This window comes from Arthrobacter sp. StoSoilB20 (assembly GCF_019977295.1).
Taxonomy (GTDB): Bacteria; Actinomycetota; Actinomycetes; order Actinomycetales; family Micrococcaceae; genus Arthrobacter; species Arthrobacter nicotinovorans_A.
This window is the reverse complement of sequence record NZ_AP024651.1, coordinates 625,728-681,511: the sequence shown is the minus strand read 5'-3', so window position 1 is coordinate 681,511 and position 55,784 is coordinate 625,728. Positions and strand designations below refer to the sequence as shown.

Here is a 55,784-nt window from a genome sequence, read left to right as displayed (position 1 = left end):
GAGCAGCGGCCACTGCGTCCCGGCGAGATGCGTGAGTGCCGTGCCAACTGTGCCGTAGCCGCCCACGATCAGCACTGGACCGAGGGGATCAAGTTCTAGGAGATCATTCATGATGTTGATTCTAGGTCATATGACCTAGAAATATGCATTCAGCCAGACCTACAGCTGACGAGCCGCCCGGAGTAGGCTGCCGGTATCTGCCCGAAGCAAGACACCTGAGTGCGCCAAGGAGAGATCATGACCCTTCCGCCAACACATGAGCCCGAGCCGTTTCCCCCGGATCCAGGGCCGGTGCCACCGCCGCCTGACCCCACCACACCGTTCCCGCCCAGCCCCATTCCGGATCCAAACCCCACTCCCGGGCCGTCCCCCGCTCCGGACCCCGGGCCGATGCCGCCGCACCCGGACCCAACGCACTAGGCGGGGCGTCTAGGCGCAACGCACAAGGCGCGACGCGCTGGAGGCCCGCTACCCCACGGCCCTCTTGATCAGCTCCACGATCTTCGCTTCAACCTCCGGGGTGATCTCCTTGACGGCAAACGAGGTGGGCCACATGTCGCCGTCGTCGAGTGTGGCGTTCTCTTCGAAGCCGAGCGTGGCGTAACGGCTCTTGAATTTGTCGGCGCTCTTGAAGAAGACGATGTTCTTCCCGTCCTTGGCATAGGCAGGCATCCCGTACCAGGTCTTGGGCGTGAGTTCCGGTGCGTGCTCCCTGACAATCGCGTGGAGTCGCTCCGCCATGACCTTGTCCGCCTCCGGCATCTCCGCGATCTTGGCCAGGACGTCAGCTTCTCCGTCCGCCGCGGATGCCTTCTTGCGCGGGGCTTTCTTCAGTTCCTGCGCACGCTCCTTCATTGCGGCGCGCTCTTCCTCCGAAAAACCGTCGTAGGACTTGGTCTTGTTGGTGGTTCCTGTTTCAGCCATGGCGGGCTCCTCTTCGCGTACTGCTCGATAGTGATTGGATACTCCAAAACTACGGCGCCCCGGAGCTGCGGGCTTCTCCAAAACTGCTCATTTGGGGCGGTGCGGGAGTCTTGAGTTTTTCCTGAGGAAGTGTTGCGGGTTTGCAGGATTTGTTCTTGATCCTGCCCCGGCACAGTAGTTCTTGTCAGCCAGTCAGGCAGACACCAAAGAACAGGCCGGCCGGTCCCACGGTGGCCCACCGAAAGGACACTGATTCCCATGGCCATCAGCCTCAAGACCACCTCCGGCAAGATCCTCGCTTCCGTCGCACTGGTCGGCACCGCAGCCGCCGTCGCCGGAATGGGCACCTACGGTGCCTTCACCTCCTCGACCTCCGCCTCCCAGGCCGTCACCGCCGGCACCGTCACCATCGCCCTGGGCACCGGAGCCGCGAACACCCTCAACGTCCCGGTCACCGGCATGCTCCCCGGAGACAAAACCGAAAAACTCGTCACCCTGGCCAACACCGGCAACTCCGACCTGAACAACGTCACCCTCACCACCTCCGCCGGCGCCACCGCCTCCCTGCTGACCACCGACCCCACCAACGGCCTGCAACTGAGCATCGAGAACTGCTCCGTGGCCTGGACCGGTACCGCAGCGCCCTACACCTGCGCCGGAACCAAAACCACCGTCCTGGCCAACGGCCCGGTCATCACAGCGAACAAGGTCCTGAACAACCTGACCTCCCTGACCTCCACCAAAACCGACAACCTCAAAGTCACCACCACCCTGCCCGCCACCGCAGACAACACCTTCCAAGGCGCCACCTCCACCCTCGCCTTCTCCTTCACCGGCACCCAACGCACCGAAACCACCAAATAACACCCACCAGCAACACCAAGAACACCCAGCAGCACCCGGCAAACCCCAGCTCTACCACCACCAAGCACAGGCAAGGAGAACGATCACCATGACACCGCGGAAAGGCTTCCTGCGCACCCTGGTGATCGCCGCCGCCGTCGTCCTGGGCCTTGCAGCGGCACCCACAGCCGCATTCGCCGCGTTCACTGGTACCGCACAGTCCGCCCCGCAGTTCAGCGCCGCCAGCCTGGCGGCCCCGGCCGCAGCGAACGTATCCATGGCATGCTCGTTCGGTATCCGCGCCACCATCACGGTCAATTCCTTCAGCGCCGTGACCAATGCGAACTACCACGATGTCAAGATCTTCGACCGCTCGGGGAACCTCGAATTCACGGGTGATTTGAGCAAGGCCGCCGGCAAGACCTACACATCGGGTTACGAGATCATCGGAACGTGGAGCTACGAGATCCGCGGTTACTACAAAGTCCCCGGCACCACCAACACCTGGACGGGCAAAGTCCTCAAAGGCAGCCTGAGCTGCTGAACCGCCCTGGGACACCAAAAACTCCAACGGCCCCGACACGCTTATGCAGATGGCGTATCGGGGCCGTTGGCCTGTTTGGGAAGCGCGCGGCTAGTGGAAGCGCTTGGAAGAAGCGCCCGTTTGGGAGAAGCCCGCCTAGGAGAAGCGCCCCGGCCGGAATGTGGCCAGCATCGGGTGTTTTTCACCGCCGAGGATCTCACCGGACAACAGTTCACCGGCGATCAGGCCCAGCGTGGCTCCCGAGTGTGTGAACGCAACAAAACAGCCAGGCACCTGGCCGAGCTCACCGAATACCGGTTCGCCGTCACCGGGAATGGGCTTGTAGCCGATCTTCCACGAGGCCGGCTTGAGCTCGGGGTTGCCAGCAATCAGTTTGGAGGACTCGTCCGCCAATTCCTGGACAATGTCATCGGGAATCGTGAAGGACCCATCAGCGTGCTCGGTGATGTTCTCTTCGTACCAGTCGTGGTCCAAGGCAAACGTGTTGCCGGGGTTGGGGCGGACTGCGGCACGCGGCGTATTCATCACGGCGGTGACGTGGTGTTCCACCGGTTTGGTGACCACCAGCATGGACACGGGGGAACCGTTGGGGATCTCCACTCCCAAGGGCTTCACCACGGCGGGCGTTGCAGCACCGCAGGCAACCAATACAGCGTCCGCGGGGTACGTTTCACCGCCGGCAGTTTCGACGCCGGTGGCGCGTCCGCCGTCGACCATCACTGAGGCTTTTCCGGCGTTGAGGACCAGTTGGCCGCCCAGGGCGTGGAATTCCTCCATCAGGAAGTTCACCAGGTCCGGCAAGCTGACCCACCCTTCGCCGGGATTGAAGATGGCCTTCCCGGGGACTGCGCCGGAGTCGATGCCCGGGGTGACGTTGGCGATCTCTTCGGGGGCCAACAGCTTGGAATCGTAGCCAATGGATTTCTCGTAAGCGTGGCGGGCTTCGGTGGCTTGGTCCTGGCCGGACGCGTTCCACATGAGCCCGCCACCGAACTGGAGCCATTCACGGCTTGGGTCCGCGGCGAACAGCGTGCGGTACCGGTCAACCCCGGCGACGCGCAGCTGGTGGTAGGGCGTGGAACGTTCCCCTGCTGAATTGAGCCAGGACAGGGACCGGCCGGTGGCTTCGCTGGCCAGGCCCTGCTCCGTCAGCAAGGTGACGGAAGCTCCTTGGCGGAGCAGGTGGACGGCAGTGGATACGCCCAGGATGCCGCCTCCGATGACGGCAACGTGCTTGGTGGAGGACATGGTTCTCCCTTTCTTTGGTGTTGAAGCTGTGAAATGCGCCTAGGCGAAGGCGTGGATGTTTTCGATGACTTTGAGGGTGGCCAGTGCTTCGGCCGGCTGCACGGGAAGGGGCCCCTGGCCGCGGAGCGAGGCGGCAAGTTCCCGGTAGAACTGTGGGTAGGCGCCCTTTTCCGCCGGGACCGGCGTAGCTGTTCCGTCCACACCCAGCAGCCCCCAAGACTCCTGGGGGTCGCGGCCGTAAGAAGCGTCCGACGGCGTGATGCCGGCGGCGAGGGCGGGTTCCTGGCTGTCCAGTCCCCACTTGGTGTACGCGGCTTTGGAGCCGAGGACGTGGAAGCGCGGGCCAACCTGGGCGGCCATGCCGTTCATCCACAACCGCGAGCGGACACCGGATTCGTGGCGCAACGACACAAAAGCTTCAGTGTCCGCGGCATCAGGATGGGGGCCATGGTTGGCGGTTTCGCCGTAGCTCTCCTCCACAGGCCCGAACAGCTGGATGGCCTGGTCGATCAGGTGGGCGCCGAGGTCGTGGAGGATGCCTCCTCCTTCGGCCAGGGTGGCCGAATCGCGCCAGTTCCCGAAGCCTTCCGGACGCCACCATTCAAAGCGTGATTCAAAGGTTCGCACCTCGCCAAGGGCGCCGTCCTTCAGCAGCTTTGACAGCGTCAGGAAATCGGCGTCCCACCGGCGGTTCTGGAAGACCGTCAGCTGCACACCGGCGTCGGACGCCCGCCCTGCCAGTTCCTCACCATGGGCGACTGTAGTGACGAAAGGCTTGTCCACCACAACGTTCAGGCCATGGGCGATCGCCGTGGCACCGAGCTCAAGGTGCGTCAGCGGCGGTGTTCCCAGCACCACGAGGTCCAGGTTGCCTGAAAGGGCGAACATGTCTTCCGGCGTGGGGACAATCCTTGCCTGCGGGTAGAGGCGTTCCGCTTCGGCTTTTCGTCGCGGATCCGCGGTCACAATGACGTCCAGGGAGTAGTCCGGGTCCGCTTCGATGAGCGGCGCGTGGAACACCTTGCCCGAGACGCCGAACCCGACGACGGCGGTCCGGATGGGTGCCGCTGCTACCTCCCCCATCACAGGACCTCCGAGAGGAAGCGCTGCAGGCGTTCGCTGCGGGGGTTGTCGAAGAGTTCTGTGGGAGTACCGATTTCCACTACTTCGCCCTCATCCATGAACACCACCTGGTCAGCTACCTTCCGGGCAAAACCCATCTCGTGCGTGACAACCAGCATGGTCATGCCGCGTCGGCCAAGGCCTGCCATGAGGTTAAGGACGCCTTTGACCAGCTCCGGGTCCAGGGCGCTGGTGGCCTCGTCGAAGAGCATGACTTCGGGCTCCATGGCCAGCGCCCGGGCGATCGCGACGCGTTGCTGCTGGCCGCCGGAGAGGTCGCGTGGCCGGTGGTCGGCCCGTTCGGCGAGCCCGACTTCGGCGAGACGGCGCCGGGCACGTTCCCGGGCTTCGGCCTTGGACATCCCCTTGACGCTCCATAGGGCCAGCGCCACGTTCTCTAGGGCAGTGTGGTCCGGGAAGAGGTTGAAGTGCTGGAAGACCATGCCGATCCGGGCGCGGAGGATGTCCGGCTTGACCTTGAGGGCACTTTCACCCGCCAGGAGGACGTCCCCGCTCTTGGGTTCGTGCAAGCGGTTGACGCCGCGCAGGAGCGTGGACTTCCCTGATCCCGAAGGCCCGATGATGCAGGTGGTGGTCCCCGGGGCGACGTTGAGGCTGACGTTCCGGAGTACCTCGACGTCGCCGTAGGCCATGGTCAGGTTCTGCAGTTCGAGGCTCGAGCCGTTGAACTTCTCAATATCCTGTGCTGAATTCTTGGTGCTGGTGGCGCTGCTGCTGGTGAGGTTCACGTGTTGCTCCCGGTGATGAGCGGCGAGGCCGCGTCGAGTTCCTTGACTTCCTTCAGTCCGCTGGTGGGTGCCGTGGGACGACGGCGGCCGGTGCGGAACTTGTTGTCGAAGTAGTTGACCAAGTGGGTCAGCGGCACGGTGATCACCAGGTAGAAGATGCCGGCCATGACCAACGGCGAGAGATTGCCGGACAACACTGCTGCGTCCTGGCCCACCCGGAACAGTTCGCGTTCACTGACGAGGAGTCCCAGGAAGTAGACCAGGGAGGAGTCCTTGACGATGGCGATGAACTGGTTGACCAGGGCCGGAAGCACCCGGCGTACACCCTGCGGGACTACCACCAGGGACATGGACTTGGCGTAGCTCATGCCCAGTGCGCGGCAGGCTTCTCCCTGGCCCTTGTCCACGCTGAGGATGCCGGCGCGGAAGATCTCTCCGATGTAGGCACTGGCGATCAGGCTCAGCGCGATGATGCCCAGGGGATAAGGAGAGGGGCCAAAGACCGACTGGCTCAACCGGGCAAAACCCTGGCCGATCAGCAGGATGGTCAAGATGGCGGGCAGACCGCGGAAGAGGTCGGTGTAGATCCTTGCAGGGATACGCAGCCACCTGGAGCGGGAGATGCCCATGACGGCCACCACCATTCCCATCACTACGCCGAGGATGGTTGCTGCGATGGAGATGATCAGGGTGTTCAGGAGGCCAACTCCGAGGAGTTGGGGCAGTACTTCGATCATGGCGTCAAAATCGAAGAACGTGCGGCTGATGGTGTTGAGCCAATCCATTGAGTGCTCTCAGACGTTGGTTGTTTGGTGCGGTTACTTGCTGGCTGTCGGGGCCGGGCTTGAGGTCTGCTCGGCTTTGGGGAGGTACTGCTCCGGCATCGGCGAGCCCGGGAACCACTTCTGGTAGAGCGTCTTCCACGTGCCGTCTTCCATTGCTTCGGCCAGGCCCTTGTTCAAGGCCTCTTTGAAAGCGGTCTTGTCCTTGGCGATGGCGAATCCGGCGGGGGCGTCGAACGACGGAATGTCCGCGGCGCTGACCAGTCCAAACTGCTCCTGGTATTCCTTGGCTGCCTCGTAATCGAGGAAGTGGGCGTCCACGGCCCCGCTGTTGACTGCGGAGATTGCCGTGTTGTTGTCCGGGAAGCGGACCAGCTGCGCAGAGGTGAAGTTCTTCACTGCGTAGGCTTCCTGCAGGGTTCCCTGGACAACTCCAAGCCGCTTGCCGTTGAGTGCGTCCGCGTCCTTGATGCCGGAGTCCTTGGTGGTGATGACCGTCAGGTAGCCGGCGAGGTAGCCATCGGAAAAGTCAACGGTTTCCTTGCGCTTGTCCGTGATGCCGATGGCAGCGACACCGACGTCGAACTGTCCGTTGGCCACGGCCGCGAGGAGCCCTGAGAAGTCCTGTCCGGTGAAGACCACGTTGTCTACGCCGGCGCGGTGAGCCACGTCCTTGAAGAGTTCCACGTCAAAGCCGGTGAAGTTTCCGGAGCTGTCGGTGAAGGTGTACGGCTTGGAGTCGCCCAGGCTGGCCACGCGGATGGTGCCGGGCTGGATCAGGCCGTAACGGTTTTCGGCGGACGGGGAGTTGGCGGCGGGCGACCCGCCGCAGCCCGAAAGGGCGAGGAGAGCCGCCACTGCTGCGGCTGCGAGCGCTGCCGGGCGGAAGTTCAGTTTAATCACAGCGTTGTCCAATCGTGGGAGGTCTAAGCGGTGCTGTCAGGAGCCGCTGGAAGTTATTTGCTCGATGCGGGGTCTTGTTGAGTCCGGTCTCAGCCCCTAGGATTGAGACCGGACTCACATCGATTGATAAGAAATGTAGCGGAACTCACAAAGCCGCGTCAACACCCCACTGAAAGGTGAACATGAGCACTGACGGATCCCGACGGCGGGACGTAACGGTTGCCGACGTCGCCAAAGCCGCAAAAGTGTCCAAGGCGCAAGCCGCCCGCGCGTTGGGCAACTACGGAGCAGTCAGCGACGACGTCCGGGAGCGCGTCCTGGCCGCGGCGGAAGAGCTCGAATACCGGCCCAACGAGCTGGCGCGGAGCATGAACACTGGAAGGTCCAACACCATTGGCGTGGTGGTGGGCGATATCGAAAACCCGCACTTTGGCCTCGCCATGAGGGGCATTACTGACACCGCCAAGAAGAGCGGCTACAACGTCATCCTCATCAATACCGACGAGGAAAGGGCTGCCGAGGTCGACGCCGTCCGCGTGCTGCTGGACAAGCGCGTGGACGGACTCATCGTGGCCCCGGCATCATCCGTGGAGACCTCGCATCTGCAGCAGGTCCAGGATTCGGGCCGCCCCCTGGTGCTCCTGGACCGCGCCGCCCAAGGGCTGGACGCAGAAACCTTCGCCGTGGACATGGGCGGCATTTCCTATGAGTCAACCAAGTACCTGATCGAGTCCGGGCATCAGCGGATCGCGTTCGTTTCCACTCTGAAAACAGACCGGCCTTACGAGGAAGGGATGGTGCTGGACTCCTCCCAGATTTCGGACCGCCTGGAGGGAATCCGCCGCGCGTTCAAGGACGAGGGACTCGCTTTACCCGCCGATCTGGTCCGCCTTAACGCCGGTGACTCCGAATCCGTGAAAGCCATAACCCGGGGGCTGCTCGAAGGGCCGGACCCGGCCACCGCCATCATCGCCTCCGACGGCCTGATCGCCTTGGGCGTGGTGGAAGCCATCCAGGAGGCCGGACTTGCCATCCCCGCCGACGTCTCTTTCCTGATGTACGACGACTTCGCCTGGACACGCCTCACCACTCCCCCGCTCACCGTCATCGCACAGCCCGTCTATGACATGGGCATCGCGGCGGCAACCGCCCTGATCCGTCGGATCGAAGGCAGGAAAGCCGCCGCGCCAGCACCGGAACTGGTGGCCCGCTTAATCCAGCGCGGTTCGGTGGGAGCGCCTCAGCGGACGGCGGTCAGGGCGTCGTCGTAAATCGCCAGCGCCTGGCGTACTTCTTCGGGGGTCACGACGGCGGGAGGCACCACGTGCACGCGGTTGTCCGCCATGAAGGGCAACAGTCCGCGGTGGAGCAGTTCCGCTTTAAGCTTGCCCATGAAGGCGGCGCTGACCGGTGTGCGGCTTTGGCGGTCTTCGACGAGTTCCAAAGCCCAGAACACGCCGCGCCCGCGCACTTCGCCGATGACGTCGTGCTTGGCAGCGAGGGCTTTCAGGCCCGGTTCCAGGTGGTTGGCGCCAATGCGTGCGGCGTTCCGGACGATGCCCTCCTCCTCGAAGGCTTCGATGGAGGCAACGATCGAAGCTGCCGCGAGGGGATGGCCTGAATAGGTAAGCCCGCCCGGGAAGACGCGCTCATCAAAGGTCCGGGAGATTTCTTCGGAGATGATGACGCCGCCTACCGGGACGTAGCCGGAGTTGACGCCCTTGGCGAAGGTGACCAGGTCCGGCCGGACGTTGAAGGCGTCAAGGGCCAACCAATCACCTGTGCGTCCAAAGCCGCACATGACTTCGTCCAGGATCAGGACGATTCCGTGCTGGTCGCAGAGCGCGCGGACACCTTCAAGGTATCCCGGCGGCGGAAGCAGTATCCCGGCGGTACCGGGAACGGTTTCCAGCAGCACGGCAGCAACGGAGTGCGGACCTTCGAGTTCGATGGTCCGGCGCAGGTGTTGCAGTGCCCGTTCTGCTTCCTGCTCCGGGGTTTCGGCCCAGAATTCGGAACGGTAAAGGTACGGCCCAAACACGTGGACGTGGCCGCGGGAGTATTCGTTGGGAATGCGGCGCCAGTCCCCGGTCGCCACGATCGCTACCCCGGTGTTGCCGTGGTAGGAACGGTAGCGGGAGATGACCTTGTCCCGGCCAGTGTGGAGCCGGGCCATCCGGATGGCGTTTTCGTTGGCGTCCGCGCCGCCATTGGTGAAGAACACCTTGTCCATGGTCTCCGGCGCATGGGAGAGGATCTTCTCGGCCGCCATCGCGCGCGTGCGGTTGGCGTGCGCGGGAGCAACGGTGGTGAGCGTGTCCAGCTGTTCCTTGATGGCTTCGATAAGCCGCGGGTGCTGGTGGCCGATGTTGGTGTTGACCAGTTGGCTTGAGAAGTCCAGGTAGGTCCTGCCCTCATGATCCCAAACCGTGCTGCCGGAACCGCCGGCGATCGCCAGTGGTTTCAACGAACCCTGGGCAGACCACGAATGGAACACGCTGGCGGTATCCCTTTCTGCGACCTCGGAGTTGCTTGCTGCCAAGGAAGCAGCCGGGGCGGTGCGGGTGGGTGACATGGGAGGGTCCTCTCTCTGGCGGGGCTGGATGTCCCTTCATCATGCGCCGGTGATAGCCGCAGTCCCTCTCGACATTTGTATAGTGAACTCCTGACGGAACTACGTTTTTCCAAGGAGCCACGAGTATGCCACCGACCCTCAACGCCATCGTCCGCGACAGCACTTTGAACCTGCGGCTGGTAACGCCGGAGGCGGGGGATGCTGCTGCGGAGGTGCCGGTATCCTGGGTCCACAGTTCCGATCTTGGGGACCCCACTCCGTTCCTCGATCCAGGGCAGTTGCTCCTGACGGATGGGACACAATTTCCGGTGGGCGATGCTCCTGCTGCGCTCTATGGCGACTACGTGGAGCGGCTGGTGGCCCATGGGATCAGCGGCCTTGGTTTTGCCACCCAGGTGATCCATGGGGTGCTGCCTGCAGGGCTGGTCGAAGCCTGCAGGACCCGGGGTTTGCCGTTGCTTGAGGTTCCGGACAGGACTCCGTTCATCGCCGTCATCCGTTTCGTGGCCGATTGGCTCGCAACCGAACAGCATGCGCGCTCCGAGTGGTCGCTCCAGGCCCAGCGCGCCATCGCACGGGCTGCACTTCGTCCCGATGGCCTCAGGTCCATCCTGGCCGAACTCGAGCGCCAACTGCACGGCTGGGTTGCCCTCTTTGACGCCGCGGGCAACCACATCCTGATGCCCAACAACCGTCCCGTGCCATCGGCCCTGATGCCGGGTGTGGAAGAAGCCGTCCGAAAATCGCTGGACAAGGGATCGCGGTCGGTATCGCAACTGACCATCGACGGCGGACACGTCACCTTGCAGACGCTGGGCCGCAGGCACCATCTGCGTGGCGTCCTGGTCTTGGGCGCCATCGAGCCATTGGACCCGGCCCGCACCGACATCATCAACAGCGTTATCGCCTTGGCCAGCCTCGCCCTGGAGCAAACCCGGACCCTGGACACTGCCCGCCGCCATCTGCGTGCCGGGGTCTTGGAGCAGTTGCTGGCCGGCAGCTTCGATGTTGCCGAACGTACCGGACGCCAGGTTTGGGGCCGGCTGCCGGCACAGCCCCTGCTGGTGACCCTGGCGCAGCCTCCCGGACAGGGACAGAACCTGCTCGAAGCGCTCGAGCTGCTGTCCGATGACCATCGGGGTGCCATCTTCTACGCCCAGCGGAACGAAAACATCGTGGTGCTGGCCGGACCCGCCCTCCAGCCGAAAGTCAGCACCCTCCTGGACAAGTACGGCGCAACGGCGGGGGTTTCGGCCGAAACGGACTTCGCCCACCTGCCCAAGGCATTGGCGGAAGCCGAGCGGGCGCTGAAACGCGCCACGGAGCTGAGCCGGCCCCTGGTGGCTTTCGAGGACATCTCCCAAGGCGGGATGCTCGGGCTGCTCCGACGTGACGAAGCGGCCTCCGTTGCCCGCCGGCTCCTTGAGCCCTTGGCCAGGCATGACGACACCGAACAGACGCAGCTGCTGCCCACGGTTACGGCCTGGCTGGCCAACAACTGCGTCTGGGACCGCACGGCGAGGGAGCTGGGGATCCACCGGCACACCCTCCGGAACCGGATCGACGCCGCCGGGAACGTCCTGGGCCTCAACCTCGACAACCTGCGCGACAGGCTGGAACTGTTCGCCGCCGTCGAGTTTGCGGAAGAGCGCCCGCAGACATCGTCCTAGTTCTGCGGGAAGCCCAGGTTGATGCCGCCGTGGCTGGGGTCCAGCCAGCGTGAGGTGATGGCTTTTTCGCGGGTGAAGAACTGGAAGCCCTGCAAGCCGTACGCTTTGGAGCTGCCGAAAATGGAGTCCTTGAATCCGCCAAAGGAGTAATACGCCACCGGCACGGGAATGGGCACGTTGATGCCCACCATCCCCACCTCAACCTCGGCCTGGAAGCGGCGGGCTGCACCGCCGTCGTTCGTGAAAATCGCCGTGCCGTTGCCAAAAGCGCCGGAGTTGATCAGGTGCAGGCCTTCTTCGTAGCTCTTGACGCGCACCACTGCCAGGACCGGTCCAAAGATTTCCTCGGTGTACACACGGGAGGTGACCGGGACGTCGTCGATCAGCGTAGGCCCAAGCCAGAAGCCGTTTGCATCCCCGTCCACCTCGATGCCGCGGCCATCCACCACAACGTTGGCACCGTCCTCGAGGGCAACGTCGATGTAGGACGCCACCTTGTCGCGGTGCTGGCGGGTGACCAGTGGGCCCATGTCGCAGTTGCGGCGGCCGTCGCCGATCTTCAGGGTGGACATCCGGGCGGTGATCTTTTCGATCAACGCGTCAGCAACCGGCTCCACGGCCACCACCACACTGATCGCCATGCAGCGCTCCCCCGCCGAACCGAAGCCTGCGTTGATGGCGGCATCGGCGGTCAGCTCGAGGTCGGCGTCGGGCAGGACCAGCATGTGGTTCTTCGCACCGCCAAGGGCCTGGACGCGCTTGCCCTTGCGGGCTGCGGTCTCGTAGATGTACTGGGCAATCGGAGTGGAGCCGACGAAGGAAATGGCCTTCACATCGGGATGTTCCAGCAGGCCGTCCACTGCTTCCTTGTCGCCGTGCAGGACGTTGAAGACTCCGTCCGGAAGGCCCGCCTCAGTGAACAGGGCAGCGAGCCAGTTGGCCGCCGTCGGGTCCTTCTCGCTCGGCTTGAGGACCACAGTGTTGCCGGCCGCGATGGCGATCGGCAGGAACCACAACGGCACCATGGCAGGGAAGTTGAACGGGCTGATGATGCCCACCACGCCCAGCGGCGCTTTGGTGGAGTAGACGTCGACGCCGGTGGAGACGTTTTCTGAATGCTCGCCTTTGATCAGGTGAGGGAAGCCGGTAGCCAGTTCCACGACTTCCTGGCCCCGGGTGATTTCACCGAGGGCATCGGAGACTACTTTGCCGTGCTCGGAGGTGATGATCTCCGCGAGCTCACCCTTGCGCTCGTTCAGCAGCTCCCGGAAGCGGAAAATGATCTGCTGGCGTTTGGTGATGGACATATCCCGCCAGGCAGGAAATGCCTTGTGGGCCGATGCGATGGCCGACTCGATGTCCTCGGCGTTGCCAAGGTTGACCAGCTTGGTTTCACGGCCGAGGGCGGGATCGAATACGGGGGCGGTGCGGTCGCCGGCCGATGGCGAGCCGGCGCCTCCGATCCAGTGCGGGACCACGGGAAGCTGGTTGATGTCAGACACTGCGTTCTCTTCTCTTACGGGGGATGGATGTGTTCCACCGTAAGTTCGCAGGCTCGCCCACGTGTCAGTACATTGAGCGAAAGACAACGAGCTTGTTGGACATATGTCTATGGGGCGACTTCGCCTTCCTCGGGATCATCGGCGGAGCGGACTTCGTTCCGGATAATGCCGAGTTCCTCAAGCTGTGCGGACATCCCCGCTCCATCCGGTGCGTAGATCCACGGGACACCCGGCGTGGGTTGACCCCCGGACTTTGAACGGCCACCCGCCAGTACAGCTTCCCCCGCCGAGAGTTGGCGGATGGCGATTGCCCGGACGTTTTCCGGATGACGCTGGGCGAATTCGGAGTAGATGGCTTCATCGTGCTGGCCGTCGTCGCCCACCAACAGCCATTTCATGGTGGGAAACTCCTCCGCCAGGCGTTCCAGGGAGTTCCGTTTGTGCTCCTGGCCGCTGCGGAACCAGCGGTCGGGAGTAGGACCCCAGTCGGTCAGGAGCTTGGGACCGGCCGGGTACAAGTTGCGGGACAGGAAGCGGGACAGGGTTGGGGCGACGTTCCAGGCCCCGGTGGACAGGTAAAGGACTGGGGCAGAGGGCGCCGTCCTGGCTATCCGCTCATACAGCACAGCCATCCCCGGGGTGGGAGTCCTGGCGTGCTCGTTGAGCACGAAAGTGTTCCAGGCCGCCAGGAACGGACGTGGCAGCGCGGTCACCATCACGGTGTCGTCAATGTCGGACACGACGCCGAAGTCAGCGTCGTCCGCGACGATCTCCACGGGAGCCTCCACAGTTTCCGACTCCCCGGATTGCAGCGTGATGGTGTGCCAGCCGGCATCCAGGGCCACCGGAATACGGGCATCCACTACGCCGCCGCGGTCCGCCCGCACAGTGAAAACGGTACCGGCGACAGTCACGTTGACATCGGCGTGAGCCACAGGAGCACTCGTGAAATTCCGCCATCCGCGCATACTCTCCTGCAACGGCTTTGCATGCCCTGCCGCATCCCGGGGGTCACTGCGGACAACGCGCGCCAGCACCCGCACCCACTTGGTACTTCCATAGCCGGTGTAGGGAATCACCGTTTCCACCCGGCCACGCCGGATGGCTAGCTGCGTCTGGAAACCAAGCCACGCGTCGTCGAGCCTCAACGCGAGGTGGCGGCGGGTTTTGCCGGGCTGCCTGGTGCCGCCGTTATCAACGGCGTCGGATGTGGGGCGCGGTTTCAGGGGACGGGAAGCCATGCGTCCAGTCTTCCACGACGACACACCGGAGCGTCACTCCCCTTGTCATACGGCAGTGGTCGGCGCCCTGCCTTCGTCACCGTGCAGCTTGCGCGCTTCAGCCAGGCGAAGGCGGTCCAACCGGTTCATCAGGGGTGCCGTGGTGGCGCCGTGCACCACAATGGACAACGCAATCACCAAACCGATGAAGGCCCAAAGTTGGTGTGCCTCGGCGTCAAAGTTGCCGTGGGTCAGCGCATAGCCGACGTAATAGATTGAGCCGATCCCGCGGATGCCGAAGTAGGAGATGGCCAGCCGTTCGCGCGGTCCGGTCTTGCCGCCCATCAACCCGAGCCATCCGGCCAGGGGCCTGACCAGCAGGAGGAATGCCAAGGCCACCACAAGCTCCGCCCAACCGATCCCCTCCAGGAGTCCACGGGCTATCGCTCCGCCAAGGAGCACCAGGATCACCACCGTCATCAAACGCTCGAGCTGCTCCACGTAGCCATGGAGAACCTGGTGGTAGCTGTGGTGGCGCTCGGCGGAACGGATGGTCAGAGCACAGACGAAGACCGCTACGAACCCGTAGCCTTCCAGCATTTCCGCAGCGCCGTACGCCAGGAATGTTGCTGCGAGCGCCACGAAACCCTCGGCGTGTTCTGACAGGCGGAAGCTCTTGCCTTTGGCGGCAAAGAAGATCAGGCTCAGGAGCTTGCCCGTTCCGAAGCCGAGCAGGACGCCGACGCCCATACGCCAAAACACATCCAAACCCACCCATTCCCCAATCCAGGCGCCCGGTGATGCGCCCACCACGCTGATGAGGATGGCAAGGTACACAAAGGGGAAGGCGAGCCCGTCATTCAGGCCGGCCTCGGAGGTCAGGGCGAACCGGACCTCGTCCTCGTCCGGGTCCTCTTCGGTATCTGCTGGCCTGCCGACTTGGACCTCTGAGGCCAGGACGGGGTCTGTGGGGGCAATGGCAGCGGCCACCAGGATGGCGGCGGCGAGCCCCAGGCCCAACACCCACAACCCCAGCAGGGTCATCACCAGGATGCACAGTGGCATCACGATGCCGAGCAGGCGCCAGGTGGTGGACCATCCGCGCCAGCGGAAGGGCCTGTCCAAGGCCAGACCGGCGCCCATGAGGGAGATGATGACGCAGACCTCGGTGAGGTGGGTCGTGAAGTCCGCATGCAGGATGGGATCCGGGTCCGGAAGATCGGGCAGGAGGGTGAACGCCAGCATTCCACTGCCGAGGAAAACCATCGGCATGGAGAGTGGCGTTTGCCGCAACAGTTTCGGCAGGACCGCTGCGGCCAACACGGCAACTCCTGCCGCGAGAAACAGGATGCTGGGGGCTTCAAACAAAATGGTCTTCTTCCTGCCGGCCGTTGGGCGGTGTCAGAAAGCCTAGTCCGCAGGCGGGGCTGCGTCGATCATGGCTGCCTCGATCAGGACCTGGGCAGCTTGGCGCGCCTGTCCGGCAGCCTCCGCTGTTCCTGCGATGGCCGCTGTGGTCTGGGCTCCTTCGGCGAGGATTGCCAGTTGGGGTGCAAGGTAGGCCGGGGCGCCGGCATCGAGGGCGAGCCGGGCCACGTATTCCTGGAACGATTCCTTGTGTTTTCGCGCGTACTCGGCCACCTCCGGGCTGACGGCTCCGAGTTCGGCGAAGCTGTTGATGAATCCGCACCCCCGGAAGGAGTCCTGGCAGAACCATCCTGCGAGGTAGTCGAAGATGGCGAGGAGCCGTTCCTTGGGGGTCGCGGCTTGTTGGACGGTGGCGTCCAACCCCTCGGTCCAGGACTGGTGCCGGTGTTCCATCACCGCCATGACGATGCTGCTCTTTGACGGGAATTCCCCGTAGAGCTTCTTCAGCGAGACCCCCGCCGCGGAACGGAGTTCATCCATGCCCACGGCTTGGATTCCCTTGGCGTTGTAGAGCTCGTCGGCAGTGGCAACGATTCGTTGGCGGACCTCGGAAATATCCATGTACCCATACTACTTGCATTGAGAACGAACGTTCTCTACTATGGAGAACACAGAGGGAGAACGATCGTTCTCCACTTCGAGAAAAGGGACAAGCATCATGGGTTTCATCAAGGTCGGCACCGAGAACACCACGGACATTGAGCTCTACTACGAAGACCACGGAACGGGCCAGCCCGTAGTCCTGATCCACGGCTACCCGCTGGACGGCGGCTCCTGGGAAAAGCAGACCGCAGCCCTCCTCAACGCCGGCTACCGGGTCATCACCTACGATCGCCGCGGATTCGGCAAGTCCAGCAAGCCGACCACCGGCTACGACTACGACACCTTTGCAGCCGACCTCAACACGGTCCTTGAAACCCTGGACCTGCAGGACGTAGTGCTGGCTGGCTTCTCGATGGGCACCGGCGAAGTTGGACGCTACCTCGGCACCTACGGCGAAGCCCGCGTAGCCAAGGCCGCGTTCCTGGCATCCCTCGAGCCGTTCCTCCTCCAGACGGACGACAACCCCACCGGCGTTCCGTCATCAGTGTTCGACGGCATCCGCAACGCCGCCATTGAGGACCGCTACGCCTGGTTCACCAACTTCTACAACGACTTCTTCAACACCGATAACTTCCTGGGCAACCGCCTCAGCGAAGAAGCGCTGCGCAATTCCTGGAACGTCGCCGCCGGCTCTTCCTGGTACGCATCCTTCGCAGTAGTGGATTCCTGGCTCACCGACTTCCGCTCCGACATCGAGAAGGTCACCGTCCCGTCCCTGATTGTCCACGGCACCGATGACCGCATCCTGCCGATCGATGCCACCGGCCGCGAGTTCACCAAGCGCCTGCCCTCTGCCGAATACGTGGAGATCGAAGACGCGCCGCACGGCATGCTCTGGACGCACGGGGCTGAAATTAACGAGATCCTGCTGCGCTTCCTGGCCAAGTAGGCCAACACCGGACAAGACCTCAATAACGACGGCGGCAGCCCGCCTTTGGTTCCAACCGAACCAGAGGCGGGCTGCCGCCGTCGTGCGTTGACGTAGCGCACGTCACGACCTATGATTTATGAATCGATTCAAGATGTAACCTTCCTCACGCTGAATGACCACTTTGTTCAGTCCTGGATGGGAAGAGTTCTTGTTCCTTGCCAACGACGCCAGAGGAGTACAGCGACGTGACAGTCACGCACCGGAGGGATCTCAGCACCTCCCCCGAACCCATCACAGGTCCGGAATCCAGCACCGGCGGGAAAGATCCGAGGAAGGCCGCCATGAGCGGCTGGATCGGAAGCGCGCTGGAGTACTACGACTTCGCGCTGTATTCCTTGGCAGCAACGCTCCTGTTTCCCACCATCTTCTTTCCCACGGAAAACCCCACGGTGGGCATCATCGCCTCGCTGGCAACCTACGCCGTGGGCTACGTTTCCCGCCCGCTCGGTGCCGTGATCCTGGGCGCCTACGGAGACCGGCACGGGCGCAAGAAAGTCCTTGTCTTCGCCATGCTGCTCATGGGCTTCGCCACGTTTGCGGTCGGCCTCCTGCCGACCTACGGACAGGTGGGCCTCCTGGCTCCCGTCCTCCTGGTAATCCTCCGGCTGATCCAGGGCTTCGCCGTGGCAGGTGAACTCGGCGGTGCCAGCGCCATGATCGTGGAGCACTCCCCCGACGCCAAGCGCGGCTTCTTCGCAAGCTTCAGCCTCCAAGGCACGCAGGTGGGTTCAATCCTTGCAACCGCCGTCCTGATTCCGCTGGCCGCATTCCTCCCTGACGAGCAATTCCATGCCTGGGGCTGGCGCCTGCCGTTCCTGCTCAGCGCAGTAGTGATCCTGGCCGGCTACGTCATCCGCCGCCGCGTGGACGAGCCCCCGGCCTATCTGGCCCAGTCCGGGGACGCCGGCGCCAAGCGCCGCTTCCCGCTGGTGGACCTCCTGCGTACCCACCCCTGGGTTCTGGTCCGGTGCGTCATCATGACCTTTACCAACGTGATCGGCATGGCCACCCTCATCTTCGGGGTCTCCTTCGCCACCCAAAAGGGCTACGGCATCGGCTTCTCCAGCAGCGAGTTCCTCTGGGTTACCCTGGCTGCCAACGTCGCAGCAGTCCTGACCATCCCGCTGTTCGGCGCACTGTCCGACAAGATCGGCCGGCGTTCCCTGATGGTCGCCGGTGGCCTTGCGGGCGGACTGCTCACCGTGGGCTACCTGTGGGCCATCGAACAGCGCAGCCTGCCCTTGGTATTCGTCTGCGTCGTGATTGTCCAAGGCATCCTCTTCCAGATGTGGAACGCCACCTTCGCTACGTTCTTCCAGGAGCAGTTCCCCATGCGGATGAGGGTCACCGGTTTCGCGGTCTCCCAGAACATCGGCCTCATGATCGCCTCGTTCTTCCCGAGCCTGTTCACGGCCATCGCTCCCCCGGGCTCAGCCAACATTCCCCTGGTTATTGGCCTGACCACCCTGGGAATCTGTGCTGTGTCCGCTGTGGCAACGCTCTTGTCTTCTGACACCCGGGGCAAGTCGCTCGAGGACCTTGAAGCACGCTAGATCGCCGAAATCGCCCCTTGTGCACCGAGATCGCCGGAACGGCTCCAGCTCGCTGGTCCCTTCCGGCGATTTCGCGCGTTTCCGGCGATTTCGCGCGTTTCCGGCGATCCCGTAGCTAGTCGCCGACCAGCCCTGTGGCACGATGACATACAGCTTGCAAAGCCCAACGGGTACCCCGGATCAGCAAGGAGAACGTGACATGAGCACACCCATCAAGATCGCTGTGACCGGCGCGGCCGGCCAGATCGGCTACAGCCTCCTCTTCCGGATCGCCAGTGGCGCCTTGTTCGGCGCCGATACGCCGGTGCAACTGAGGCTCCTGGAAATCACGCCGGCGTTGAAGGCACTTGAGGGTGTGGTGATGGAGCTCGATGACTGTGCGTTTCCCGCGCTCGACTCCGTGGAAATCGGCGACGACGCTGATCACATTTTCGACGGCGTGAACCTCGCCTTGCTCGTTGGCGCCCGTCCGCGCACCAAGGGCATGGAACGCGGCGACCTGCTCAGTGCCAATGGAGCTATTTTCACAGCACAAGGCAAGGCGCTGAACCGGGTCGCGGCCGACGATGTCCGCATTGGAGTGACAGGCAACCCGGCCAATACCAACGCCTTGATTGCGATGAGCAACGCCCCTGACATACCCGCTGAGCGGTTCAGCGCCCTGACCCGGCTGGACCACAACCGCGCCCTTGGACAGCTTGCCAAAAAACTCCAGGTCCCCGTAGGGGATATCCGCAAAATGACGGTCTGGGGCAATCATTCCGCAACGCAGTATCCGGACATCTTTAATGCAGAGGTCGCCGGCCGGAACGCGGCCGAGGCGGTGAACGACCAGGACTGGATAGAGAACGAATTCATCCCCACGGTTGCCCGGCGGGGTGCGGCGATCATCGATGCCCGGGGTGCGTCCTCCGCGGCATCGGCAGCGTCGGCCACCATCGACGCAGCCCGCGACTGGCTGCTCGGCACACCGGAGGGCGATTGGGTTTCCATGGCCGTTGCCTCTGACGGATCATATGGAGTGCCCGAAGGCCTCATCTATTCGTACCCGGTGACAACCTCAGGCGGGAACTGGGAAATTGTTCAAGGGCTGGAAGTGAACGACTTCAGCCGCAAAAGGATGGATGCGACAGCCGCCGAGCTTTCTGAGGAGCGGGCCGCCGTGGCTGAACTCGGCTTGATCTGAACCCGGCTTGATCTGATCTCCGTCAATGACGTGCAGTTGGCGTGACCAGACGGGCAAGCTCGGTGCCCGGCGCCGCCAGCCGGTCAACAGTACTGAAGATGAACTCCTGCATTGCTGCGGTGGCTGCTGAAGGACCAATGTCATTGCGCCGGGCCAGATTGACGGTCCTTCTCAGCGAGGGGTTGACCAGGCGGACACTGCGCAGTCCGGGCCTGCCGATGACAACCATGGCCGGCACCACAGCCACGCCCAGGCCACGTTCGACGAACCTCAACACTGCGTCCATCTCGGCGCCCTCGACGGCGATCACCGGTTCCAGCCCCTTGGCGGCGAACGCGGCTTCCGTGGCCACCCGCAGGTCATAGCTTCGATTGAAGGCCACCTGGGGAATGTCGGCCAATTCCTCCAAGGTGAGTTCTTCCCGCCACCCTGATCCGGCGGCGGAGACAACCACCAGCTCTTCGGTCAGCAGCGGAACCAGTTCGGTGCCCTGTACTGCGGGATCTGTTCCGCGGGTGACCACCAGGGCCAGGTCCAGGGCGCTTTCGTTCAGGGCATCGACCAGGAAACGCGAGCCGCCTTCAGTGATATGCAGTTCCACTCCGGGATGCGCGCTGCGGAAAGCAGCCAGTACATCAGCCACCAGTGAGACGCACAGCGTGGGCGGGGCGCCCAGGCGGACGCGGCCCCGGCGCAAACCCGCCAGCTCATTCATCTGCTCCCGGGCGGTCTCCGCGTCACCGAGCATGCGCCGGGCGATGGGCAGAAGCAGTTCTCCCGCATGCGTCAGCGTGGCTCCGGCGGGTCCACGGTGGAACAGTGCCGTTCCCAGATCTGCTTCCAGCGCAGCGATCTGCCTGCTCAGGGATGGCTGCGCCACGTAGAGTTGCTCGGCCGCACGTGTGAAATGCCCCACCCTGGCAAGGGCCTCGAATGAGCGCAACTGCTCCAACTTCATCTTCATAGCATAAACGCATCAGGTTGAGCCAAATAATTCATTGGATACATGAAGAGGACCGTCCTAGCGTTGATGCCATGAACTTCAACGCCACTCCAGAACGACTCATGTCCACTTCGGTGCTTGTCATCGGCACCGGCGGCGCAGGCCTGCGCGCCTCCATTGAACTCGCCCAGCGGGGTGTGGAGGTACTGGCGGTAGGCAAGCGACGCAAACACGACGCCCACACCAGCCTGGCCGCCGGGGGCATCAACGCTGCCCTGGGAACGATGGATCCCGAAGACAGCTGGCAGCAGCACGCAGCCGACACCTTGCGGGAGTCGTACTTCCTTGCCGACCCGTCCATCGTCGAGACGGTAGCCCGGAACGCCGCCCAAGGCATTGAGGACCTTGAACGGTGGGGAATGCCCTTCGCCCGGGAGGATGATGGACGCATCTCCCAGCGTTTCTTCGGAGCACACAAGTATCGCCGCACCGCCTACGCCGGGGACTATACCGGGTTGGAGATCCAGCGAACGCTGATGCGCCGGGCCGCAGAGCTGAACGTGCCCATCATCGACACCGTCTACATCACGCGGTTGCTCGTGGCCGACGGCACCGTCTTCGGCGCTTATGGATTCGACGTCGTGGACGGCACTCCCGTCCAGATCCACGCCGATGCGGTCATCCTGGCCGCAGGCGGACATACCCGTATCTGGCGGCATACCTCCTCCCGGCGCGATGAGAACACCGGGGATTCCTTCCGGTTGGCAGCCCTGGCCGGGGCGAGCATCCGCGACGCCGAGCTGGTCCAGTTCCACCCCTCCGGCCTGTTGGAACCCGACGACGCTGCCGGAACCTTGGTCTCCGAGGCCGCCCGTGGAGAAGGAGGCATTCTCACCAACGCCCTCGGCGAGCGCTTCATGGCACGTTACGACCCCGAGCGCATGGAACTTTCCACCCGGGATCGGGTTGCGCTGGCCGCATATACCGAGGTGGCCGAGGGACGCGGCACGGAGAAGGGCGGCGTCTACCTGGACGTTTCGCACCTGCCGCGGGAAACCATCATGGAAAAGCTGCCACGGGTCTACCGCACGCTGATCGACCTGCAGATGCTGGACATCACCACCACCAAAATCGAAATCGCTCCCACAGCGCACTACTCCATGGGCGGGGTCTGGGTGGCACCGGAGGACCACGGAACAGGAGTGAACGGCCTTTACGCAATCGGCGAAGCCTCTTCCGGGCTTCACGGTGCCAACCGTTTGGGCGGCAATTCACTCATTGAGCTGCTGGTTTACGGCCGGATCACCGGTGGGCACGTGGCTGACTACGTCCATTCACGCACGCACATCTTCCGGGATACTGCCGCCGTCGAGATCGCCCGCCGGGAGTTGCAGACCCTCCTCAGCGAACGCGGAACAGAGTCCGCACGGCGGCTGCAGCGTGAACTCCGCAACCTCATGACCGAGCACGCAGGGGTAGTGCGCACCGAGAAAGGGCTGGAGCTGGGACTTGAGAAGTTGACCGCGTTGGAGGAACGCGCCCAACTGGTCACAGCCCATCCGGACATCGCAGGGTTTGATGACCTGGCCCACGCCTACGACCTCCTGGGCTCCCTGCTCGCGGCACGGGCCACCCTGGAGTGCGCGCTGGAACGCCGCGAAACCCGCGGAGCCCACAACCGTGCCGACTTCCCAACGGCAGATCCGGCATTGCAGGGGAACTTCATCTGGTCCACCGATGAGGGGGTCAGGTTCGAAAGCCTGCCCCCGGCTCCGGATTCGTTCCGGGCACTGGCCGAGGCCAATGCGGACGACTCCGTTGCCGGCAAGCTCGTGGAGTGAACCTTAAGGAACGGTGACCACGATCTTCCCGCGGGTGTGGCCCTCCATGTTGAGCCGGAAAGCATCAGCTGCCTCGGCCAGGGGCAGCGCGGTGGCTACTTCCACCCGGATCTTGTGCTCGTCCACCAGGTCAGCGAGTTGTTGAAGTTCGGCGCCCACGGGATTGACCCACATCCAGGTACCGCCGTGGGCCTCCACCTCGTTGTCGGCAATGGAGGCGTGGCGCCCGTTGTCGGCCAGGACCTCAAGCGTGGCTTCAAGGTTGCCGCCCACGAAGTCGGCCACCACGTCCACGCCTTCGGGACGCACGGCCTTCACCCTGGCGGCAAGGCCTTCACCGTAGGCAACAGGTTCGGCACCCAGTGACCGCAGGAAGTCGTGGTTCTTTTCAGATGCCGTGGCGATCACCTTCGCGCCGCGCGCCACGGCGATCTGAATACCCAGGGAGCCCACCCCGCCGGACCCGCCGTGGATCAGGACTGTTTCTCCCGACTGAAGGCCCAGGCGGTTGAGCACCTGGTACGCGGTGAGTCCGGCCAGGGGCAGCCCGGCCGACTCATTCCAGTCCAACGATTCCGGCTTGCGGGCAAGCAGCCGCTCCGGCAGGGCGATGTACTCGGCGAAACTGCCGCCGTGGACGTAGTCCTTCCGGCCGTAGGAGATCACTTCGTCGCCGGGCTTGAAGTGGGGAGCGTCAATACCAACAGCTTCCACAACGCCCGCGACGTCCCACCCGGGGATCGCCGGAAATTGGAGGTCCATGAGCGGATCAAGGTGGCCTCCCATGATTTTCCAGTCCACCGGATTGACGGAGGATGCCTTCACTTTGACCAGGACCATTCCCGGCCCCACCTTGGGCATTGGTTGCTCTGTCAGTTCAAGGACGTCGGGGTTTCCGTATTTGCTGTAAGTCATTGCCTTCATATGAGCGACAACTCCCGTTTAGCGCAGCGTATTCCTAATCGAAGAAGCCAACGATGTAGCCGATGAAGTACAGCAGCGAGAGCAGGACTCCGGCGCCGATGGCGGCAAGCCATAAGGCCTGGGTTCCCTTCCGGGGGCCGCCCTCGTCATGGCCTTGGGGGCCTGCGGTGGAGGATTCGCCCGGAGGCGTTTCTCCCGGTGGCACTCCGCCGCCGGGCTCAAGGCCGGTGATCTTGTCCTCATACGGATCGGGATTGGGTCCTGACACGCTCACTCCCCTTGTAGCAGTGGTGACGCTTTGACCCAGCGTATCGAACCGGCACGGCCAGAACCACAGCAACCTTACAAACCCGGTGAAACTCTCAGCGACCCCACACTGTGTCACGCGTCGCCGTCCGCACACGATAGAGGGATGTGGTGGCCGTGATGTAGAGGTCATGCCCGTCGACTCCGCCGAAACAGAGATTGGACACCCTTTCCGGAAGTTCGACGGCGGTCACCAGCCCGCCGTCGGGCGCGTAAACCCGCACCGAGGCCCCGGCCGAAGTCCACACCCTGCCCTCGACGTCAACGCGGAAACCGTCCGAGGCCCGGTCCTCTTCAAGTTCCACAAAGGTGGTTCCGGCCCCACACCGGCCATCCTCAACCGGATAGGCGGCAATGCGGAACGGGACTCCGTGGGACGCGCCGGCGGTATCGGAGACGAACAGCCGCGATTCATCCGGTGAAAAAGCCAAACCGTTCGGATGGACCAAATCGGTAATCACCGGCGTCAGGTCATTGGTTGCGGGGTTCAACCGAAACACGTAGCAGCCGCCGTACTCCTGCTCGCCCTCGTGGCCTTCCACCGTCCCGGGCAGGATTCCGTAGGGCGGATCCGTGAACCACACCGTTCCATCGGCGGCCACCACAACGTCGTTGGGCGAGTTGAGCCGATGCCCACCGAACGCTTCAACGATCGGTGACACGACGCCGTCGTGGTCCCGTTCCACCCGCCTGCGGCCGTGGCTGCACTGCACCACGCTGCCGTCATGGTCCAGCGTCCGGCCATTGGTGTATTCGACGCCGGTGGCGTACTCACGGGTTGCACCGGTTGCCGGGTTGAACTCCAGGCTGCGGTTGTTGGGGATGTCGCTCCAGCGGACTGTTTGCGATTCCGGTATCCAGGCCGGCCCTTCTGCCCACACGGTGCCTTCGAAGAGCTTTTCCAGAGTGCCGGTGATCAGTTCGTCCATGCGTTAGAGACTAGTCCTCCACAGGTCCCACTGCGGCCTTTGCGTCCGACGGGGTGTTGCTGTCCGCCCGCTGGGCAGCAGGCATGGCGATCACGGCCACAACAGTGAGGACGGCACTAACAAGCACGGCCAGGAACACCGCTGCGGAGGCGTTCACAGTTGTTTGGGGATCGACACCGCCGCTGGGACCACCGGCGTAAATGGCGTTGGCGATTGCACCGAAGACCGCCACACCCAAGGCGCTGCCGATCGAACGGGCAAACAGGTTTGTGCCCGTGACCACGCCGCGCTCGTTCCACTCCACGCTCGACTGGGCGGCAATGAGGCTGGGGGTAGCAACCAGCCCGAGCCCCAGGCCCACAATGAAGCAGGCCAGTGCCACCAACACCACATTGGGCGAGGACGCCGTGAAGGCAAGCACTGCCGCGCCCGCCACGGAGATGACGATTCCAATCAAGGCGGTGCGTTTGAAACCGATGCGGAGATAAAACCGTCCGGCCTGGGATGCGCTGATCGGCCAGCCCAGCGTCAGGGCAGCCAAGGCAAGGCCGGCGAGGATGGGAGAAGTCTTCAGGGCCCCCTCAAGGAACGTCGGAACATAGGACGTCAGGCCCAGCATGACCGCACCAACACCAAAGGAAATCAACGCCGTTGTTGCCAGGAGCCGCCGGGAGAGCACCCATGCGGGCAGGATCGGCTCCGCCGCCCTCCGCTCGGCCAGGACGAAGGCAGCAAACAACAAGCCACCCACCGCGAAGACAGTAATGCTGACCGGAGAGTTCCACGCCCACGCCTGGCCACCTTCCAAAGCCCCGAGAATCAGCAGGCTCAAGGAAACCGTGAGGAGACCGGCGCCCAGGTAGTCGATCCTGTGCTTGGCGCGCTCAATGTTCTCGTGGAACGTCCTTATCAGCATCCAGCCCGCAAGGAAGCACAACGGAATGTTGATGAAGAAGATCCAGCGCCAAATTTCCAGGGAAGCGAAAACCCCTCCCAAAGTTGGCCCCACTACGGAAGAAATGGCCCACACGCTGGCCAGATAGCCCTGCACCTTGGCCCGCTCGGCAAGGGTATAGATATCCCCCGCGATGGTAATAGCCACCGGCTGCACCGCCCCCGCGCCCAAGCCCTGAAGGACGCGGAAGGCAATGAGCGCCGGCATGCTCCAGGCGAACCCACACAGGATCGATCCCAGCAGGAACAAGCCGATGCCGCTGAGGATGATGGGCTTCCGGCCTACGACGTCCGAAAGCTTGGCGTAAATCGGCACCGACACAGCCTGTGCCAACAAGTACGCGGAGAAAAGCCAGGGGAAGGAACTGAATCCGCCGATGTCTTCCACCATGGACGGAACCGCCGTGGCCACAATGGTCGAGTCGATGGCCACCAGGCCGGTAGCCAGCATCAGGGCAATCAGGATCGGTCCGCGCCGGGACCGGAATCCGACTCCTTCGGTGGTTTCCGTTGTCATGGTGCCCTCATTCCGTCATCATCACTGGTTTCGCTCCAAAAGGAGTAACCCCACGGGCCTGGAGATTAGTCCCTGGAAGGAAAGACCTGTGCGAACTGCTTCACTCGATGTAAGTTAGCCAATAATTAGGCTAGTTTCTGGCCTGAAGTTTGGCTAAAATACAGCTATGAGAACAGTGCCACTGAGTGAAGCCAAGGACAAGCTGTCCGCCTTGGTCGAAGAAGCAGACTCAACGCACGAGATCATTCAAATTACGCGACACGGCCATCCATCTGCCGTTCTCATGTCCGCGGACGACCTGGAATCTTTGCAGGAAACCATCCACTGGCTCTCGCAGCCAGGTATCCGTGAAGACCTGGACCAGGCTAAACGCGACATCGCCGCGGGCAACACCACCAGCGGGGACGATCTCCGCCGGGAGTTTGGACTCCCGGCCCGGTGACCGATTCGGCCGGCACCAGTCCAAGTCCATGGACGATCGAAGTCACAAGCCCGGCGTTGCGCGGCTTCAGGCGCTTACCGGAAAAGGCCGCTACCGCGATCATTGAGTTCGTCACCGGACCCCTGGCGGAGAATCCGCATCGGCTCAGCAAGCCTTTGACGAACGAACTCCTCGGACTCCGCACCGCTCGGCGAGGCGATTATCGGGTGCTCTTCACTCTGGACCTTGAAGAACATGTCCTTTTTGTCCACCGCATCGAACATCGATCTGATCTTTACAAACCCCGATAAGCTCCACGCAGGATTATCGGCAGTCGCACCGCCCGAACCGGGATAAGAACGACGACGGCGGGTCACCTCCGGTTCCGTGAGGAACCAAGGTGACCCGCCGTCGTCGTGAATTGGCTGGTGGTGTCAGTCGTTGATGAGGTCGTGGACCACGATCGTCTGGTCGCGGTCCGGGCCGACGCCGATGGCCGAGAAACGGGTGCCGGAGAGCTTTTCCAGGGCCAGCACGTAGTTCCGCGCGTTCTCCGGGAGGTCTTCCAGGGTGCGGGCACCGGTGATGTCCTCAGTCCAACCGTCGAAGTACTCAAAGATGGGCACTGCGTGGTGGAACTCGGTCTGCGTCATGGGCATTTCGTCATGGCGCACGCCGTCGACGTCGTAGGCAACGCAGACCGGGATCTGCTCAATGCCCGTGAGGACGTCCAGCTTGGTGACGAAGTAGTCCGTGAAACCGTTCACGCGGGAAGCGTGGCGGGCCAGGACGGCGTCGTACCAACCGCAGCGGCGGGGGCGCCCGGTGTTCACTCCGAACTCGCCGCCGGTCTTCTGCAGGTACACGCCCATGTCATCGAACAGTTCCGTGGGGAACGGACCGGCGCCAACACGCGTGGTGTACGCCTTGATGATGCCGATGGACCGGGAAATGCGGGTGGGGCCAATGCCCGAGCCAACCGAAGCGCCGCCGGCGGTGGGGTTGGAGGAGGTGACGAACGGGTAGGTGCCGTGATCGACGTCCAGGAACGTTGCCTGCCCGCCTTCCATGAGCACAACCTTGCCCTCGTCCAAAGCGTTGTTGAGGACCAGTGTGCTGTCGATGACCAGCGGGCGGAGCCGCTCGGCGAAGGAAAGGAAGTACTCCACGATTTCGTCCGCAATGATGTCGCGGCGGTTGTAGACCTTGACCAGGAGTTCGTTCTTCTGACGCAGCGAACCTTCCACCTTCTGGCGGAGGATGGACTCGTCAAAGACGTCCTGGACACGGATACCCAGGCGGGCCACCTTGTCCATGTAGGCCGGGCCAATGCCGCGGCCCGTGGTACCGATGGCGCGGCTGCCAAGGAAGCGCTCCGTCACTTTGTCCAGGACCTGGTGGTACGGGGCAACCAGGTGGGCGTTGGCCGAAACGCGCAGGCGCGAGGTGTCCGCGCCACGGGCTTCAAGGCCGTCGATCTCCTGGAACAGGGCCTCGAGGTTCACCACGCAGCCGTTGCCAATAATGGGAATGGCGTTGGGGCTCAGGATGCCCGCGGGAAGGAGCTTCAGCTCATACTTCTCACCGCCAACAACCACGGTGTGCCCGGCGTTGTTGCCGCCGTTGGGCTTGACGACGTAGTCAACGCGGCCACCGAGCAGATCGGTTGCTTTGCCTTTGCCTTCGTCGCCCCACTGGGCTCCGACGATCACGATAGCGGGCATGGGATCCTCCCCCATTCTTTCGGGCGAGACACTGACCGGATGACCAGGACTCGACGCCGTACATGAGAATGCCCCGACGATACCGGTGCAGCCTGCCACGACGGCCGGCATACGCAAGAGTTCGGGGCTCTTACCAGCCAAGTTTAGCCGATGGGACCGCTTTCTCTGGTGTCAAGGTGTCTTGAACGGCAGCCTGGTGAAGTTTTCCCCAGGGAAACCCGGGCGCGCCGACGTCAGGCCGCGGGCAGATTGCGGCAGCTTCCGCCAAGACCGGCCACCAACCCTGCATTTGACGCCACGGAAGCAGCCTTCGACGTCCATCCTGACACCGGGTCCTTGACCGTAATCGCAATCTGGAGCTCGGTTCCCAGCCCCAGGAGCCCGCCCAGCAGGTTTGCCTGGACTTCGGTGCTGTACCCCGAGGCCGCATTTCCCGTGGTGTTGGCCGCCAGGTTGTACCCAGTCAGCGGGGCCAACGCCGAGCCCAGTCCGCTGGTGGATACCTGCAGTTCGGCATTCGCCAGGGAGTACCCCGCCGGCGCTTTCCACAGGATGCGGACATACGCCCCCAGTCCAAGAACGCCTGGGTTGTAGGTGCACTGGCCATTGAGTGTGGGAGCCGGAATGGTCACCGTCCCGAAGCTCCCGGACGCAAACTGATCGCGCTGCCACGCCGCCTCCGTGGAAGCCGGCGGGTTCACCACGGAAAGCACCACGGCGAGAGGCACAGCCAGCACCAGCCCTGACCGCACTTTGGCCCATACCCTCACCGGCCACCACCCCGCAGGCGCGCCAACCCAAAACCTGCCATGACCGCCACAATGCCGAGCAGCGCAAACCCGCCCAGCCTGAAACCCGTGTGGGCAAGAGCGTCCGACGGCGGTTCCGCCGGGTTTCCGGGTGAGCCTCCTGAACCAGCACCGTCACCGGAACCAGCACCGTCACCGGAACCAGCACCGTCACCAGAACCGTGAAAGCCCAGCACAATTTGTGTCCGGCTCCCCGCACTTCAGGCGGAACATCCTCGGCCAGTGTTGCCCTCACCAAAACGTGGGCATGGGTGGATTCCAAAGCTCCTGGGCTCATGAGGTCCACCCGCACGCCGTCGGCCCTGTTCAGGGGCGTCCGCTGCATCAGAACACGGGGACCTTGGGCGCAGGAACTTCCCGTCCAGGGTTCGGAGCAGCCCTGGAGCTCCACGCTCAGGAAGTCACGCAGGGCCGCCGCATCCGCCGGACCGGGCTCCATGCCCACCTCCAGGGATGAGGCGGGTTCACCACGAACCTGGACATCCACCACCCAATCCGCGCTTCCACCAGGGGTGAGGCGATGCACTTGGCCGGTGGGTCCGGCGTCGAGCTCCAACCAACCGGGCGGGTAACCGTCCGCGGCAACTGCCGGTGCGACTGCCGGTGCAGCGGGCGCGGCGCCAAGCATCAATACGCCAGGAAGCAGCACGCCCAGCAGCCCCGCCGGACTAAGCCGCCACATGTTGTCCGGTCCTTCGTCTGCGAGTGCTCCTCGGCCACAGCACCCACGTCACCAATGCGGACACGGCAACCGTGGTGGCGCCGAGGACCACGGGGTTGGCCGCAGCCGCCAGCGGGTGCGCGAGCCCCGGCGCGGACCAGATCACCAGCCGGACTTTCTCCACCACGTAAGGGGCGGGATCGGCTTCAGTGTTGGCGTCGCCTTTCATGGTGATGGTCCGGGCGGCTCCCTGCGCAGGCTCCACGGATTGGACCCGGTGCGTGATGGGCAGTTTGCCGGGCCTGTCCACGGTGACTACATCCCCGATGCCGATATCAGCTGCCGGGATTTGGCGGACCACCGCCAGTGATCCGGCCGGAATGGCCGGGGACATGGACCCCGTTTTGAACATGACCAAGGTGATATTGAAGAGCAGGGCACACACCACCGCCAGGATGCAGACGGCGCCGCCCACGGCAGCAAGGTTCAGCAATGTTTCACGCAGCCTGCTGCGGAATCGGCGGCCGCTCATGAGCTCGAGGTGGCAGTGAACTGCCAGGTCGCAGTAGCAGTCTGGCCTTGGAGCGCGTTGTTGGCACCAGCCGGCAGAGTGACCTCGAAGCAGAACTGCGCGGGCGTTCCAGGCAGCGTCGCCGACGCTGCCGACAAGGGATTGACGACGCCGGCAGCCTGCCCTTGCGTCAACGGCTTGGCGCCGTCGCTGCCCACTACGAAGGTGGGTGTTCCGGTGAAGGACGCAGCATCGCAGGTAGCCGAGCGGACCACCCTGTAGCGCAGGGCGGCGCCAAGCTCGGCGGTTCCCGTCCCGCTGCTGGTTACGGCCGGAATCCCGAGCACCACCTCGCCCGCCACCGAGTTTGCCTTGGTTCGGAGGGCGAAGGGGGCATAGACCACACTGCCCGGGCTCATGGAAGTGGCCGTGAACACCAACGCTGCACCGGGCGCAACGTCGTTGGCACTCCACGTCCCTGACGCGTTGTACGGTTTGGTGACGTTGGACTCGGTGACGAATACGCTCGCGCCAAAGGCACCGGCGGCAAAGTCGCTGTCAGTCCACGAAGCAAGGGTCACGGAACTGCCCAGCCCCAGCACCAAGGCCCCTGCCAGCAGCGCACGAATGCGGATCAGCGCCGCACCGCGCTGGGTTTCGGCTTCTCGTCTGCCCATGGGTTACTGCGATTGTGCGGCGAATTCCCAGGTGGTGGTCCCGGATTGGGATTGGACGAGGCCATCATCTGCGGTAATCCGGAAGCAGAGGTTCACGGCGGTGCCATTGGCCGTGCCGCTTCCCTGCACCAGGTCGAAGGTGACACTGGCCGGCGTGGTGCCCAGTGCCTGCCCGGCTGCCACCAACGTTTCCGTGACGGGTTCTCCACACCCGAAGCCAGCGGACTGCGTCAGCGAGTAGGTCAGGCCGGTGAGGGCTCCGGTGGAGGTCTCCGTGGTGACTGTGACGGTGGCGTCGTTGCTCGTGGTGTCGTCCAACCTGACTGCGAAAGGCGCCGTGACGACGTCGCCGGGTGCCAGGTTGGCCGGCGCGGCAGTAAAGCCGAGCGTTGCCGGGTCGTCGACGGGGTTCTCTCCGAACGATGTCCCATCCGTGCTGCCCTCGAGGTTGAAGGCACCTGCCGTGAAGGTTCCCTGGGCAAATTCGGAGTCATTCCAAGCTGCCAAGGTGATGGCTGCGCCTACCCCCAGGACCAGTCCGCCGGCAAGGATGGCACGGACTTTCGGTGATTTCCGGGACCCGATGTCACGCTGGCCCGGGTCCGTTTCCGGCGACGCTGTTGATGCAACCACTATTACCCCCACGATTGTTGTTGCTGACGATCAAGGGATCGTCAGTCCGGAGGTGGGGGTCCCCGGTTGGTTTCCCCCAAAACCTTGGTTCCAACTGATCATTCCCGCGAAGGTATGTCAACGCTTTGACGTGGGCAAATGCGTTTAGGTCCCCTGCTCCCCCGCGACGAACTCCAAGGCGGCTTCGGCGAAAGCAGGCCAATCCTCATGCTCGGCGAAGGGCAGCTCCACCCAGTCCTTGAACGGACGGCCCATGCGTGAAGGGTCGAAGAGGACGGCTCCGGGAAGGGACAGTGCGCGGGCATGCTCAGCAGTATCACGGCCCAGTTTGAAGACCACTTTGTCTCCGTTCAAGCAGGCCAGCGCCTTCTTGTTGAGCATGAGGGAGGTGGCGCCGAACATCTTTCCCATGACCACACCGGCCGGCGCCAAGTCTTCCCCGAGTCCCTCAAAGGCGGCAACGGCAGCAGCCGACGATTCCTGTTTCTCCATAGGGCGCATCATGCACCATGCCGCGGGCCTTCGTCGAGACCGCGGCTCCGGCTCCGGCTCCTGCAAGGAGTTGGCCCCGCCGTCCGAGACGCCGGACACGTTTCCGGGCAACACGCCGCGTCGCATTTAAAGGGCGCGCCGGAGCAGGACCCGTTAACCCCCATAGTCCGGTAAGGTTAGTTAGCCCCCAACAGCACCCTTTGAGGTTCGGCCGCGGCATGCCCGCGGCCCCTTGGAACGGTGCGCTGTAACACCTAGGAGACCTAACCCCTGATGCAAGAACTGGCGACTGAATCACCCGAAGAAATCCTCTGGAACCGCCGCTACGAACCGCACATTGCCGAGGTCAACGAGCTGTGCGACTCCATCAAGGAGCAGAAGCCGGGCAGCGAGGTCCTTTACATCGACCCCGCTCACAGCATGGATGACTGCCGCATCGTCAGCCTTTTCTCCAACCAGCGCACCACCACCGGCGAAGGTTTCATCACCCCCGGTGACGAGGAAGCCGCCACCCGTATGCTCGGTATGCAGTGGCAGCTGGGCCTGCGTCCCGCGCTCATGATGCCCTGGAACGCGTACCCGTGGATCGAACCCAACGAGGAACCGGGCAAGCTCACACCTGCCAACATCACCGAGGGCTTGAAGCCGCTCCTGCGCCTCCTCCAGCTCCTGCCGCGCACGTCCGCCCTTGTGGCACACGGCAACGAGGCACACCGTCTGGCCGACCAGCTCATGAAGGCCGCACCGGCAAGCATCGCCCGCCGTGGCTTCAAGACCTTCAAGGTCCGCTCGCTCGGTGGCCGCTCCTTCGCCGGCACCCCGGCCCGCCAGCAGGAATACCTGGATGCCATCCACGGCGCCTACGCCGAGGCCATGGCCCGCACGGGCATCCCCCGCAAGGCGTAGTTCCCTTCCTTGCGTGGCCCGCTTTGCGCCCCAAACCTCCGGGTAAGCGCGTAGACCGGGCCTCACAACGCACGCACCCTTCCTTGCGTGGCCCGCTTTGCGCCCCAAACCTCCGGGTAAGCGCGCAGACCGGGCCTCACAACGCACATACGACGGCGGCCCCCACCTTTTGGTGAGGGCCGCCGTCGTCGTTGGGGTGCTTGTTGTTGGGCGGCGTTAGCCGGCCAGCATGCTGCGGAGGTCCTTGAGGATCAGCTGCGCGCCGGTGGGGCCGAGCCCCAGGAACCAGACGTCGTCGCTGACGGCCTTGGCCTGGCCGGCTTTGACTGCGCCGAGCTTGGGCCAGACAGCGCCTTCAACCACGGAGGTTTCGCCCGTGGCCGCGGGGTCGCCGTAGCTGCTGTAGAAGATCCAGTCGGCATCGCCCTGCTCGATGTTCTCGGCCGAGATCTCGGCTGCGAGTTCATCGATGTCCTGGTTCTCCGGACGGGCCAGCCCGGCGTCCTTGAGGATCACGCCGATCAGCGACTTGTTCGCGTACAAACGGATCTTGCCCGGGAGGAAGCGCACCAGGGAGATCTTGGGATCGCCCTTCACGTCAGCCTTGAGCGCATCGGCTTCGGCCTGGTAGTCGTTGAGTGCCTTGACGGCTTTGTCTTCCTCGCCCAGGGACTTGCCCACCAGCAGGAAGTTTTCCTTCCAAGGGAAGCCGGGGCGGATGCTGAACACCGTGGGAGCAATGGTGGAGAGCTGCTTGTACAACTTGTCGGCCCTGAGTTGGCTACCCAAAATGAGATCCGGCTTCAGGGCAGCGATGGCCTCAAGGTTGAGGTCCTGGATGGTGCCTACCGACGCCACATCCTTGACCTTGTCGGCCAGGTAGGTGGGGACCGGGTTGGCGCCTTCGGTGGTTGCCATGCCCACCGGAGTGACGCCAAGGGTTACGACGTCGTCCAGTTCACCGGTGTCCAGAACCACCACGCGGGTGGGCTTCTTCTCCAACGTGGTTTCACCGTTGGCGTGCTTGAGCGTGCGGGGAAAGACACCGGGAGCGGCGTCGGTGCCCAATTTGGCCGTCTCCTGGTCCGCGGTGGTGAACTTGGAGCCGCCCGTGGCAACATCGGCGTTGCCGGCAGCAGACCCTGAGCCACCACTGGTGCCGCAGCCCGCGATCAGGCCAACCGCCAGGACGGCACCTGCCGCCTTCAGCACAAGCTTGCGCACTGCCATCCGGCGCTGGGGGGAAGCCTTGCCCGGCTGCACTTCAAAATCGTCATTTTTCACTGGGTAAGGCTAACCTAATTAAGGCACACTTCTGTGACGTTGTGACGACAGTCACCACAATGCCCGTCTTATTACCGCCCCTCTGCGAAATGGTCCCTGCTGTGTCCCCATCGACGGTGTCATGTCCCCGGTAGCCGCTCCTGCCCTTCCGGCTGTCAGCGCGGCTGCCGGTTCCGGCGTCGTCAATAAGTCCCGGTGGAGGGTCCTCTTCCTCGCCCTGGCAGCGGCCGCCCTGGTGGGTGCGGTGTTGCTCAGCCTGGGTGTTGGAGCCAAGTTCATCCCGGCATCGACGGTCCTTGAGGCCTTCACCAACCCACAGGACTCCGCCGATCACGCGATCATCCTGCAGAACCGGCTCCCCCGCACCTTGATGGGGATCGCGGTAGGAGTCTCCCTAGGCGTGGCCGGTGCGCTCATCCAAGCGATCACGCGCAATCCCTTGGCTGATCCGGGCATCCTGGGCGTCAACGCCGGCGCGTCGTTTGCCATTGTGGTTGCCATTGGCGTCTTCGGGATTGGCTCACTGAGCGGCTATATCTGGTTTGCGTTCGCCGGCGCCATCCTCACCACGGCTGCCGTGTACCTGATTGGCACCTCCGGCAGGAACGTGGTGAATCCCATCAGGCTCACTTTGGCCGGTGTTGCCTTGGGCGCCGTCCTCACCGGCATCGGCTCAGGGCTGACGCTCCTGAATCCCAGGGCTTTTGACCACCTGCGCTCGTGGAGCATCGGCTCGTTGGACACCCGCAGCATGGAATCGGTCCTGACTGTGGCGCCGTTCATGGGCCTGGGCTTGGTGATCGCCGTGTTCTGCGTGGGCGGGCTCAACGCCATGGCGCTGGGCGACGACCTCGCCACTTCCTTGGGCGCCAACGTCAACCGCACCCGCATCCTGGGCGTCGTGGCCATCACCCTCCTCAGCGGAGCGGCAACAGCCGGTGCAGGTGCCATCGGTTTCGTGGGCCTCATGATTCCGCACGTAGCCCGCTGGATTGTGGGCCCGGACCAGCGGTGGATCCTTGCCACCACCGTGGTGCTCTCCCCCATCCTGCTGCTGGTGTCGGACGTAGTGGGCCGGATCGCTGCTCCCGGGGAACTCCAAGTGGGCGTGGTGACCGCATTCATTGGCGCGCCGGTGCTGATTGCCCTTGCACGGCGGCGGAAAGTGAGTGGGCTGTGACGCGCCTGGACCAGAGCAACCGCACCGACTTTGGCCGGTCCACCGCTGTGGTCCGAAACCGTTGGCTGAGCTTCCGTGTCGACATCCGCAGCATCCTTGTCTGCATCCCGTTGATTCTGGCCGCGCTGGCCGTGGCGGTGGCCAGCCTGGCAACCGGTGATTACGACGTTTCAGTGCCGCAAGTACTCCAGGCCTTCGCCGGTGACGCACCGGGTCTTGCCCAAACCATAGTCATGGAGTGGCGGCTCCCGCGCGTCCTGGCAGCACTGGTCTTCGGTGCAGCACTTGGCATGAGCGGCGGAATCTTCCAGTCCATGACCCGCAACCCGCTGGGCAGCCCGGACATCATCGGCTTCAACACCGGCGCCTACACCGGAGCGCTGATCGTGATGCTGACCATCGGCGGCGGATATTTAGGCATCGCTGCAGGGGCCTTGGTTGGCGGAATCCTCACCGCGTTGGCCGTCTACTTGCTCGCCTACCGCCGCGGCTCCCAAGGTTTCCGGCTCATCATTGTGGGCATCGGCATCAGTGCCATGCTGGCCGCCTTCAACCACTGGCTGATCCTGCAGGCCGAGCTTGAGGCCGCGCTGGCGGCCGCCGTCTGGGGAGCCGGGTCCCTCAACGGCATCACCTGGGAGCAAGCGGCGCCCGCCGCCGTCGTGGTTGCAGTGGTTGGCTTGGGCACGTTGGCAGCCGCCCGCCGGATGCAGTTGCTGGAAATGGGCGACGACGCCGCACGCGCCTTGGGCGTCCGGGCGGAACCCACCCGCTTGCTGCTGCTGGTCCTCGGCGTCGCACTGACGGCTGCTGTCACCGCGGTTGCCGGTCCCATCGCTTTCGTTGCCCTCGCGGCACCGCAACTTGCGCGGCGGCTCACTCGAAGCGCGGGCATCACGTTGGTTCCCTCTGCCGTGATGGGAGCCTTCCTGCTGGCAGCGAGCGACCTCGCGGCCCAACGCCTCTTTGCCCCGATCCAGCTGCCAGTGGGCGTTGTGACGGTATGCATCGGCGGAATCTACCTCGTTTGGCTGCTGGCCAGGGAAGCAAGGAAATCATGAGCCTCACCACCGCTGCCCCGCAGCTGCACGCCGAAGCACTCACCATCGGCTACGAGCAACGCGTCATTTCCGAGAACCTCAACGTGCGGATCCCCGAGGGGCAGTTCACGGTGATTGTCGGGCCCAATGCGTGTGGCAAATCAACACTGCTGCGCGCCCTCGCCCGGCTCATCAAGCCCCGCAGCGGTCAGGTGCTGCTGGACGGGAAATCCGTGACCGCGCTTCCCGCGAAAGAACTTGCCCGGCGTCTGGGGCTCTTGCCGCAGTCTTCCATCGCGCCCGACGGCATCACCGTGGCGGACCTCGTGGCCCGTGGACGGTACCCGCACCAAAAACTGCTGCGCCAGTGGTCCGAGGCTGACGAGAATGCAGTTGTCGACGCCATGGAGGCCACCGGCGTCGCAGCCCTGTCCGGCCGTTTGGTGGACGAACTGTCCGGCGGGCAGCGGCAGCGAGTGTGGGTGGCCATGGTCCTCGCCCAGCAAACACCGCTGATGCTGCTGGACGAACCCACCACGTTCCTGGACATAGCCCATCAGATTGAACTGTTGGAACTCTTCCGCGAGCTCAACCTGGACAAGGGCCACACCCTGGTTGCCGTGCTGCACGACCTCAACCATGCCAGCCGCTACGCGGACCACATCATCGCCATGAAGGACGGCGTGGTGGTGGCCGAGGGCGCTCCCGCTGACGTGATCACCGAGTCCTTGGTGGAGGAAGTCTTCGGGATGGCCTGCCGGATTATTGACGATCCCGTGACGCACACGCCGCTGGTGGTTCCGCTGGGGCGGCCGCGGCACTCCGCTGTTACGGACTGAGCGCTGTTACGGACTGAGCGCTGTTCGACTAACGCCCTTAACGACGACGGCGACCCCCACCTTTCGGTGAGGGTCGCCGTCGTCGTGTGCTTTATTGATTCCGCGTCAGCGGGCTTCGAGCGCTGCCTTGGCCTTGGGGTCCGAGTCGTTCAGGAACTTCTCGATCCGCTCCGGCTCTTCAGCCTCGCCGATAGCCGATGCTGCCCGGCCCAACGCGTAGAGGGCACGCAGGAAGCCCTGGTTGGGCTCATGCTCCCACGGGATAGGTCCCACTCCGCGCCAACCGTTGCGGCGCAGGGAGTCCAGTCCGCGATGGTAGCCAACGCGGGCGTAGGCGTAGGACTCGATGGTCCGGCCTTCGGCCCAGGCTTCCTCGGCGAGGATGGCCCACAGCAGGGACGACGTAGGGTTTTTGGCCACCAGGTCCAGCGCTTCGTTGCCGAGCGCCAAGTGCTGGTAGATCTCGGTTTCAGCGGGCAGGAGCGTAGGCTCCGGCCCCATCAGGTTCTTGCGGAATTCGTCAGACATTAGAAGGTCTTGCCCACCGAACCGAGCTGCTGTGCGGCTTCGACGATGCGCGCGGCCATGCCGGCTTCGGCCGAAGCACCCCAGACGCGGGGGTCGTAGGTCTTCTTGTTGCCCATTTCGCCGTCGACCTTCAGGACGCCGTCGTAGTTGGAGAACATGTGGCCGGCAACCGGGCGGGTGAAGGCGTACTGGGTGTCGGTGTCGATGTTCATCTTGATGACACCGTAGGAAACGGCGTCAGCGATTTCCTGCTCGGTGGAGCCTGAACCGCCGTGGAAGACGAGGTCGAACGGGTTTTCCTTGCCGATCTTGGCGCCAACCTCGGACTGGATCTGCTTGAGCAGTTCCGGGCGGAGCTTGACGTTGCCCGGCTTGTAGACGCCGTGCACGTTGCCGAAGGTCAGCGCGGTGAGGTAGCGGCCGTGTTCGCCGGCGCCGAGTGCCTCGATCGTGGCCAGGGCGTCCTCGGTGGTGGTGTAGAGCTTCTCGTTGATCTCGTTCTCAACGCCGTCTTCTTCGCCACCAACGGTGCCGATTTCAACTTCGAGGATGATCTTCGCAGCAGCTGCACGTTCCAGCAGCTCGCGGCCGATGCGCAGGTTCTCCGGGAGGGTCTCGTGCGAGCCGTCCCACATGTGCGAGTTGAAGATGGGGTCGTTGCCGGCCTTGACGGCTTCCTCGGAAGCGGCGAGCAGCGGCAGGACGAAGTCCGCCAGCTTGTCCTGCGGGCAGTGGTCCGTGTGCAGGGCGATGTTGACGTTGTAGTTCTTGGCAACTTCGCGGGCGAACGCGGCGAAGCCGAGGGAACCGGCAACCATGTCCTTGATCGAAGCGCCGGACCAGTAGGCTGCGCCACCGGTGGAAACCTGGATGATGCCGTCCGATTCGGCCTCGGCGAAACCGCGGATCGCAGCGTTCAGAGTCTGCGACGACGTCACGTTGACCGCGGGGAAAGCGAATCCGCCTGCCTTTGCGCGGTCGATCATCTCGGAGTAAATCTCTGGGGTTGCAATGGGCATGGTGACTCCTATGCTGAATTCGTCTGTGGGTTGGTAACCCTGGAGTAGACCGCTTACGGCTAGCACCCATCCTAGCGATATCCGCCGGGACGCCGTGTTTCGGGTCACTGGGGGCTCTTAACACTTCCGCCGGGTTCACAATCCGCCAGCTACCTCTGATTCATCGAGACGGTGGATATACTGCCGGAATGGAGTTCCCCCCGAGCGCAAACCATCAGCCCCGCCCAACGCCACCCCTGCCGCCCCAGGGCGGTACTTTCCCGGAAGCGCACCCCGGGCGGAAACGGAAGATGATTATTGCCATTGCAGCGGGTGCGGCGGCCTTCCTCACCGCAGCCATCGTTGCTCTGGTTCTCCTGGTTTTGCCGTTGTTCTCACCGGACCGGGGCATGAGCGCCACAGCAAAAACATACTTCCAGGCCCTGATCGATGGTGACGGCGAGAAAGCCCTCAGCGTATCGGACCCCGGCGTCCCCGAGAATGAACGGGCTCTCCTCCAAAACAACGTGTACAAAAATGCAAAGCAGCACATTGACGGTTACCGGATCCTGGAGGCAAGGTCGGAGTTCGTCACTGCCGAAGTCACCCAGAACGGCCGCAAGCAGGAAATCATTCTGAGGATGACCAAGTCACGTGAAGGCGAGTGGAAGGTTGGGCCCAAAAACTTCCAGAAAATCCGGATCAGTTCCAACCGTCCCGTGGGGTTGTTCACCGTGAACGGCGTGGTTGTTGCCGCTCCTGACTCCGGAACCGCTGCCAGTGATTCCCTGCTGATGCCGGCCTTCCCCGGCGAGTACACCCTCGGCATTTCCGGAGACAAGTACACAATGGCAGAAGAGCAGAAGGCCTTGATCAGCATTGACCGGGCGATTTCCAAGAACGCCGAACGTTTGAAAGTGTTACCCACCCAGCTGCTCCTGGACGAGACCCGGACGCTTCTTGAGAACAAACGGACTGAATGCACTGCCTCCGCTCTGGCTAGTACCGCCGAAGCGACGCGTCGTGGCTGTTCCGGGTTTGCGATCTCCGAATACCGACCTACCCGCAACGTAAAATGGACCATCGAGAAGGAGCCCACCTTCACTCTCCTTCGCGGCGAGGACAGTTGGATCATTCAGTCGGCGCAATCGGGCGCGGCTTCGGTGAGCTACGAAGTGAACAGCGGCCGTGACGACGCCCCGCAATGGGAGCCGAAGGTTGAGATTGTAATACCCAGAGCCTCAGGTGAGATTCACATCGTCGACGGAAAAGCGACTCTCAAAGACCAATAGAACGGCAGCTGCCCGGGGTCATACTGACAGCTCGCCTAGCTCACGGGCTGTTGGAATACGTGCCGGCGCACCCACGCGTGCATGGCGATGGCGGCCGCGGAGGCAGCATTCATGGACCGGGTGGAGCCGAACTGCTCGATTGAAAGCGTAGCGACGGCGGCATCGTGCACCTCGGGTGTCAGGCCGGGGCCTTCCTGGCCGAAAACCAGCACGCAGTTCTTCGGGAGGTCGTACGTCTCCAACGGCACCGAATCCGGGAAGATATCGATGCCGATCACGGCAAGCCCCTCCCCCTCGGCCCACTGCACGAAGTCCTCGACCGTGGGGTGGTGGCGGACGTGCTGGTAGCGGTCGGTGACCATGGCCCCGCGACGGTTCCACCGGCGTCGACCAATGATGTGGACCTCCTTGGCAAGGAACGCGTTGGCGGTCCGGACCACCGTGCCGATGTTGAGGTCGTGCTGCCAGTTCTCTATGGCGATGTGGAAATCGTGCCGCTTTGAATCAAGGTCCGCGACGATCGCCTCGTGCTTCCAGTACCTGTACTGGTCCACCACGTTGCGGCGGTCACCATCCCTCAACAGGTCCGGATCCCAGTGGTCGCCAACCGGCAGCTCACCTTCCCAGGGCCCGACGCCAACCTCGGGCTTCGCTTCTTCCCCGCCTTCCGGTGTGGTCTCGGCCGAGGACAGGGCAGGGGTGGGCAGGGCTGTAGTGGGGGGAAGGTCAGTCACCCCTCAACTTTAGCCCTGCCGCTTGGACCCGCCGGGACTAGCCCATCTTCCACTTGTTGATGCGGTACGAGTTAGCCAACTGCTCAAAGAGCCCGGGGTGCGCGTCCCAGTATTCCTTGTGGCCGCTGACGCCAAGCATCTGCGGTGTTCCCCAGGGAGTTACGGAGAACAGGTTGACGGCTTGGATGGCTTCACCACGGGCGTTGGCGCAGGTGAAGCCGACAACAACTGCTGCACCGCGGCGGAACTCACGGATTTCCGGCATTGAGGTCTTGAAGTTCGAAGCGCACTTGTGACCCACCAGGTTCTGCGGCAGCTCGGTGGCCGACATGCCCTTGTAGCGGGCTTCGATGTCCTGGATGGCTTTCTTGACCTCAACAGGATCCTTGCCGAACTTGCCCTCCTCCGACTCGGCGAAGAACGCATAGGCGAGCGCGATGCCGTCACCGTCGGTCTCCACCGTGCCCTGGGCCTTCTTCTGGATTTCTTCACCCGTGGTGGGGTCCTTGGTGATTCCGAACGACTCGTCGTGGGTCCATTCGGCCAAGTACTGGAAGGAGGATTCGCCCGTCACCCACCTGTTGAACAACGGATCACCGTCGGCGGGTACGTTGCTGGGGCCGGCGAGTTGCTCCCACACGGACGGCAGCGGGATGGCACCGGCGGGCATGGTGGAGGACGCCGAAGCCTCCCCCGACGGTTCGGAGGACGGTTCAGCGGACGGTTCAGCGGCTGCATCCGAGGCTTCATCCGAGGACGTCACCGAGGGCGACGGGGACTCCACTGCGGTGGGCTTGGTCATGGACGGGATCAGCCACGTGAACGCCACCACCAGGGCAATAATCACGACGACGGCGACACCACCCAGGATGAGGAACAACGACTTCCGGTTGTGGTCGCCCGGGTTCTGGCCGGGTCCGCCGGGCTGGCCTGGGTAGCCGGGCTGGCCGGGCTGACCGGGGTAGCCTGCTCCGGGTCCGCCGGGCTGCGCCGGGTAGCCTGCGCCCGGGTAGCCTGGCTGGTCCTGCTGCGCTGATGGACCCTGCCGGGCATCAGGGTAGCGGTGCACGGTCTCGGCATACTCGCCGTCGGGGTGGCCCGGCTGGTTCGCCTGCTGCGCGGGGTATGCCTGCGTTGGGGGCTGCTGGGTGGGATACGCCTGCGTCGGATAGGACTGGGCGGGGTAGGCCTGCGTCGGCGGCTGCTGGGTGGGGAATGCCTCGGTCTGGCCCTCGCCCGGCTGGCCCTCACCTGGCTGGTATTGGCCCGGCTGCCCCTGCCCTGGCTTGTACTGTCCGTACTGGCCTTGGCCGGTGTCGTAGCGGGGCTGCGGCACGCCGTCGGGGTTGTAGGGAGGCTGCGGCGCTCCGTTGTTGTTGCTCATGACAGGCCCTTTCGAAAGCAGTGGGTCACCGGGATGTTTCTGGGACATCCGGTGGATAAACCGTAAGAGGGGACCTGCTGAAGCGTGGACGACGCATAAAAACCACCATGTCGATCCCCCGACCCACGGTGGTGGCACGCCTGCGCCGCCACAAGCGTAATCGAGTTCGAGCCGCCGGGCGCAAGTCACAGCCGTTATCCACATGGGCAGAACTACCCACATAAGCGGGATTCCAGGATGTTCGGGCCGCGGATTGATGGAAGACTGGTGGAAGTGCATGAACAACCCCAGCCGGAGGCAAATATGGCAGAAGAAACCACGTCCACATCGGTTTATCGGAACGGCCACGAAATCGAGTGCTGGCTCACGGACATGGACGGCGTCCTGGTCCATGAGAACCAGGCAATCCCCGGCGCGGCTGAACTCATCCAGCGCTGGGTGGATACGTCCAAGCGGTTCCTGGTCCTGACCAACAACTCCATCTTCACTCCCCGCGACCTCGCAGCCCGCCTGCGTGCGTCCGGCCTGGAGGTACCGGAAGAGAACATTTGGACGTCGGCACTGGCCACGGCCCAGTTCCTCAAGGACCAGGTCCAGTCCTCGGATTCGGGCAACCGCGCCTACACCATCGGTGAAGCCGGGCTTACAACCGCGCTGCACGAGGCCGGATTCATCCTCACGGACACCGATCCTGACTTCGTGGTGCTGGGTGAGACCCGCACCTACTCCTTCGAAGCGATCACCATGGCCGTCCGCCACATCCTGGCCGGTGCCCGGTTCATCGCCACCAACCCGGATGCCACCGGCCCCTCCAAGGACGGTCCCATGCCCGCCACCGGAGCCATAGCGGCCATGATCACCAAGGCCACGGGCCGCGAACCGTACATCGTAGGCAAGCCGAACCCCATGATGTTCCGTTCCGCCATGAACCAGATCGACGCCCATTCCGAGACCACTGCCATGATCGGTGACCGCATGGACACTGACATCGTTGCCGGCATGGAAGCGGGCCTGCACACGGTCCTGGTCCTCAGCGGAATCACCCAGCGTGAAGAAATCGTGTCCTTCCCGTTCCGGCCCAACCAGATCCTGAACTCTGTGGCCGACCTCAAGAGCCAGATTTAGGAACAAGAGATGGCTGTGCTCAATCTGCGTCCTCTGGCCGGTGGCCGGATACTCAGGGGGAGCCAGCCGTTCGGCTTGGATGCCGCTGCGACGTCGGCTTTCCTGGCGGAGCACGGCATCCAGGCGATCGTGGACCTGCGCAGCGAGTTGGAGCGCTCGTTGGTTCCCTGGCTGATCAATAGCGACGGTTCGACGGACGGCACCAGCTCAGCCGGCTCCGCCATGCCCGGCGTCGAACTCGTGAACAACCCGCTGGATCCCAACGCAATCGCCGGCTCGCTCCATGCTGTGGAGACCCCCGAGGACCTGGGCGGGCTCTACCTTGGCTGGATCAAGCTACGGCCGGAGTGGGTTGCTGATGCTCTCCGTCCCGCCGCCCGCGGTAAGCGCACGCTGGTTCATTGCTCCCTGGGCAAGGACCGGACGGGCGTGGTGTCGGCCATCGCGCTCCTGGCGGCGGGGGCCGCCGAGGACTCCATAGTGGAGGATTACACCGCCACTACCCTCAACCTTCCCACCATGCTGGACATCATGGCTGAAACATGGCGGTTGCATGTCCCTTCCACTCCTGCGGCATACTTCAGCCCCGAACTGATGGTCCTACAGAGCCCTGAAGCTGCCATGCGGCACTTCCTGGCCGCTTTCGCAGAGGAGTTCGGCGACGCCCGGAGCTTCCTGCGCGAGGCGGGCCTGACCGCCGTCGAGGTTCAATCACTGGCTCCGTAGCCTAGGCCGGACGGATGATTTTGCCATTCGGCTGCTCGTAGGAGGGTTCCTCGGGCTCCGGTGGGAGCGGCTGGAGCTCGTTCTGGATCCGTTCCAGCAAGGGCCGGTACACGCCGCCGTTCCATTGCGGGCTCGCGTGGGCCGGCCGGGCACCCTCTGTGCTGAGCGTGGGAAGGGCCATGTTGGCTCCGAAGACTTTGCTCCAGCCGGCCCGCGCCGACTCGTAGTCCACGGTGCCATCTTTGGCGTTGCCCATGAACGCCATCTTGGCGCCACCGATCTTTCCCGCTAATCGGAGCCCGTCGAAATGGTAGATGTACGCCGACTCGGTCTGGATGAGCACGCTGGAAGGGGCGATCGGAGAAAGCTGCTCCAGGCTTTGATCCAGGATTTGGCGCCATGTCCGCTCGTCCTTGTGCGCCACACGCTCCCCCAGCTCATAGCCGCCGCGCAGCACCGATGGGATCCGGAAACCGTTCTCGTACAGGAACACCACACCGTCGAACCAGCTCTGGTCCAGGACGTCGGCGCGGCTGAACGGGCTCGAATCCAGGACGATCAGTTGTGTTTCCACCCCGTGCAGTTCCAGCAGGCGGGCGGCCACCTGCGTGGCGAGCATGCCGCCGAAACTATGGCCATAAAAGTAGAGCTTCTCCAGTTCCAGTTCGCGGACATGGAGGATGATTTCGCGGACGATCTCGTCAACGTCCAGTCCCAGGTTGGAATAGCCGACGGCGGCCAGGCGGCCTCGCTGGTGCATGGCTGGGCGCAATGAGTTGAGGATCCACTGGGCCTCTTCCCAGCTGGTTTTATACCCCGGGAACAGGATCCAGCTGGCTTTGGGGAAGTACAGGTCCGAGTACGGATCCGGAACCCGGAGGATCTTGGTGGCTCGTCGTTCGGCCTGGACACGGCGGGTGAAAAGCATGTCCCCTGCCAGCGCTGCGGACGCTCCGGCGCTGATGAGGAAGTTGCGGCGGGACCTCTTCTTGAGGCGGGCAGCATAAGGCAGGATCCGGGCCCAGTCACCCGGATCCTCTGCCTCCTCCGGCTCGGGAGGGGCCGGCACGGCGGGGTTTTCTTCCACCTCCGCCGGTGCCGGGAACTTCCCCACTTGAACGTCCACGCAGCAAGCATAGGCTTCGGAAGGCGGTGTCTCACAGCCCCGTAGTTTGTGTACAGCTGATGCCCTTAAGATGCGCCTTTAAGGTCAAGTGCTGTACAAAAACTCCTTAGTCGAGGCCCAGCTCGCCCTTGCCGAAAGCGAAGAGGTACGGCACGCCGGTTTCGGCTTCGATCTTCTCTTTGGCGCCGGTGTCGCGGTCAACGATCACAGCCACGGCCACAACATTGCCGCCGGCCTTACGGACACCTTCGACGGCGGTCAGCGCGGACCCGCCGGTGGTGGACGTGTCTTCCAGGACCACAACGTTACGGCCCTCAACGGAGGGGCCTTCCACCTGGCGGCCCATGCCGTAGGACTTCTGGGCCTTGCGGACAACGAACGCGTCCACTGCGCGGCCGGCATCGGCGGCAGCGTGCATCACGGCGGTACCTACGGGGTCGGCGCCCATGGTGAGGCCGCCCGCGCACTCAACGGAAACGCCGGCGTCGTCGATCATGCCCAACATGACCTGGCCCACCAGTTTGGAGGCCTCGTGGTGCAAAGTGATGCGGCGGAGGTCGATGTAGTAGTCCGCTTCCTTGCCGCTGGAGAGGATCACCTTGCCGCGGACCACCGCCAGTTCTTTGATGAGTTCAAGAAGGCGGGCGCGGGCAGCTGCAGTGTCAGGCGAGGAAGTCATGGCTCCTAGTTTAGTAGGAGCGGAGTTCAGCGCGGCGCAGGGGCAGCCGTGGTGGAACGGATCACCAGGCGCGGGTTGACCATCTGTTCGTCACTTGCCGGTTCTCCGTCCAATTGCTGAAGGACAGCTTCCATGCAGCGGCGGCCGAGTTCTTCGAAATCCTGTTTGACGGAGGTCAAGGGCGGCATGAAAAATTCAGCTTCGGGTTGGTCGTCATATCCCACCACACTGATGTCGCCTGGCACGTGGCGTCCCGCTTCCTGGACGGCGCGAAGGACCCCTACGGCCATCTGGTCATTGGCGACGAAGACGGCAGTGATGCTGCGGTGATCCAGCAGATCGCGTCCGGCCCGATACCCCGACGCGGCATCCCAGCCACCCTCCAGGAGGACCCCGGCATCCAGCCCGGCCGTGCCCAGCGCCTCCTGCCAGCCTTTGATACGTTCGGCGGCGTCGATCCAGTGCGGCGGACCGGAAATGTGGGCAATATTGCGGTGCCCCAAACCGATCAGGTGCTCAACGGCAAGGCGGGCTCCCAAGCGTTGATCCAAGGAGGCCCCCGTTAATTGGTTGCCGGCTCCTGCGCCCACCGCCACGATCGGCACAGGCACGGAAACATCGCCCAGTACAGCCAGGACATCGGGATGGGGAACCAGGATGACGATCCCGTCCACCGACTGGTTGCGGAAATGGGCAATGGCGTCGTTGATGCTCTCGCCGGTCACTTCACGGAGGTTGGCGATGCTGACGAAGTACCCTGCTTCCCTTCCCGCTTGTTCTACTCCCAGCAGTGTGTTCGCCGGGCCGAACTGTCCCGTTTCGCACGCCAGTACGCCGATGGTCCGGGACCGCCGCGTTACCAGGCTGCGGGCTGCGGTGTTGCGTCGATAGCCAAGCTGGGCGATGGCCGATTCCACGCGTTCCCTGGTTTTCCCGCTGACGTTCGGATGGTTGTTCAGGACACGGGAAACAGTTTGATGCGAGACGCCCGCCATCTTCGCGACGTCGCCCATGACCGGAGGCCTCACCGGCTGGGCGGTCGGGTTGAGCACCGAGCCAAGCGGGGCCGCCGAGCCCGGCACCGAGTCCAACGGGGCCGCTGAGCCCAGCGGGGCCCCGGACAATGCCCGGGACCCCGCTGGTGGCGGTTGATCGCCGCGTGACATCCGTTCCTACTTCGCGTCCACGCCCACAGGCTCCACCTTGGCAGCCGGAGCTGCCTCGGTTGCCGGAGGCGTGGTCTTCCACTTGAAGCGGCGGCCCATGCCGGATCCGCCACCGGCACCGGTCCGGTTCTTGTTGAAGATGTCGAACCCGACGGCGAGCAGGAGCACCAGGCCCTTGATGAGCTGCTGGTAGTCCGTGCCGAGGCCGAGGATGGACATGCCGTTGTTCAGCACGCCCATGATCAGGCCACCGATCATGGCTCCGGCCACGGTGCCAATGCCACCCTGGACTGCAGCACCGCCGATGAAGGCCGCGGCAATGGAGTCCAGCTCGAACCCGGTACCGCCGGCAGGCTGCGCCGAGTTCAGGCGGGCCGTGAACACCAGGCCTGCCAGTGCGGCGAGGACGCCCATGTTGACGAACAGGCGGAAAGTGACCTTCTTGGTCTTGATGCCGGAGAGCTCGGCGGCGTGGAGGTTGCCGCCGATGGCGTAGGTGTGGCGGCCGAAAATGCTGTTGTTCATCAGCGCCGAGTAGAGGATCACCAGGACGGCCAGGACGATCAGGACAATCGGGGTTCCGCGGTAGCTGGCCAGCAGGAAGGTGATGATGAGCATCAGCACAGCGATGAAGCCGTTCTTGACGGCGAACCAGGCCATCGGCTCGTTCTCGAGGTTGAACTTACGGCGGACACGGCGTTCTTTCAGGGCCTGGAAGAGGATGGCGGCCGTACCGCCGACGCCGAGGATGACCGTCAGCCACTCAAGGACGGACGTGCCGCCGGTGAGGTCCGGAAGGAAACCGCCGCCGAGGGCCCTGAGCTCGCTGGGGAACGGGGTGATCTGCTGGTTCTTGAGGGTGATGAGGGTCAGCCCGCGGAAGATCAGCATGCCGGCCAGGGTGACGATGAAGGCCGGGATGCCCACGTAGGCGATCCAGTAACCCTGCCAGGCACCCACCAACGCTCCGACCAGGAGGCAAGCGGGGATGGCGAGCCACCAGGCCCAGCCCCAATGGACGATCATTACACCGGCTACGGCCCCGATGAAGCCTGCAATGGAGCCGACGGAGAGGTCGATGTGGCCGGCGATGATGACCATGACCATGCCGATGGCCAGGATCAGGATGTAGCTGTTCTGGACCACCAGGTTGGTGACGTTCTGGGGTTCGAGCAGGATGCCGTTGGTCAGCACCTGGAAAAGGATCACGATGAGGATCAGGGCGACGAAGATGCCAACCTGGCGGAGGCGGCTTGTGAGGAAGCCAAGGGATTCTCGTAGGGCGGACATGTTCGCTATTCCTTCTCTTTGGTCATGTAGTGCATGAGGGTTTCCTGGGTGGCTTCGGCGATGGGGACCTCGCCGGTGATGTGGCCTGCGGACAGTGTGTAGATCCGGTCGCAGATACCCAGGAGCTCCGGCAGCTCAGAGGAGATCACAATGACTGCTTTCCCCGCCGCTGCGAGTTCAGCGATGATCGTGTAGATCTCGAATTTGGCGCCGACGTCGATTCCACGGGTGGGTTCGTCCAGGATCAGGACGTCAGGGTCCGAGAACATCCATTTACTCAGCACCACTTTTTGCTGGTTTCCACCGGAGAGCTTGCCGGTGATGGCAGCAACGGAGGGCGCTTTGATGTTCATGCTTTGGCGATAGTGGTTGGCTATGGTGGTTTCCTTGTTGCCGTCCACCCAACCGCGTTTGGCCAGCTTGTTCAGCGCAGCCATGGAAATGTTCCGCTTGATGTCCTCGATCAGGTTCAGGCCGTAGTGCTTCCGGTCTTCGGTGGCGTAGGCGATTCCGTGTTCAATGGCGTCGGAGACGGTGGAAGTGTTGATTTCCTGGCCGTATTTGTAGACCTTGCCTGAGACGGCGCGCCCGTAGGTCCGGCCGAAAACGCTCATGGCGAGCTCGGTCCTGCCTGCGCCCATGAGCCCGGCCAGGCCAACTACTTCACCCTTGCGGACGTTGAGGCTGGCGTTGTTCACCACCATGCGGGAATGGTCCTGGGGGTGCTGGACAGTCCAATCCTCAATGCGGAGGACTTCCTCGCCGATGTTGGGGGTCCGGTCAGGGTAGAGGCTTTCGAGGTCGCGCCCCACCATTCCGCGGATGATGCGTTCCTGGGTGATTTGGCCCTGGTCCAGGCGGAGGGTCTCAATGGACTTGCCATCGCGGATGATGGTGACGGCGTCAGCCACTTTGCGGATCTCGTTGAGCTTGTGGCTGATGATGATGCTGGTAACGCCCTGGCCCTTCAGGTGCAGGATGAGGTCCAGCAGGTGGTCTGAGTCTTCGTCGTTCAGCGCCGCCGTGGGCTCGTCCAGGATCAGGAGCTTCACTTCCTTGGACAGCGCTTTGGCGATCTCCACCAGCTGTTGCTTTCCCACGCTGATGTGCTGGATGGGGGTGACCGGGTTTTCGCTGAGGCCCACCCTGGCCAGCAGCTTGGCTGCTTCCAGATTGGTTTTCCGCCAGTCCACCCAGCCGTTGTTGGCCAGCTCGTTTCCGAGGTAGATGTTCTCGGCAATGGACAGGTACGGGCTCAGCGCCAGCTCCTGGTGGATGATCACGATGCCGCGCTTCTCGCTGTCCGTGATGCTGGAAAATTCGCAGGGTTCGTTCTCGAAGAGGATGTCGCCGTCGAAGGTGTTGTGGGCGTAGACGCCGGACAGCACTTTCATCAGGGTGGACTTCCCGGCGCCGTTCTCACCACAGATGGCATGAACCTCACCGCGGTTGACGTCCAGGGTGACGTCCTGCAGGGCTTTTACCCCGGGGAAGGTCTTGGTGATTCCTCGCATTTGAAGAATGGGTACGTTCATCGTCAATTCCCGCTGACTGGTTGAAACTTGGCCGGGCCGAGGACTCGACAGGCTCTAGGGGGAGGCTGTGGCCCCACCGCTGCGCATTTCGGCACAGGACGGTGAGGCCACAGGCCAAGGAGTTACTTGACGTCGGCATCCTTGTAGTAGCCGGAGTCGATGAGTTCCTTCTTGTAGTTGTCCTTGGTGATGATGACGGACTTCAGGAGGTAAGCCGGAACAACCTTGACCTTGTTGTTGTAGGTCTTGGTGTCGTTGGTTTCCGGCTCGTTGCCCTTGAGCACGGCGTCTACCATTTTCACGGCCTGAGCGCCGAGCTGGCGGGTGTCCTTGAAGATGGTGGAGTACTGCTCGCCGGCGATGATGGACTTCACGGAGCCCTTCTCCGCGTCCTGGCCGGTCACTACAGGCAGCTTGCCGGTGGAGTAGCCGCCGGTGCTGGTCAGTGCCGAGATGATGCCGATGGACAGGCCGTCGTACGGGGACAGGACGCCGTCGAGCTTGGTGCCGGAGCTGTAAGCCGAGGTGAGGATGTCTTCCATGCGCTTCTGGGCTACGGGTGCCTGCCAGCGAAGGATTGCTGCCTGCTCAAACTTGGTCTGGCCGCTGGGGACCTTCAGGGTGCCTGCGTCCATGTACGGCTTGAGGGTGTCCATGGCGCCGGTCCAGAAGAAGTTGGCGTTGTTGTCATCCGGGCTGCCCGCGAACAGCTCTACGTTGAACGGGCCTTTGCCTTCAACCTTCTTGCCGCTGGCGTCAACCAGGCCCAGGCCGGTCAGCAGCGAGGTGGCCTGCTGGACGCCCACGGTGTAGTTGTCGAACGTGGTGTAGTAGTCCACGTTCGGCGTTCCGTTGATGAGGCGGTCATAAGCGATGACCTTGACGTTCTGCTCCTTGGCCTTGGCCAGGACATCGGTCAGGGTGGTGCCGTCAATCGCAGCGATGATCAGGGCCTTTGCACCCTTGGTCAGCATGTTCTCAATCTGGGAAACCTGCGTGGGAATGTCATCGTTGGCGAACTGGAGGTCAGTCTTGTAGCCAAGGTCCTTCAGCGACTTCTCTACGTTGGCGCCATCTGCGATCCAACGCTCGGAGGTCTGGGTGGGCATCGAAATGCCTACCAGGGAATCGCTGGGATTGGCGCTGCTGGTGGATTCGGCGGTGCCACCGCGGCTGCCGCAGCCTGTGGCTCCCACCGTCAAGGTAAGGACAACCGCGACGGCGCCCAGGAGTTTCTTCAATCTCACGATGCTCTCCTTCCGCGGCAGCATTGCCGCGAACTCTGATGCAGCCGGAGCATCTGCGCGTCCGGCACGGTAAAGCGATGTGGGCTGCGCCTGCTGGGGGCAACACGAGCCACTGAAAGGTAATGCGAATGCCATTGTGAACGCTAACATTACCGTTGGTCAAGTGCCGTGGATCACGAAATGGTTGCAGACTTCCAGCACCCTTGAGGCTATTGACTTGAAACGTTGTTAGCGTTCACAATTGGCGCTCCAGCCCGGATGCCGGGAAGCCCAGATGCAGGAAACAGAAAAGCCCGGCACCGCCTTGTGGGCAGTGCCGGGCTGACGCCCCAGCCTGGTTTCTGAAGTCAGAGGCGGGTGTCGAACGAATCGCAGAACACGTTCTGGTTGAACGTTCCCTGGAACCCGGACTTGCCTTGGATCTTTTGGATGGTTGCGCGGATGGCCTCGCGGGTGGCTGCGTGCGCATGGATGGCCGTCTTGACCATGGGCACGTCGATCAGGTGGTTCGGCTGGTTCAGGGAAACAAACACCGTGGGAACTTCCGTGGCGTACCAGGGAATTTCGGCGGCCATGGGCGAGGACCACTTGATCCTGATGGAAGCCTCCTGCGCGAAACCCTTCACGTTGGCGAACACGAAGGCGGCGTCATACCGTTCCGCATAGTCCCCCGTAGCTTCCTCGGACACGACCCTCATGAAGTTCACGCCGGTCTCCCCCGCGGCTTCGCGCTGCTCGGCGGTCTTGAACACGCTGACCTCAAAACCTGCCGCTTCCAGCTCTTCCCGGACAATGTCCAGGTAGGCCAGGGGATCCGCACGGGTAAAGTCGGCGCCGCCCGAGATTCCGTAGAGACGGATCCGCTGATGCGTTTCAGGCGTGATGGGCAAGTTGGCTGCGGTGTCCTTGACCAGCGTCACGGTCTTGTCAGCAATGTCCGAGGCAATAGCCCGATGAGCCTCACTGCCGATAACAGCCAAGGCCCCAGCCGCCGGAACCAACGATTCCCGGGAAGCACGGTGCAGCCCCAGGCTGGCTTTCAACCCAAGAATCCGCCGCACAGCATCCTGCAAACGTCCCTCACTGATGATCCCGGACTTGTAGCCATCCAGCATGTAGCCGAAGTCCTCCTCCGGATTCCGGAAGAACAGGAACATGTCGCAGCCGGCCGCGATGGTGGCGGGAACCAGGTCGCGCCGCTTCATGGTTTGCGTCAGGCCAACCATCAAGGAAGCATCCGTGAGGACCAGCCCGTTGAAGCCAAGCTCACCCCGGAGCAGGTCCTGCAACAACTCAGGCGCCAGCGTCGCGGGGCGAATCTCAGCATCCGTCAAACCTGGCCGGAAATGCCGGGACACCTCAGGCGCTCCGATGTGGCCCACCATGATGGACTGCACGCCGTGCCCGATCATTTCGCGGTACACATGCCCATAGCTGGCATTCCACTCCTGGTAGCCAAGGGTGTTGTAGGAGGTCACCACATGCTGATCGCGCTCATCAATGCCATCGCCGGGAAAGTGCTTCATGGCGCAAACCGTGGGCGATTCGCTGATGCCGTCGAAGTACTCCTTGGCCCGTTCCACCACGATCTCGGGAGTGTTGCCGAAGGCCCGTGTGGAGATGACCGTGTTCCGCCAGTTGTAGTGGATGTCCACGATAGGCGCGAAGGCCCAGTTGCAGCCCAGTGCAGCAGTTTCGACACCGGCCACCTGCCCCATCTGCCGCGCAATGGACTTATCCGGATGCGAACCTGCCTGGAGATGCGTGGACACGAACGTGCCGTCGTCGCAGCTGCCCGCCCCACCCATCTCGGGATTGGACGCGATCAGGAGCGGGATTCGCGTTTTGGACTGCGCGTAGCGAATGTGCTCCTGCACCGCCGCCGAAGGGCCGGGCCGGTACCGCATGCCGCCCACATGGAAGTTCTCCAGGATGTCATCCAGGTATGCCGGGGAGTAGTCATTGTTGTGGTTGATGAACAGTTGGCCGATCTTCTCTTCCAACGTCATGGAGCCGAGGGCGCTTTCCACCCATTCCACGGCGGCGTCATCAAGGTTGTATGGAGCCGCTTTGAGGTCCACGAGGTACGGCCCGGCAGTTGCTGCGGATTGGCCGTTCAGCCCTGCAAGTACGTCCTTCACTATGTCCTCCACAGTCAGTGCAATGTCCACAACGATCCCGGCTTCGTCATCCTGCAACGGTTCCAGCGTGGCCAGTTGCGAGTCCAGCAGCGAGGCAGGCATGAAGTGTCCGGGCCGGGCAGTCATGCGCGCGTTCAGCAGCTCGCGGCTGCCGTGCAGGTGAACAAACACCACTGACGGATCGGCGCTGCGGATGATGTCCCGGTAAGAGCGTTTGAGCGCGCTGCACGCGATGACAAGGGCAGAGTTCGACGCCGGGAACCGCCTGCCGATTTCGGCCAGCCATGGTGCGCGGTCGTCGTCGTTCAGCGGCGTACCGGAGGCCATCTTGTCGATGTTCGCCTGCGGGTGCAGCGAGTCGCCGTCGAGAAATCCAGCGCCGATGCGCTCGGCGAGGGCGGCACCAACAGTGCTCTTGCCGCAACCGGCCACGCCCATCACCACGATGTGGTGACGGGGCGCAACTCCAGCGGCAGCAGCCTCACCAGTCATGAACAGTGCCGTCCACGAGGCGGTTGTAGGGCAGGTAGGCCTGCTGGTACGGGAAAGCGGCTGCGGCTTCTTCGTTGAATTCGACGCCGATGCCGGGGTTGTCGCCCGGGTGCAGGTAGCCGTCCTTGAAGGTCATGGACTGCTGGAAGACCTCATTGGTCTTGTCCGAGTGCTGCATGTATTCCTGGATGCCGTAGTTGTGGATGGCCAGGCCGACGTGCAGCTGGGCGGCGAATCCCACCGGGGAGATGTCCGTGGGGCCGTGGAAGCCGGACTTGATCTGGTACTGCGCGGCGAAGTCCATGACCTTTTTCAGCGGTGAGATGCCGCCGAAGTGGGTGGAGGCTGCGCGGACGTAGTCGATCAGCTGTTCCTTGATGAGGGTCTGGAAGTCGAACACGGTGTTGAAGATTTCGCCGATGGCCAGCGGGGTGGTGGTGTGCTGGCGGACCAGGCGCAGCCCTTCCTGGTTCTCGGCCGGGGTGCAGTCCTCGAGCCAGAAGAGGTCGTAAGGTTCCAGCGCCTTGCCCAGCTTGGCAGCCTGGATGGGGGTCATGCGGTGGTGGCCGTCATGCAGCAGGGGGATTTCGGGGCCGAACTCGTTGCGCACGGCCTCGAAAACGGTGGGCAGGTGGCGCAGGTAGGCGCGGGTGTCCCAGTCTTCTTCCAGGGGGAAGTTGCCGCGGCCGGCGGGCTCGTAGTCATAGCGTTCACCCGAAGCCTGGGCCTGGGCGGCCACCCCATAGACAGCCTTGATGCCGGGGACTGCCGTTTGGATCCGGATGGACTTGTAGCCCAGTTCCAGGTGCTCCCGCACGGAGTCGAACAAGGACGGAATGTCGGCACCGGATGCGTGCCCGTAGGCGCGCAGCCCGTTCCGGGATGCACCACCGAGCAGCTGGTACACCGGCATCCCGGCAACCTTGCCCTTGATGTCCCACAGCGCCATGTCGACGGCGGCAATGGCCGCCATGGTGACTGGGCCGCGGCGCCAGTAGGAGCTGCGATACAGGAACTGCCAGGTGTCCTCGATCCTGTGCGGGTCCTTCCCGATCAGCAGCTGCGCCACGTGTTCTTTGAGGTACGCGGCGACGGCAAGTTCACGGCCGTTGAGGGTAGCGTCACCGATGCCTGTCACACCGTCCTCCGTGGTGATGCGCAGAGTGACGAAGTTACGGGACGGGCTGGTCACAAAGACTTCAGCGGCAATGATTTTCACAGCTTTCCTTTCGGGATGTGGCTGGTGGTTAGGTTGTTAATTCGGATTGCCGCTGGTGGCAACCGCTTGCTTGCGGGGTGCGAATGCCTGGCTGAGGCGATGGACCAGCTCCACTACGGAGGGGTCCCACGCGAGCTCGGAATCCAGCAGGGAGACCAAGGCAGCGATACGCTCAACGCCGGCCAGCCTGTTGGCCTGCTCCACGCCTGCAGCTTGGGGATCCTGAAGGCCCGGGTTGGACTCCACATAGGCAGCCCACACGGCGATCATCCGGGCTGCGGCTTCACCACTCCGGCCGGCCGCGCGTTCAGCCCGCAGCACGGGAACTGCCCGCATTCGCAACTTGGTGCTGGCGTCCATGGCAATCTGGGCCAAGTGGTGGGCGATCCGGGAGTTGCCGAAGCGCTCCAGGAGTGCGGCCCTGTACTCGGGAATGTGGAGATCGTCACCGGAGAGGTGCCTGGATGCTTCGTCCCAGAAGTCCTCCACAGCCTGCAGGCACACCGGGTCGGCCAGTGCTTCGGCCACCGTGGAGTGTCCGCGCAGCTGGCCGGCATAGGCCAGGATGGAGTGCGCGCCGTTGAGCAGCCACAGCTTGCGGTTCTCGTAGGGCTCGATCCCGCCCACAAACACAGCCCCCGCGTCTTCCCAGCGAGGCCGGCCGGCGGGGAAATCACCGCTGAGCACCCAGTTGCGGAAGGGCTCGGCAACCACGGGCGCCTCATCCC

Annotated in this window: 55 protein-coding genes (2 of these 55 cut by a window edge); 18 read left to right on the top strand and 37 right to left on the bottom strand. The window is 63.5% G+C overall.

Annotation, left to right across the window (positions count from 1 at the left end):
* Together LDN85_RS03265 and LDN85_RS03255 are read right to left on the bottom strand one after the other, a co-directional pair.
* Window positions 1-111: the start of a saccharopine dehydrogenase gene (locus LDN85_RS03265; RefSeq protein WP_223944581.1), read on the bottom strand. 936 nt of this gene lie to the left of the window's left edge; only the first 111 of its 1,047 coding nucleotides appear in the window; the start codon lies at window positions 109-111; the stop codon falls past the left edge of the window.
* A gap of 357 nt (window positions 112-468) precedes the next feature.
* Window positions 469-924: a DUF1801 domain-containing protein gene (locus LDN85_RS03255; RefSeq protein WP_026548339.1), complete on the bottom strand. Its 456-nt coding sequence runs from the start codon at window positions 922-924 to the stop codon at window positions 469-471.
* Between the two features lie 258 nt (window positions 925-1,182).
* Here LDN85_RS03255 and LDN85_RS03250 point away from each other — a divergent pair, with 258 nt between their 5' ends.
* Together LDN85_RS03250 and LDN85_RS03245 are read left to right on the top strand one after the other, a co-directional pair.
* Window positions 1,183-1,788, top strand: a complete 606-nt coding sequence (locus LDN85_RS03250) for a TasA family protein (RefSeq protein ID WP_223944580.1) — start codon at window positions 1,183-1,185, stop codon at window positions 1,786-1,788.
* Between the two features lie 88 nt (window positions 1,789-1,876).
* Entirely contained in the window at window positions 1,877-2,311 is a 435-nt protein-coding gene (locus LDN85_RS03245; protein WP_223944579.1) for a hypothetical protein, read from the top strand.
* A 135-nt stretch (window positions 2,312-2,446) separates the two neighbouring features.
* Here LDN85_RS03245 and LDN85_RS03240 read toward each other — a convergent pair whose 3' ends face one another.
* From LDN85_RS03240 to LDN85_RS03220, 5 genes are read right to left on the bottom strand one after another with little or no spacing between them, the layout of a single operon-like run.
* Entirely contained in the window at window positions 2,447-3,559 is a 1,113-nt protein-coding gene (locus tag LDN85_RS03240; RefSeq protein WP_223944578.1) for an FAD-binding oxidoreductase, read from the bottom strand.
* Window positions 3,560-3,598: 39 nt separating this feature from the next.
* Window positions 3,599-4,642, bottom strand: a complete 1,044-nt coding sequence (locus tag LDN85_RS03235; RefSeq protein ID WP_223944577.1) for a Gfo/Idh/MocA family oxidoreductase — start codon at window positions 4,640-4,642, stop codon at window positions 3,599-3,601.
* Complete coding sequence (locus tag LDN85_RS03230) at window positions 4,642-5,430, bottom strand: amino acid ABC transporter ATP-binding protein (protein WP_026542343.1); 789 nt, start codon at window positions 5,428-5,430, stop codon at window positions 4,642-4,644. Before LDN85_RS03230 ends, LDN85_RS03235 begins: the two co-directional genes overlap by 1 nt.
* Window positions 5,427-6,215, bottom strand: coding sequence for an amino acid ABC transporter permease (locus tag LDN85_RS03225; RefSeq protein WP_026542342.1), 789 nt, complete (start codon window positions 6,213-6,215; stop codon window positions 5,427-5,429). The genes LDN85_RS03230 and LDN85_RS03225 overlap by 4 nt, the downstream gene beginning before the upstream one ends.
* A gap of 33 nt (window positions 6,216-6,248) precedes the next feature.
* Window positions 6,249-7,115, bottom strand: coding sequence for an ABC transporter substrate-binding protein (locus LDN85_RS03220; RefSeq protein ID WP_223944576.1), 867 nt, complete (start codon window positions 7,113-7,115; stop codon window positions 6,249-6,251).
* 182 nt (window positions 7,116-7,297) lie between these two features.
* Here LDN85_RS03220 and LDN85_RS03215 point away from each other — a divergent pair, with 182 nt between their 5' ends.
* Window positions 7,298-8,386: a LacI family DNA-binding transcriptional regulator gene (locus LDN85_RS03215; RefSeq protein WP_223944575.1), complete on the top strand. Its 1,089-nt coding sequence runs from the start codon at window positions 7,298-7,300 to the stop codon at window positions 8,384-8,386.
* On the opposite strand, the gene LDN85_RS03210 is transcribed toward LDN85_RS03215, so the two are convergent.
* Window positions 8,356-9,690: an aspartate aminotransferase family protein gene (locus LDN85_RS03210; RefSeq protein ID WP_223944574.1), complete on the bottom strand. Its 1,335-nt coding sequence runs from the start codon at window positions 9,688-9,690 to the stop codon at window positions 8,356-8,358. The genes LDN85_RS03215 and LDN85_RS03210 overlap by 31 nt on opposite strands.
* A 125-nt stretch (window positions 9,691-9,815) precedes the next feature.
* Between LDN85_RS03210 and LDN85_RS03205 the strand changes: the two genes are divergently transcribed.
* Complete coding sequence (locus LDN85_RS03205; protein WP_223944573.1) at window positions 9,816-11,360, top strand: PucR family transcriptional regulator; 1,545 nt, start codon at window positions 9,816-9,818, stop codon at window positions 11,358-11,360.
* Here the strand turns inward: LDN85_RS03205 and LDN85_RS03200 are convergent.
* The 4 genes from LDN85_RS03200 to LDN85_RS03185 all read right to left on the bottom strand — a co-directional run bounded on the left by LDN85_RS03200 (window position 11,357) and on the right by LDN85_RS03185 (window position 16,071).
* Complete coding sequence (locus LDN85_RS03200) at window positions 11,357-12,862, bottom strand: CoA-acylating methylmalonate-semialdehyde dehydrogenase (protein ID WP_223944572.1); 1,506 nt, start codon at window positions 12,860-12,862, stop codon at window positions 11,357-11,359. The two genes, LDN85_RS03205 and LDN85_RS03200, sit on opposite strands and share 4 nt — an antisense overlap.
* A gap of 107 nt (window positions 12,863-12,969) precedes the next feature.
* Window positions 12,970-14,103, bottom strand: a complete 1,134-nt coding sequence (locus LDN85_RS03195; protein ID WP_091553702.1) for a phosphatase domain-containing protein — start codon at window positions 14,101-14,103, stop codon at window positions 12,970-12,972.
* A gap of 45 nt (window positions 14,104-14,148) precedes the next feature.
* Entirely contained in the window at window positions 14,149-15,450 is a 1,302-nt protein-coding gene (locus LDN85_RS03190; protein ID WP_223944571.1) for a cation:proton antiporter, read from the bottom strand.
* Between the two features lie 42 nt (window positions 15,451-15,492).
* Window positions 15,493-16,071 carry a TetR/AcrR family transcriptional regulator gene (locus LDN85_RS03185; protein ID WP_026542334.1) on the bottom strand — a complete coding sequence of 193 codons (579 nt, stop codon included), beginning with the start codon at window positions 16,069-16,071 and terminating at the stop codon, window positions 15,493-15,495.
* Window positions 16,072-16,168: 97 nt separating this feature from the next.
* Between LDN85_RS03185 and LDN85_RS03180 the strand changes: the two genes are divergently transcribed.
* The 3 genes from LDN85_RS03180 to LDN85_RS03170 all read left to right on the top strand — a co-directional run bounded on the left by LDN85_RS03180 (window position 16,169) and on the right by LDN85_RS03170 (window position 19,783).
* Window positions 16,169-17,002 carry an alpha/beta hydrolase gene (locus LDN85_RS03180; protein WP_223944570.1) on the top strand — a complete coding sequence of 278 codons (834 nt, stop codon included), beginning with the start codon at window positions 16,169-16,171 and terminating at the stop codon, window positions 17,000-17,002.
* A gap of 272 nt (window positions 17,003-17,274) precedes the next feature.
* Window positions 17,275-18,597 carry an MFS transporter gene (locus LDN85_RS03175; protein WP_223945414.1) on the top strand — a complete coding sequence of 441 codons (1,323 nt, stop codon included), beginning with the start codon at window positions 17,275-17,277 and terminating at the stop codon, window positions 18,595-18,597.
* A gap of 199 nt (window positions 18,598-18,796) precedes the next feature.
* A complete protein-coding gene (locus LDN85_RS03170) occupies window positions 18,797-19,783 on the top strand; it encodes a malate dehydrogenase (RefSeq protein ID WP_026548110.1) in 987 nt (328 codons plus the stop codon).
* Between the two features lie 22 nt (window positions 19,784-19,805).
* Here LDN85_RS03170 and LDN85_RS03165 read toward each other — a convergent pair whose 3' ends face one another.
* Window positions 19,806-20,747, bottom strand: a complete 942-nt coding sequence (locus tag LDN85_RS03165; protein ID WP_223944569.1) for a LysR family transcriptional regulator — start codon at window positions 20,745-20,747, stop codon at window positions 19,806-19,808.
* Between the two features lie 71 nt (window positions 20,748-20,818).
* Between LDN85_RS03165 and LDN85_RS03160 the strand changes: the two genes are divergently transcribed.
* A complete protein-coding gene (locus LDN85_RS03160; RefSeq protein WP_223944568.1) occupies window positions 20,819-22,567 on the top strand; it encodes an FAD-dependent oxidoreductase in 1,749 nt (582 codons plus the stop codon).
* Between the two features lie 3 nt (window positions 22,568-22,570).
* Here LDN85_RS03160 and LDN85_RS03155 read toward each other — a convergent pair whose 3' ends face one another.
* From LDN85_RS03155 to LDN85_RS03140, 4 genes are all read right to left on the bottom strand, one after another.
* A complete protein-coding gene (locus LDN85_RS03155; RefSeq protein WP_223944567.1) occupies window positions 22,571-23,491 on the bottom strand; it encodes an NADP-dependent oxidoreductase in 921 nt (306 codons plus the stop codon).
* Window positions 23,492-23,525: 34 nt separating this feature from the next.
* Window positions 23,526-23,759 (bottom strand): DUF6480 family protein, encoded by a 234-nt coding sequence (locus LDN85_RS03150; protein ID WP_026542327.1) that lies wholly within the window; start codon window positions 23,757-23,759, stop codon window positions 23,526-23,528.
* 94 nt (window positions 23,760-23,853) lie between these two features.
* Window positions 23,854-24,726 carry an SMP-30/gluconolactonase/LRE family protein gene (locus tag LDN85_RS03145; RefSeq protein ID WP_223944566.1) on the bottom strand — a complete coding sequence of 291 codons (873 nt, stop codon included), beginning with the start codon at window positions 24,724-24,726 and terminating at the stop codon, window positions 23,854-23,856.
* 10 nt (window positions 24,727-24,736) lie between these two features.
* Complete coding sequence (locus LDN85_RS03140) at window positions 24,737-26,197, bottom strand: MFS transporter (RefSeq protein ID WP_223944565.1); 1,461 nt, start codon at window positions 26,195-26,197, stop codon at window positions 24,737-24,739.
* A 166-nt stretch (window positions 26,198-26,363) separates the two neighbouring features.
* On the opposite strand from LDN85_RS03140, the gene LDN85_RS03135 reads away from it, so the two are divergent.
* The gene (locus LDN85_RS03135; protein ID WP_026548114.1) at window positions 26,364-26,639 is read left to right on the top strand and encodes a type II toxin-antitoxin system Phd/YefM family antitoxin; all 276 of its coding nucleotides are present in this window, start codon (window positions 26,364-26,366) and stop codon (window positions 26,637-26,639) included.
* On the top strand, window positions 26,636-26,929 hold the full coding sequence (locus LDN85_RS03130) for a type II toxin-antitoxin system RelE/ParE family toxin (protein ID WP_091553723.1): 294 nt from the start codon (window positions 26,636-26,638) through the stop codon (window positions 26,927-26,929). The genes LDN85_RS03135 and LDN85_RS03130 overlap by 4 nt, the downstream gene beginning before the upstream one ends.
* A gap of 123 nt (window positions 26,930-27,052) precedes the next feature.
* Here the strand turns inward: LDN85_RS03130 and LDN85_RS03125 are convergent, their stop codons facing one another.
* The gene (locus LDN85_RS03125; protein ID WP_144663349.1) at window positions 27,053-28,342 is read right to left on the bottom strand and encodes an adenylosuccinate synthase; all 1,290 of its coding nucleotides are present in this window, start codon (window positions 28,340-28,342) and stop codon (window positions 27,053-27,055) included.
* 233 nt (window positions 28,343-28,575) lie between these two features.
* The gene (locus tag LDN85_RS03120; protein ID WP_223944564.1) at window positions 28,576-29,112 is read right to left on the bottom strand and encodes a hypothetical protein; all 537 of its coding nucleotides are present in this window, start codon (window positions 29,110-29,112) and stop codon (window positions 28,576-28,578) included.
* 286 nt (window positions 29,113-29,398) lie between these two features.
* On the opposite strand from LDN85_RS03120, the gene LDN85_RS03115 reads away from it, so the two are divergent.
* The gene (locus LDN85_RS03115) at window positions 29,399-29,608 is read left to right on the top strand and encodes a hypothetical protein (RefSeq protein ID WP_223944563.1); all 210 of its coding nucleotides are present in this window, start codon (window positions 29,399-29,401) and stop codon (window positions 29,606-29,608) included.
* Between the two features lie 211 nt (window positions 29,609-29,819).
* Here the strand turns inward: LDN85_RS03115 and LDN85_RS03110 are convergent, their stop codons facing one another.
* From LDN85_RS03110 to LDN85_RS03095, 4 genes are all read right to left on the bottom strand, one after another.
* Window positions 29,820-30,344, bottom strand: a complete 525-nt coding sequence (locus LDN85_RS03110) for a signal peptidase I (RefSeq protein WP_223944562.1) — start codon at window positions 30,342-30,344, stop codon at window positions 29,820-29,822.
* Complete coding sequence (locus LDN85_RS03105; RefSeq protein WP_223944561.1) at window positions 30,341-31,000, bottom strand: SipW-dependent-type signal peptide-containing protein; 660 nt, start codon at window positions 30,998-31,000, stop codon at window positions 30,341-30,343. Before LDN85_RS03105 ends, LDN85_RS03110 begins: the two co-directional genes overlap by 4 nt.
* Before the next feature lie 3 nt (window positions 31,001-31,003).
* The gene (locus LDN85_RS03100; RefSeq protein WP_223944560.1) at window positions 31,004-31,633 is read right to left on the bottom strand and encodes a SipW-dependent-type signal peptide-containing protein; all 630 of its coding nucleotides are present in this window, start codon (window positions 31,631-31,633) and stop codon (window positions 31,004-31,006) included.
* Window positions 31,634-31,777: 144 nt separating this feature from the next.
* Window positions 31,778-32,125, bottom strand: a complete 348-nt coding sequence (locus LDN85_RS03095) for a hypothetical protein (RefSeq protein ID WP_035761145.1) — start codon at window positions 32,123-32,125, stop codon at window positions 31,778-31,780.
* A 273-nt stretch (window positions 32,126-32,398) separates the two neighbouring features.
* On the opposite strand from LDN85_RS03095, the gene LDN85_RS03090 reads away from it, so the two are divergent.
* Window positions 32,399-33,031, top strand: a complete 633-nt coding sequence (locus LDN85_RS03090; RefSeq protein ID WP_026542318.1) for a hypothetical protein — start codon at window positions 32,399-32,401, stop codon at window positions 33,029-33,031.
* 216 nt (window positions 33,032-33,247) lie between these two features.
* Here the strand turns inward: LDN85_RS03090 and LDN85_RS03085 are convergent, their stop codons facing one another.
* Window positions 33,248-34,261 carry an iron-siderophore ABC transporter substrate-binding protein gene (locus LDN85_RS03085; RefSeq protein WP_223945413.1) on the bottom strand — a complete coding sequence of 338 codons (1,014 nt, stop codon included), beginning with the start codon at window positions 34,259-34,261 and terminating at the stop codon, window positions 33,248-33,250.
* A 175-nt stretch (window positions 34,262-34,436) separates the two neighbouring features.
* Between LDN85_RS03085 and LDN85_RS03080 the strand changes: the two genes are divergently transcribed.
* From LDN85_RS03080 to LDN85_RS03070, 3 genes are read left to right on the top strand one after another with little or no spacing between them, the layout of a single operon-like run.
* Window positions 34,437-35,495, top strand: a complete 1,059-nt coding sequence (locus LDN85_RS03080) for an iron chelate uptake ABC transporter family permease subunit (RefSeq protein WP_223944559.1) — start codon at window positions 34,437-34,439, stop codon at window positions 35,493-35,495.
* The gene (gene fepG / locus LDN85_RS03075; RefSeq protein WP_223944558.1) at window positions 35,492-36,556 is read left to right on the top strand and encodes an iron-enterobactin ABC transporter permease; all 1,065 of its coding nucleotides are present in this window, start codon (window positions 35,492-35,494) and stop codon (window positions 36,554-36,556) included. Before LDN85_RS03080 ends, fepG begins: the two co-directional genes overlap by 4 nt.
* On the top strand, window positions 36,553-37,374 hold the full coding sequence (locus tag LDN85_RS03070) for an ABC transporter ATP-binding protein (protein ID WP_223944557.1): 822 nt from the start codon (window positions 36,553-36,555) through the stop codon (window positions 37,372-37,374). Before fepG ends, LDN85_RS03070 begins: the two co-directional genes overlap by 4 nt.
* Before the next feature lie 105 nt (window positions 37,375-37,479).
* On the opposite strand, the gene LDN85_RS03065 is transcribed toward LDN85_RS03070, so the two are convergent.
* Both LDN85_RS03065 and fbaA read right to left on the bottom strand, forming a co-directional pair.
* On the bottom strand, window positions 37,480-37,902 hold the full coding sequence (locus tag LDN85_RS03065) for a DUF3151 domain-containing protein (protein WP_011773312.1): 423 nt from the start codon (window positions 37,900-37,902) through the stop codon (window positions 37,480-37,482).
* The gene (gene fbaA, locus LDN85_RS03060; protein WP_026542313.1) at window positions 37,902-38,921 is read right to left on the bottom strand and encodes a class II fructose-bisphosphate aldolase; all 1,020 of its coding nucleotides are present in this window, start codon (window positions 38,919-38,921) and stop codon (window positions 37,902-37,904) included. The genes LDN85_RS03065 and fbaA overlap by 1 nt, the downstream gene beginning before the upstream one ends.
* 290 nt (window positions 38,922-39,211) lie before the next feature.
* On the opposite strand from fbaA, the gene LDN85_RS03055 reads away from it, so the two are divergent.
* Window positions 39,212-40,192 carry a hypothetical protein gene (locus LDN85_RS03055; RefSeq protein WP_223944556.1) on the top strand — a complete coding sequence of 327 codons (981 nt, stop codon included), beginning with the start codon at window positions 39,212-39,214 and terminating at the stop codon, window positions 40,190-40,192.
* Between the two features lie 35 nt (window positions 40,193-40,227).
* Here LDN85_RS03055 and LDN85_RS03050 read toward each other — a convergent pair whose 3' ends face one another.
* Together LDN85_RS03050 and LDN85_RS03045 are read right to left on the bottom strand one after the other, a co-directional pair.
* On the bottom strand, window positions 40,228-40,884 hold the full coding sequence (locus LDN85_RS03050) for a TrmH family RNA methyltransferase (RefSeq protein WP_223945412.1): 657 nt from the start codon (window positions 40,882-40,884) through the stop codon (window positions 40,228-40,230).
* Between the two features lie 79 nt (window positions 40,885-40,963).
* A complete protein-coding gene (locus LDN85_RS03045) occupies window positions 40,964-42,310 on the bottom strand; it encodes a hypothetical protein (protein WP_223944555.1) in 1,347 nt (448 codons plus the stop codon).
* A gap of 303 nt (window positions 42,311-42,613) precedes the next feature.
* Between LDN85_RS03045 and LDN85_RS03040 the strand changes: the two genes are divergently transcribed.
* Both LDN85_RS03040 and LDN85_RS03035 read left to right on the top strand, forming a co-directional pair.
* Window positions 42,614-43,435 carry an HAD-IIA family hydrolase gene (locus tag LDN85_RS03040; protein ID WP_035761154.1) on the top strand — a complete coding sequence of 274 codons (822 nt, stop codon included), beginning with the start codon at window positions 42,614-42,616 and terminating at the stop codon, window positions 43,433-43,435.
* A gap of 9 nt (window positions 43,436-43,444) precedes the next feature.
* Window positions 43,445-44,161 (top strand): tyrosine-protein phosphatase, encoded by a 717-nt coding sequence (locus tag LDN85_RS03035; RefSeq protein ID WP_223944554.1) that lies wholly within the window; start codon window positions 43,445-43,447, stop codon window positions 44,159-44,161.
* A gap of 1 nt (window position 44,162) precedes the next feature.
* Here the strand turns inward: LDN85_RS03035 and LDN85_RS03030 are convergent, their stop codons facing one another.
* The 9 genes from LDN85_RS03030 to LDN85_RS02990 form a co-directional block, all read right to left on the bottom strand.
* Window positions 44,163-45,287 (bottom strand): thioesterase domain-containing protein, encoded by a 1,125-nt coding sequence (locus LDN85_RS03030; RefSeq protein ID WP_026542307.1) that lies wholly within the window; start codon window positions 45,285-45,287, stop codon window positions 44,163-44,165.
* A gap of 106 nt (window positions 45,288-45,393) precedes the next feature.
* A complete protein-coding gene (gene pyrE, locus LDN85_RS03025) occupies window positions 45,394-45,966 on the bottom strand; it encodes an orotate phosphoribosyltransferase (protein ID WP_026542306.1) in 573 nt (190 codons plus the stop codon).
* Window positions 45,967-45,992: 26 nt separating this feature from the next.
* The gene (locus tag LDN85_RS03020) at window positions 45,993-46,979 is read right to left on the bottom strand and encodes a LacI family DNA-binding transcriptional regulator (RefSeq protein ID WP_091553749.1); all 987 of its coding nucleotides are present in this window, start codon (window positions 46,977-46,979) and stop codon (window positions 45,993-45,995) included.
* Window positions 46,980-47,138: 159 nt separating this feature from the next.
* A complete protein-coding gene (gene mmsB, locus LDN85_RS03015) occupies window positions 47,139-48,422 on the bottom strand; it encodes a multiple monosaccharide ABC transporter permease (RefSeq protein WP_026542304.1) in 1,284 nt (427 codons plus the stop codon).
* 5 nt (window positions 48,423-48,427) lie between these two features.
* Window positions 48,428-49,957 carry a multiple monosaccharide ABC transporter ATP-binding protein gene (mmsA, locus tag LDN85_RS03010; protein ID WP_026542303.1) on the bottom strand — a complete coding sequence of 510 codons (1,530 nt, stop codon included), beginning with the start codon at window positions 49,955-49,957 and terminating at the stop codon, window positions 48,428-48,430.
* A gap of 122 nt (window positions 49,958-50,079) precedes the next feature.
* The gene (gene chvE / locus LDN85_RS03005; protein WP_035761144.1) at window positions 50,080-51,228 is read right to left on the bottom strand and encodes a multiple monosaccharide ABC transporter substrate-binding protein; all 1,149 of its coding nucleotides are present in this window, start codon (window positions 51,226-51,228) and stop codon (window positions 50,080-50,082) included.
* Between the two features lie 323 nt (window positions 51,229-51,551).
* Window positions 51,552-53,837, bottom strand: a complete 2,286-nt coding sequence (locus LDN85_RS03000; RefSeq protein WP_223944553.1) for a gluconokinase, GntK/IdnK-type — start codon at window positions 53,835-53,837, stop codon at window positions 51,552-51,554.
* Window positions 53,827-55,056 (bottom strand): D-mannonate dehydratase ManD, encoded by a 1,230-nt coding sequence (gene manD, locus LDN85_RS02995; RefSeq protein WP_026542300.1) that lies wholly within the window; start codon window positions 55,054-55,056, stop codon window positions 53,827-53,829. The genes LDN85_RS03000 and manD overlap by 11 nt, the downstream gene beginning before the upstream one ends.
* 36 nt (window positions 55,057-55,092) lie before the next feature.
* On the bottom strand, window positions 55,093-55,784 hold the 3' portion of the coding sequence (locus tag LDN85_RS02990; protein ID WP_223944552.1) for a mannitol dehydrogenase family protein. 679 nt of this gene lie beyond the right edge of the window; the window shows 692 of its 1,371 coding nt (coding positions 680-1,371); its start codon lies off the right edge, out of view; the stop codon is at window positions 55,093-55,095.

Excerpts from the sequence above, each read along its gene's own strand:
- LDN85_RS03255 (WP_026548339.1), bottom strand. The coding sequence starts at position 924 with ATGGCTGAAACAGGAACCACCAACAAGACCAAGTCCTACGACGGTTTT.
- LDN85_RS03250 (WP_223944580.1), top strand. The coding sequence starts at position 1,183 with ATGGCCATCAGCCTCAAGACCACCTCCGGCAAGATCCTCGCTTCCGTC.
- LDN85_RS03245 (WP_223944579.1), top strand. The coding sequence starts at position 1,877 with ATGACACCGCGGAAAGGCTTCCTGCGCACCCTGGTGATCGCCGCCGCC.
- LDN85_RS03240 (WP_223944578.1), bottom strand. The coding sequence starts at position 3,559 with ATGTCCTCCACCAAGCACGTTGCCGTCATCGGAGGCGGCATCCTGGGC.
- LDN85_RS03235 (WP_223944577.1), bottom strand. The coding sequence starts at position 4,642 with ATGGGGGAGGTAGCAGCGGCACCCATCCGGACCGCCGTCGTCGGGTTC.
- LDN85_RS03225 (WP_026542342.1), bottom strand. The coding sequence starts at position 6,215 with ATGGATTGGCTCAACACCATCAGCCGCACGTTCTTCGATTTTGACGCC.
- LDN85_RS03215 (WP_223944575.1), top strand. The coding sequence starts at position 7,298 with ATGAGCACTGACGGATCCCGACGGCGGGACGTAACGGTTGCCGACGTC.
- LDN85_RS03210 (WP_223944574.1), bottom strand. The coding sequence starts at position 9,690 with ATGTCACCCACCCGCACCGCCCCGGCTGCTTCCTTGGCAGCAAGCAAC.
- LDN85_RS03205 (WP_223944573.1), top strand. The coding sequence starts at position 9,816 with ATGCCACCGACCCTCAACGCCATCGTCCGCGACAGCACTTTGAACCTG.
- LDN85_RS03195 (WP_091553702.1), bottom strand. The coding sequence starts at position 14,103 with ATGGCTTCCCGTCCCCTGAAACCGCGCCCCACATCCGACGCCGTTGAT.
- LDN85_RS03185 (WP_026542334.1), bottom strand. The coding sequence starts at position 16,071 with ATGGATATTTCCGAGGTCCGCCAACGAATCGTTGCCACTGCCGACGAG.
- LDN85_RS03180 (WP_223944570.1), top strand. The coding sequence starts at position 16,169 with ATGGGTTTCATCAAGGTCGGCACCGAGAACACCACGGACATTGAGCTC.
- LDN85_RS03170 (WP_026548110.1), top strand. The coding sequence starts at position 18,797 with ATGAGCACACCCATCAAGATCGCTGTGACCGGCGCGGCCGGCCAGATC.
- LDN85_RS03165 (WP_223944569.1), bottom strand. The coding sequence starts at position 20,747 with ATGAAGATGAAGTTGGAGCAGTTGCGCTCATTCGAGGCCCTTGCCAGG.
- LDN85_RS03160 (WP_223944568.1), top strand. The coding sequence starts at position 20,819 with ATGAACTTCAACGCCACTCCAGAACGACTCATGTCCACTTCGGTGCTT.
- LDN85_RS03155 (WP_223944567.1), bottom strand. The coding sequence starts at position 23,491 with ATGAAGGCAATGACTTACAGCAAATACGGAAACCCCGACGTCCTTGAA.
- LDN85_RS03145 (WP_223944566.1), bottom strand. The coding sequence starts at position 24,726 with ATGGACGAACTGATCACCGGCACTCTGGAAAAGCTCTTCGAAGGCACC.
- LDN85_RS03140 (WP_223944565.1), bottom strand. The coding sequence starts at position 26,197 with ATGACAACGGAAACCACCGAAGGAGTCGGATTCCGGTCCCGGCGCGGA.
- LDN85_RS03135 (WP_026548114.1), top strand. The coding sequence starts at position 26,364 with ATGAGAACAGTGCCACTGAGTGAAGCCAAGGACAAGCTGTCCGCCTTG.
- LDN85_RS03125 (WP_144663349.1), bottom strand. The coding sequence starts at position 28,342 with ATGCCCGCTATCGTGATCGTCGGAGCCCAGTGGGGCGACGAAGGCAAA.
- LDN85_RS03115 (WP_223944563.1), top strand. The coding sequence starts at position 29,399 with ATGGGTGGATTCCAAAGCTCCTGGGCTCATGAGGTCCACCCGCACGCC.
- LDN85_RS03110 (WP_223944562.1), bottom strand. The coding sequence starts at position 30,344 with ATGAGCGGCCGCCGATTCCGCAGCAGGCTGCGTGAAACATTGCTGAAC.
- LDN85_RS03105 (WP_223944561.1), bottom strand. The coding sequence starts at position 31,000 with ATGGGCAGACGAGAAGCCGAAACCCAGCGCGGTGCGGCGCTGATCCGC.
- LDN85_RS03095 (WP_035761145.1), bottom strand. The coding sequence starts at position 32,125 with ATGGAGAAACAGGAATCGTCGGCTGCTGCCGTTGCCGCCTTTGAGGGA.
- LDN85_RS03090 (WP_026542318.1), top strand. The coding sequence starts at position 32,399 with ATGCAAGAACTGGCGACTGAATCACCCGAAGAAATCCTCTGGAACCGC.
- LDN85_RS03085 (WP_223945413.1), bottom strand. The coding sequence starts at position 34,261 with ATGGCAGTGCGCAAGCTTGTGCTGAAGGCGGCAGGTGCCGTCCTGGCG.
- LDN85_RS03080 (WP_223944559.1), top strand. The coding sequence starts at position 34,437 with ATGTCCCCGGTAGCCGCTCCTGCCCTTCCGGCTGTCAGCGCGGCTGCC.
- LDN85_RS03070 (WP_223944557.1), top strand. The coding sequence starts at position 36,553 with ATGAGCCTCACCACCGCTGCCCCGCAGCTGCACGCCGAAGCACTCACC.
- LDN85_RS03065 (WP_011773312.1), bottom strand. The coding sequence starts at position 37,902 with ATGTCTGACGAATTCCGCAAGAACCTGATGGGGCCGGAGCCTACGCTC.
- fbaA (WP_026542313.1), bottom strand. The coding sequence starts at position 38,921 with ATGCCCATTGCAACCCCAGAGATTTACTCCGAGATGATCGACCGCGCA.
- LDN85_RS03055 (WP_223944556.1), top strand. The coding sequence starts at position 39,212 with ATGATTATTGCCATTGCAGCGGGTGCGGCGGCCTTCCTCACCGCAGCC.
- LDN85_RS03045 (WP_223944555.1), bottom strand. The coding sequence starts at position 42,310 with ATGAGCAACAACAACGGAGCGCCGCAGCCTCCCTACAACCCCGACGGC.
- LDN85_RS03040 (WP_035761154.1), top strand. The coding sequence starts at position 42,614 with ATGGCAGAAGAAACCACGTCCACATCGGTTTATCGGAACGGCCACGAA.
- LDN85_RS03035 (WP_223944554.1), top strand. The coding sequence starts at position 43,445 with ATGGCTGTGCTCAATCTGCGTCCTCTGGCCGGTGGCCGGATACTCAGG.
- pyrE (WP_026542306.1), bottom strand. The coding sequence starts at position 45,966 with ATGACTTCCTCGCCTGACACTGCAGCTGCCCGCGCCCGCCTTCTTGAA.
- LDN85_RS03020 (WP_091553749.1), bottom strand. The coding sequence starts at position 46,979 with ATGGGCGACGTCGCGAAGATGGCGGGCGTCTCGCATCAAACTGTTTCC.
- mmsB (WP_026542304.1), bottom strand. The coding sequence starts at position 48,422 with ATGTCCGCCCTACGAGAATCCCTTGGCTTCCTCACAAGCCGCCTCCGC.
- mmsA (WP_026542303.1), bottom strand. The coding sequence starts at position 49,957 with ATGAACGTACCCATTCTTCAAATGCGAGGAATCACCAAGACCTTCCCC.
- chvE (WP_035761144.1), bottom strand. The coding sequence starts at position 51,228 with ATGCTGCCGCGGAAGGAGAGCATCGTGAGATTGAAGAAACTCCTGGGC.
- LDN85_RS03000 (WP_223944553.1), bottom strand. The coding sequence starts at position 53,837 with ATGACTGGTGAGGCTGCTGCCGCTGGAGTTGCGCCCCGTCACCACATC.